Origin of the sequence: Exiguobacterium sp. Leaf196 (genome assembly GCF_001423965.1) — a bacterium.
GTDB lineage: Bacteria > Bacillota > Bacilli > Exiguobacteriales > Exiguobacteriaceae > Exiguobacterium_A.
In genome coordinates this window covers 230,687-288,357 of the sequence record NZ_LMPV01000007.1, presented here as the reverse complement: position 1 = coordinate 288,357, position 57,671 = coordinate 230,687, and the positions used below count along the sequence as shown (strand labels likewise).

Genomic DNA, 57,671 nt, shown 5'->3' with positions numbered 1-57,671 from the left:
ACGCATTAAACGAAATCATCAAGAAAAGCAGGTGTTGCTTTGGATCGGAAGCTGGGTTCCATTTTTACGTCCGGCTTACACGCGGGCATGCGAACGGACTCGTTATCAGATGGTTCTACCGCTTGTATCCAATGAATGTACCCGGCAAGCGATCTTTGAGGATATTCTCGGGCCAACACTTCTTGCGACGACGGATATCGTTTCCTATACGGCGGAGAAGCACCAGCAACGAACGTTTTCTGTCTTATTGTATGAGAAGCTACAGACCAATCTCTCGATGCTGGAACGGCTTCGCTTGACGGGTGAACCGCTCAATCAACCCCGTCCTTTCCTACGGTATAGTCAAGGAATCGTCATCGCTCTTAGTGTTCTGACGGTCATGTTCTTCGTCAGTGCAGGGGCAGGGATCTTGCTGAACGAAGAGGGAACGCAAACGGCAGCCAGTAACGATACGGTGACGGCAAAAACGAACGATCAGGATTTAAATGAGACGGAATTGATGGCAGCGATTCAAAAAGGAAAGCTTGAAGATATCCATCGCTTGATTCCGGAAAGTGATATGAAAGCAGTCGATGCAGATGGGGATACAGCATTGCATTATCTCGGTTACCGAAAGTCGAGCAAGGGACTTGAATCGATCTTCAAGGAACTGCTAGAGGCAGGGAGTGATGTCGATGCCGTCAATGACTTTGGCGAGCGACCATTCATTACAGCTGTCTTCAGCAATAACGATGAACTCGTCGATCTGTATTTGAAACGAGGCGAGAAAATCAACCAACAAGATGACGATCAGTTCACGCCGCTTCATCATGCTGTCGAGGGTGAGGGGAAACAGACAGTCAAGCTATTGCTCGAGCGCGGTGCCGACCCGTCGATCAAAAATGCGGATGGCTTCACACCACTGATGATGGCACAGGAGTATGAACTCGATGAAATCATTGATCTGTTGAAACAACACTCAGCGCAAACGTTATAAAACAACAACCGCAGGCTCTCTCGAATGGATCGAGAAGACCTGCGGTTGTTTGTTGTATTGAATTAGTTTGGTAATTTTGATGTGTCGACGATACGACCTTTGATGTTGTAATTGACTTCGCCAAGTGATTTCGTGAAATCACGTAAGTTTTCCCAGTCAGAGAGACCGAGGTCCGTGACACGGCCTTCTTCATAAGCCGTTGCGAATGGTGTGAGACCATCGCCGCCTTTAGCTGTGAAGGCATTTGTTGCGATGACGTATGTCTTCGCTAGATCGATGACTTCAAATGTACCATTGTTATTGACTTCCATCTTCGTGACGCGTTCACCTGCAGCTTTTGTGCTGTCGTACTCGAACTTCATACCCGAGACGTGGAGGAAACCACCGTTTTCTTTTGGCGCAACCCCAACACTGATTTCAAGAAGATTCTTGATTTCTTCACCTGTCATTTTCGCTGTCGCGAGTGTGTTACCGAATGGAAGCGTCGTTAAGACTTCACCGACAGTGAGTGGTCCAGCATCAATGGCAGCACGGATCCCTCCACCGTTTTGCATCGCGATGACTGTGTCTTTATTGTATTCTTTTGCTTTTTTGAGCATACCATCCGTGATCAAGTTTCCGAGAGCCGTTTCGCTGTTGCGGACACTGATTTCGCCACGTGGGTTTGGAAGGGCATTAACGATATTCGCACCGACTTCTTCGTTTTTTAATTCAGCGATTTGATCCGCATAGGGCTTAAGGATTTCAGCCGCACGCACATCTTCTTTTGCTGTAGAAACATCAATCAATGAACCGTTATACTCAGTCAATTTCCCTTTGTAGTCGAACGTCAAGTCAAGATTTCCGAGGAAATCACCGTATTGGTAGGCTTGAGCGATGATTGTCGGTTCTGTTTTGCCTGGAACGACCGTCTTATCAACGACGACCGGTTTTTCAAGTTTCGTGTGCGAGTGACCGCCGACGATGACATCAATCCCGTCGACATTCCGTGCGAGCAATTGATCGTTATCGATTGCTTCGTTGTCATCAAAACCGATGTGTGTCAACGCAACGATTTTATTGACGCCACGATCTTCAAGCTTTTTGACAGCAGCTTTAGCACTATCAATATAGTTTGCAAACGCAACCGTACCTGGGCTTGCGATATCTTTCGTCTCTTCTGTCGTCAGACCGAAGAAACCGATTTTTTGACCTTTGTATTCCTTGATGATGCCTTGATAAATCTTGCCGCGCTCCGGTCCTGCAGTGATTGTTTTCTTTTGTAGACCATTGAACGACTTATTTTTGCTGAAATCGACGTTCGCTGTGATGAACGGGAATTTTGCAGCCGTGACGAAGTTTTTCAAGGCGATGTTATTGTCAGTATCCCCAAGATCGAACTCGTGGTTACCGAATGTCATCATGTCGTATTTCATGTAGTTCATCAGTTCAAGATCTGCTTGACCGAGGAACTTGTTGAAGTAGAGTGTTCCAGAGAAGACGTCACCTGCATCTAAGAGAAGCGATGGTTTACCTTCTGCACGGTAAGCTGCGCGAAGTTCTTTGATGACTGTCGCACGTTTTGGTGTCTTATCGAGGTTCGCGTGCGTATCGTTCGTGTGCATCAAACCGATCGAGAAGTCATCCGTGTTGACGTCGAGAACTGTGATTTTTGCTTTTAATGTAATTGTCTTTCCGAGGCGTGTATAACTTGCGACCGCATATTTCACACCCGCTTCGCTCGTATCGACCTTTGACCAACGGACTGGTTTGTCATAGATACGACCTGTCGCGTAGAGAACAGCCAATGTTTTTGGCAATTCTGGCTTTTGATCAACGTAAATCGTTTGATCCGCGACTTTCTCGACGAATTTCACTGCATAGTTCTGGATGTAGATCTTGACTTCGATTGGATTCTTTTTCTTACCGTATGTTCCTTTGACCGTTTGGTAACGGTTGAACGCATGGCGATCGTAAGATTTCCATGTGATCTTCTCACCTTTATATGTAGCAGGGAGTTTGACCGGAGCACCTTTCGTGAAGACGAGTGACTTGAGTTTGACCGTTTTGACTTTGACATGCGTTGCAGCCGAAACTGTCGTTTGGGCAACCGGCACGATTGCCGATGTCGTCAGGGCGACAGCCACAGCTGCCGCGTAAAGCGGTTTTGATTTGTACATACGTAAAAATCCTCCTTCAAGAGTGGGGTATGAATGCAAGGTCGAGCTGCGATCGTTGACCTCTTCTTCTACTATAAAGGGTTCGGAAAGCTTCGTGGGATGAACCTTTTGTAAATAACGTAAATTCTTAGGTCCGACAACATGACAACCTACGGGAGTCGTTCGTTCGATGTAATTTAAATCCGAACGTTCGCTTTCTCGATTAAATGGTAACGCTTTCATTATATCTTGTCTCGAATAAAAATGAAACGAAAGAATATGAACAATCGTTAAACATTCCCATTAAATGTCGATTTTTTAGTGGTCCAAAATTGCTAAATATTGTATGATGTCACTATACAAGCAGTTCGGATGAAAAGGGGCAACGCTGGATGAATGATAAGATTCGAGGAGGCGTTCTTGTCGGTATTATTTGTGTGATTACGGTTCTCCTCGTATGGGGACTCGCTTCTCCACCGACGACGATCGAATTTCCACATTTTAATCATGCGTAAAGGAAACAAACTAGGAGATGACCGGTGGTATACCCGCCGGTTTTTTCGTGCCTGAAAAACTACAGTTTGGTGTCGGTTCGTCCAATACATTGACACGCTTTTTCCCGATGGCTAGAATTGATTAAGTGTATACAGGAAGTATTGCTTCTATCATGCACGAATAAGCGAAGAAGGAGGCGAGTCAGAATCGACCGGGCAAGGTCCCGTTCACGCGGAGGGAGCGTTCGTTTGAGCAATCGCGGACGGCATCCGTCTTTTTTGAGTGGAATCAACGAATATGAAAATAAAATACATGTATCATGAATCGGAAGGAACTTACACTTATGCTGAAAGAAATGAGAAGTATCATCCGGGAACAGGTCGATAATTTCCCCCTGATTCGCCGGTTGGCGCGATATGAAATCAAATCAGCGCATGCAGAGCAGCGCCTTGGTCTTTTATGGGAGCTCCTCAACCCGGGTCTCCAAATCTTCATCTACTGGTTCGTCTTCGGAGTCGGTCTGCGCGGAAATAAAGACGTCGACGGAAACATTCCATTCATCGTCTGGCTCCTTTGCGGGATCGTCGTTTGGTTCTTCATCAACGATGCGTTGCTTCGGGGGTCGAATTCGATCAACAGCCGTCTCGCGATGGTAACGAAGATGCGTTTCCCGATGAGTGCGATTCCATCGTATGTCATCTTGTCCCGGATGTATCAACATTTTGCGATGCTTGCCATCGTCATCGTCGTCATCATTGCAAACGGCATCCCGATCACATGGAAACTGCTTCAATTGCCGTATTATATGATTGCCACATACATTTTCGTCTATGCCTTTTCGCTTTGCTTTTCGACACTCGTCACACTTGTCAAGGACATCCAGCTCTTCTTGCAATCGATGATGCGGATGCTCTTTTATATGACACCGATCCTTTGGAACATCGAGCGGTTCCCGGACGTCTTGCATGGTGTCCTCCGCTTGAATCCGGTCTACTATCTCGTCGAGGGATACCGGGCGAGCTTGCTCGGCGGACATTGGGTCTGGCAAGAATGGCCAACGGGTCTGTACTTCTGGAGTATCACGCTCCTCTTATTCTCAGCCGGAACGTTCTTGCACATCAAGTTCCGTAAATCATTCACTGAGCTCGTTTAAGGGAAGGAAATCGCCATGTCTATGATTAAACTCGACCATGTCACGAAACGCTTCGACATGGTCACGACTACGAAAGAAAAATTCAAGCTCTTGTTCAAGAATCAAAGCAAGAGCGTTAAAACATTTACAGCTTTACGCGATATCTCACTTGAGATCGGAAAAGGAGAAGTCGTCGGTCTCGTCGGAATCAACGGTTCGGGTAAATCGACGCTCTCGAACCTGATTTCAGGGATCATCTACGCGAACGAAGGAAACGTCGCGATCAACGGAGAAGTCGCGATCATCGCCGTATCCCAAGGATTGAAGAACGTGCTGACAGGACGTGAGAACATTCGCTTGAAATGTCTCCTGCTTGGGATGGACGACGCGGAGATCGAGCGTCGGATGCCTGGAATCATCGATTTCGCCGATATCGGTGACTTCATTGATCAGCCAATCAAGAAATACTCGAGTGGGATGAAGTCACGACTTGGCTTCGCAATCGCCGTCAATGTCGATGCCGACATCTTGATCGTCGATGAAGCATTATCGGTCGGTGACCAAACCTTCTATAACCGTTGTATCGATAAGATGAACGAATTCAAAGACGAAGGCAAGACGATCATCTTCGTCAGTCACTCGCTCTCACAAATCAAGAGTTTCTGTGAGCGTGTCGTCTGGCTCGAATACGGTCAAGTTCGACTCGACGGGACGACGAAGGATGTCTTACCAGAATATAAGAAGTTCCTCGCAGAATATAAGAAATGGTCTAAAGAGGAACAACACCAGTACCGTCGCGATCGCTTGAAGGAACAAGCAGCGAATGCGCGGTCCGGAAAAGAAAACGTCGATGCTGACGTCAACGTAAAACATCCTGGCTGGATTTTATCAGGTCTCGGATTACTCGCGATTGCGGCAGGTAGTTTGATGGTCATTGACGAGACACCGTCTTTGACGAATCTTAGCGACGCAATCATGAAGTTCTTCTAACGTTTTACCAGATGCCTCTGTGCATCTGGTTTTTTTGTGCCAAAGGAGTAGGAATCCTGAAACGGAGTGGAGAAAACTAGTAAGTGAGAGAAGAAATATCGGAAGAGTATGCGAATTCATCAAAAAAAAACGGAGTCGAGGACTCCGCTTTCATCAGGTTTGTGAGCGATCCATATACGTTTTGACGCGTGGTGCTTCATATGTGGCGAAGCGTTCTAAGAGACGATCCGGATCCGATTCGACGATCAGCATCGCTCGGTGTTCGGGAATCAAGAATCCTTGACGTTCCATCGTGTCGAACAGGGCAATCAAGGGGTCATAGTACCCGTCAATGTTGAGTACACCGCACGGTTTTTCATGCAGACCGAGTTGGGCCCACGTGAAGACTTCGAAAAACTCTTCCATCGTTCCGGGTCCGCCAGGAAGAATAATGAAGCCATCGGCAAGCTCTGACATCTTTGCTTTCCGCTCGTGCATCGATTGGACGAGATGCAATTCAGTCAGTCCTGGGTGTGCTAATTCCTTTTCTTGTAGAAAGTGGGGGAGGACACCGATCGCTTGACCTTGAGCTGCAAGCGTAGCGTCCGCGACAGCTCCCATCGTTCCAACGCGGGAACCGCCGTATACGAGTCCGATGTCGCGTGCGGCGAGCGCTTGACCAAGCTTCCCGGCAGCCTCGCGAAAGACGTGATGCGCGCCATCTTTAGAACCACAAAACACTGCAAGTCTATTCATGAACAGAACCTCCTTTGTTATTGTCACCATAGCATATTCGGTGAGCGGACGGCAGAGGAGACCAGGAAGGAGATCGGTATGCGACCACGTACGATCGTTTGGCTCGTCCTAATTATCGCAGCAATCAATTTAGGACTTGGGATATGGATGCCGGATACGTCGACTCGGACAACAATTAGTTCAATACTACTAGGTGTGATTCTCATACTCGGTATATTTTATGTCATCGCGTTACGACAATCATCAAAATAAAGAGAGCTGGTTCGACTCGTATGAGTTGGACTAGCTCTCTTTTTGTCTGTTACGAAATTTTATCATAGTTAAATATTCAGAAAAATCTATTTTCATACACAAGTTCGACATATTGATGGATGATTTGTAAAAAAAATGCAGTATTCGGGACATATGACCCGCGCCAAAAGTAATAGAAAGTGAAAATAATGTGTAAAATACCATAAATATTCGTATTCGAATATTCAGAGGGGGTCTAAGGTTATATGATGTTGTTACGAAGCCATACGAAAAAAATTAGGAGGTTATTTAAATGAACTTGAAAAAGAAATTAGGTTTAGCGATTGCAGCTTTATCATTGTCTGTTACTGTTGGTGCTGGCGTTGCTAGTCAGCTTGAAACTAATGTAGCGATCAAAGGATTGCCACTCGAGTACTCAGAAAGAACAGACCTAGCGATTAAAGGACTGCCACTCGAGTATTCAGAAAGAACAGACCTAGCGATCAAAGGATTACCACTTGAGTATGCTCCAGCTTTCGATGTAGCGATCAAAGGATTGCCTTTAGAGTATTCACAAAAAACGGATGTGGCTATTGATGGAATTCCACTTGAGTACGCAGTAAAACGAGCATAATTGAAATTCGTACATTGATACAGCTATTTGGCTAGATATTCTTCTTTCATCGTTTTAATAATTTTTTGATACTCTTTCATTCCTAATAATTCAAACAAAAAATATGATTTATCAAAAGTTCTAATAATTTCTTGTGATGGAGCACCTAATTTATCTAAACAAGCAGCTCTTTGAGAGTACAATTGTCCGAGTAACGACATATCTTTAAATTTTAAGCTTGTTTCAATTGCTTCATCAATTATAGTAAGTGCTCGATTATGTTTTTGAAATTCTAAAAGAATCTTTGAAAAATTATACGAAATTCTAATTCGATCGACGATTAAATCATCATTGTCAAAGTTGAGATTTAATATTTCTTCATAAACATTGATACTGTATTGAAAACTTCTATTTTCAGAATACAGATTCGCAATCGCAGATTTAATTCGGATTAGCATATTTGGTGAATAATATGAAGTGGAGTATTCATTAGATAGATTTTGGAGCTCTACTATACATGTACGGTAATCGATTTTTCCTAGTCGATACGAGCAAATGAAGAAATAATATTTATATAATAATGAATGTTCAAATGAAGTATTAGCGTTAGATAGTGCGACTTTACTTTGTTTATAAATGCCTTCAAAGTCCTGATTTCTAAATTTATAAAGTAATTCTTCGTCAATCGTTCGTAAATTCGTTTGTTGATTTGTAGGATCTAAGAACGCTGACAATGGAACTTGTAATCGCTTTGATAAAGCATACAATAATTCGACTGTCGGCGAATGCGTACCACTCTCGATCTTGCTGATCTCAGCTTGACTGCAAATTCCGTTTGCTAAATCTTTTTGTGTCAGATTATGTTTCTTTCGCAGTCGGCGTAATGCTAAGCCGATTTGCGGTGACATGAATTGATCCATCGGCTCCTCGTCCTTTCGTGAAGATTGAACTGGTACAGGGTACCAATTTCTATTATAGAAGCGAATGGAACGGGATACCACTGATTTACTTGATTTCGTATCAATGTTTCAACGACCATCTCACTTGATTCAGAAAGGGGTACAACCATGACACTCATATTAAAAGAAACGCGACGTAACATGACTTCATGCGCTTGGTGTCTTAATCCTGCTACCGTCTCCGTCGCCCCCCTCGCTCATCGGGAAATGGGCCGGACTAATACGAAACCAAAAGCAAGTATCAAATCGGCTTAATACACACAAAAAGGACTTCATTCGGATCGTAGAGAATGAAGCCCTTTTTTCAATCACTTGACGAGAAAGGAGAGAGGACATGATCGGATTATCACTTTTATCGGAACAAGACGGCTGGTTACAACGTTCCTTGCCATCTACCGCGATGCAGACTTTTTGTGAGACACATCGTATTTCAATCGATGCCTTTGATTATGATACGCATACGTTTCATGATTTACTGGATTACATGGATTTTCAGGAATATGAGCACTATGTCTTCGTCCTCCAAGGAGAAGGGGAGCGTACGTTGCGTCTCGTCGCCTATTTGCAACACGAGATGCTACACGTCCAGTTTCATTTGATCCGGCAGAACGGGGAGGTTCTGTTCGGTCAACCGGATTTCCTAAACGGTCTCTTCTTACCGCAGGAAGAGATGCCGGTTTCGGCATCCGTTCCGGCTGTCTATCATGCTCTCCTTTCGTTGATGACGGGTGTCTATCCCGCATCCGTGCCGCACCATCCACAACCGCTGCGTCATGTCTACATCGAGGACAGCTCATTGTTGGACCGGATTCCAGTAGACAGTTTTCAAATGATGACGATCAATAGTGTCATCTATTTTGATCATCCGATGCGGCACGATCTGCCGATCATCGAGCTGATGAGTCGGACCCCAATTTTGTTGACATTCTCAGATGGTTTATCTCCGTCACTTGCGTCACAGCTGACGATTTTATCTCGCGATGCCCTTGCGGAGCGGTTACAAGACTGGCAGCAAACGGGGCGCATTCAAAACGATCAATCGATGGGGATTCTCGATTATGCGACATTAAGCGGATTACGCGTCTCGCATCGCCTGTTCTTTTTTGCGGATGGGATTTACGCTGATCGACAAAAAACGATTCAGTTGAGTGCGGATATTTCAAGCGATATTGAATGTCTTCGAGAACAGCAACCTCAACCAGAGGCGCTCGCGTCGCAAACGGAACTGGAGTTGTTTCCGTTGTTGTATCAACTGGCAGGGTCGTTTCAAGGGACGAGCCGTTTCATCACCCCTTACTCGGATCTTGAATTACCCCGGACATCTGGACGGATTGGACCGTTAACATTGATCGGCATTCAAAATGAGGAAGGGTGTTTTGCGTTCGATCGAACGACGTTACGCCTGTTCGAGACGAACGAAGCATTCCTCTGGATTTTAGAAGCGGATCAAAAGGAACAATTCGACGTGTTGCCAGAACGACTCGGTGCAGACTATGCGGAAGCAATTCAGCATTACAAGGAGTTGATGTATCATGGGTGAGGTCTTATTTGGTCCGTTTTTGCGTAAAGGTAGCTACTCCCGCGTCCAAGTGCTCGATCATGTACAGGCAGATGAACGATTTGGTCGATTGTACCAAGAAGCACAACAGTTAAATGAAGTCGATGAGTTGATGCTCTATCGACGTTATCTACAAAAAGGAGAGCGGATCCTATTTTACGGAACGTTTGATCCATCCCTGTTTAATCTTTTGTCGGACGAGGGGTATGACCTTTATCTGATTGAACCGGAAGCTTCGCGGACGAAGCAAATCGCGGAGGAGTATCAGCATAAGGTTTATGGATGGAGTCATGACGTGACGGACGTCGTCGGACCTGAGTATTTTGATCGAATCATCTTACCGGGAACGACGATTTTACGTTATACGCGCGGGGAATTACTGTTGTTCTTCCGAAACATCCGTCAGTTGCTACGACCGAGCGGACGCTTGCTCGTGTCCTTATATCACATCGATCACCTAAAATCAATTGTCCATCCGATTGCGACACGACGCTTTCAAAAGACATTACTTTTCTATGGCTATCACATCGATGGGGAACGTCTCTTGTTCAACGCTTATCTCAAATCCGGACAAGAGGAAAAAGTCAGTTATGCGGTCGAATATCTATACGAACCAAAAACGCTGTTTGAATTTGCAACCTTATCGCGTTATCATGGACAATTTCTATATGAAGGAAAGACAATGATGGTATTAGAGTTCGAAAAACAATAAATGCAAAATATAATGTAATAATAAAATGAAAAACATATGTAATATATTGGTTTGAATAGGTCTAAAGACCGGGTAATGAGATACAGTAGTTTCCTTTGCATGATTCAAAGTACATCATAAGAAAGAGGAGCCGGATGTATCATGGAAAATCAGAGCGGAAGTACCTTTCAACAAAGTTGTCTATCGTTCATTGAGACCTTGTTTCCAGACGAACCTTTTCATTTCTTAGAAGAATCGAAAGCGACGGACGCCTTTGGTTATCCCGGTCGTCAATTGTTTTTCTCTTCACCTGTTCGTACTTTGAAATTCACTGTACTCGAGCAGGCGCATAAGCATTACGCACGTATATTCGTATCCGAGAAAACAAATGAAAACACGTTTTTTCGTCAGTTATTAGAAGCAACATATGACGACAATCAATTGTACATCGATCATATCGTCCAAACAGAATAAGAAAAAAGAGATCAAAATCAACTGATTTTGATCTCTTTTTACGCTTCGATAGAAGAAAGACCCCGCTTTAATGCCTGATCAATGGACGTTGCCATCTCATCCCGGACAGGTGATGAGAGGAGTCGACCATCAAAATAGATTTCCTTCGATAGGCTGAGATGAACCAGTAAATCTTCAAGAATGAGCTTTAGATCAAGCGGTTGCGATGGTTCAAGCGCTTGTTGCATGAATTCACTCAATGAAGGATGCTGTACATACTTCGGATCGATGAGATCAATGATCGTCGTTTCTAAAGCAAGAGCCAATCGTTCCAAAACTTGAGCAGAAGGAATGCGCTGACCACGTTCGTAAGCGGAAATGTCCGTTGCTGATTCACCACACCGTTCACCTAAAAATTTTTGAGTATACTTGTGTTGTTTGCGCAATTGCATAATTTTTTTACCTAGTGCACGATTCATGGCACTCCACTCCTATTCTTCAGCTCATTCTTTATAGTACTAATTAACCACTTTCATTATAAAAGAAACCTTATAAATGTAAAATATCGTTTTTCAAGGAAACTAAAAAAATGAACTGGGTTAAAATAGAAATTGGTTTTTGGAGAAAATCGCCCATCGTGTCTGTCCGTGCTATTCTAAAGTGATATCAAATAAGGGAGTGTCTTCATGAAAAAAATCACCTGGTCCGGCTATGTCGTCTTTGCCGTCCTATTGATCCTCTTCATCTCAAGTTCGATGCCCTATCAGGAGCAATCGATCAAACCTGGTCTATCTCGCTATATCCCATTAGGATTCGTCGATCATCTGCGATTCATCTCCTTCTCATATCATGGAGAAGTCAGTGTAGCGGCACTCGGACGCAGTGGATTCATTGAATTTTTCATTCGTAAAGCAGCGCACGTCTCGACGTTTCTCGTATTAGGTATCGGCTTGATTGATTTGACGCGTCGTCGTTTGACACCGGGTCTTGCCGTCTTGTTCGCTTACTCATTAGCAATCACCATCGCTGTGTTTGATGAGTTTCATCAAATTTTAACGGGTGACCGGACTGGTCTCGTCCAAGATGTGCTACTTGATGGAACCGGAGCATTGATCGGAATCGGATGTTATCTGCTCGTTCGTAGGAAAAAAGTACAGCGCCAAGCAGGAAGTCTTTCTTTCTGGCACGAAAAGAAAAGGCATCACTTTTAACGAAGGAGATTGCCCTATGAAGACTGCTCATTTGTTGATGACAAGCGTCGGTCGCCGGACGAAACTGGTCGAGTACTTCGTCCGTGAGATGCCGGACGGTCACGTCAGTACTGCGGATTGTAATCCACTTGCACCGGGTCTTTATATGACGGAGCGTCATCATCTTGTCCCGCGCATCGACGCACCGGGGTATATCGATCATCTACTAGAGTTGTGTCAGCGGGAAGGCGTAACGGCGCTGTTGTCATTGATCGATCCCGAACTGGAGTTGCTCGCAGGGGCAACGGAACGATTTGAAGCAATCGGTGTCACGGTCCTTGTCTCACCGATGGATGCGTGCCAATTATGCTTTGATAAATACGCTATGTATACGTATTGTGTCACGGAAGGGATTGCCCATGCACGGACATACACGACGCTCGACACATTTAAAAATGCGCTTGCGCAAGGGGAAGTCGCATTTCCAGTCTTCGTAAAACCACGTAACGGCAGTGCTAGTCTTCATGTCCAAACCGTCTCCTCCCTTCAGGTCGTCGAAGGATTGTTCGCTGTCCATCCGAATTTATTGATTCAGGAATACTTAAGAGGACAAGAGCTTGGCGTTGATGTGTATGTCGATTGGCTGACGCATGAAGTGACGGATATCTTCATTAAGGAGAAACTCGTCATGCGCGCAGGAGAAACGGATAAGAGTCGCTCCGTCAAACGCGACGACGTCTTTGAATTGATTGAACAGGTCTTAGCGGGAACTCGTCTCGTCGGTCCACTAGATTTTGATCTGTTTGATGTTGACGGAACGCTCTACTTATCAGAAATCAATCCACGATTTGGTGGGGGGTATCTTCATGCCTATGAATGTGGGGTCAATTTTCCGAAAGCGATCCGAAACAATCTCCACGGGCAACGCAATCCTCGACGAATCGGGGCGTATACGGAAGACATCTATTTGTTGAAGCACGATACGGTGACACTATTGCCGGCATCTTTACTTGAGCAGATCGAAAAATCATGATACGCACGAAAAAGGAGTGATCCGGTAATGTACCGGGTCACTCCTTTTTTAGATGGAAGAGAAGGATTAGGAAAGAGAAACGCGTGCACGCTTGAGGCATTGCACGGCGGAGGTCCAGCTGCCGAAGAGGGCGTTGATCGTCGAGGTGCTCGGAACCGAGCGACCTTCTGCCCATTTCCGATAATGAATGATGCTGAGAGAAGGTAATTCTTCTTGTGCCTGCCGCAGTGCTTCAAGGACATCTTCTTCGATCCATTTCCGGCGAGGTGGAGCGATGTCAAGGCAAGCGAGAGCATCTGCCCACGAACCATATTTACGGGCAATCGTCGCGACTGTCGGATGTCCATTTTCCTGTGCCCAAATCGCATACGTCTGTGTTGTCAGACGTGGAAGAACATCGGAAGCTTCAAGTAAAGCAGTGATGATCCGTTCTTCCGTCATCGAGATGGAGCGTGTCATCTCGATCTGTGCTTCTTCAAGCGCACGTGACCAAGAACCGAAACGTAAGTTTATCAGCGTCAAGGATGGACCGTGTTTTGCCTTTGCCCACTCCCGGTAGCTATTACTATGGAAGGGATGTAAACGTGTCGATGCTTCCTTGATGAAAGCAAGAATCTCTTCATCTGAAAAATACGGACGGATCGAGGAGAGACCAGCGGCTTGGAGTGCTTCACGCCAAGAGCCGAATACATTGATGATCGTCGTGATCGATGGAATGTCTTTTCCGACCGACCAGCGCGCATACGTCTTTGCGTCGAGAGAGGGATATTCGATACTAGCTTCGATCAGGCTATCGATGACTTGTTGTTCTGTCCATTTCTTCATGATGTCATACCCCTTTCGTGTAGGTGCGTCTAGGTGTGGGTACTGTCGTGAGGTGGAAGTTGACGAAGCGACGCATAAGCAAGAAGGCTGAGCCAAATGAAATAAAATCCACTCGGTCTGACGAGAACACTTTCCGTGAATTGGAGTAACCCGAGCCAACTGGCTAGCAAAAGCGCGAGGAAAGCGAGATCCGTCGTCTGAATGCGAAGCAGTCGATAAAACAGATACAGAAAGACTGCACCGTACAGCAGACAACCGATGAGACCAAATTCGTAGAGAAACGTGATCGGTGTGCTGTGAAATGTATAAAGAATCCGTTCACCGAGTTGTTCCTGCAGTCCACGCGGGGCACTTCCAATCCCGTGACCGAACCAGAGCGCGTCAGCGGAAGCGTGCCATCCTACTTGCCAAAGCGTAAATCGTCCGTTAAGACTGAGCAAACGGGGAAGCAGACCTTGAAATGCGAAGACGGCAAATAAGATCAGGCTTCCTGTCACATAACAGGCAGCTACCTGCATCCGGCGTCTCGTTCCTGGAACCATTCGAATACTCGTCAAGAGTGCCAAGAGGGCGAAGGAGTAGATTCCTGTCTGAGAACCGCTCCTTAGCAAAGCAATGACGATCAGGAGTAAGAAAACGGCGTGCAGAAGACTTTGCCGACGTGGAAACTGTCGCAGTAGATAGAACCAAGCAAGCAGTCCTCCCGGAACGAGCCACGCTGCGAACGTATTCGGATTGTTCATCAGTCCAGCAAGGCGAAGGAATGAACCTTGCTCTCCGACATACAGCTGAGGAAACGACAAAGGACCGATTCGAAGCCATTGTAGGTTTTCGACCGGAACATACTCTGTGCCAAACGAGACGATGAGTGCGTAGGAAGCGAGAAAGACGGCTTGTCCGTAAAGGAAGTAATACAGAAGACGATGCCATTGATCGATCGATGTACGTGAGAGCGAAGAGACGATGCCGACGAAAAGCCAAGTCGAAATGAGGTAAAGCGAAGCAAGAACACGATCCGTATTCGCGTTAAAAAAGAAAAATACGATATGAAATGTCAGATAAATCAGAAAAATAAATGCGATTTGATGTCCACTTGTACGATTGACGCGATAGAACGGTCGTAAGATGAACCAACAGACACTGAACAGAACGATGTAGGCAGGAAGCAACCAAAGTGACCACTGTTTCGGTAACACTTCGTCCGTAAAGGATAGGGGACGAATCCAAGCATCGAGCATGATCCAAACGACTAGGATGGATAAGGTAAACGATGTGGGTATATTGGCTGATTTTAACATGATTTCTAAAGACTATCCACCCTTCATATAGGACTTATTACCGATTCAAATACTTTTTAATCGTCAAATTTGTATTTACCCTCATCTTTTAAAAAATCATGCAGATTAATGAAAAAATATTAAGAAAAACGCAATCATTTTTTCGTGAATCGCGTTTTTTTTGTGACATGAATTCCTGCTGTGAACTTGCGTCACGCAAGCGAGATAGCTACCGAAAAAAATATAATCATTTTCACCAAGCTCTAATTGTTTTGGAATTCGATTGGAAATAAGGTGTAGACATAACCAATGTCCATCCATTCGCTCAAGCTAGAAAGAGGTGAACAACAGTGAGCTCGATGCATCAAAGAAAAACCTTTGGAGATCATCTGACGACACTCCGACGCGGCTGGTGGCTACTGGCACTCTTCACGATGCTCTTCGCAGGTGCCGGATATGCACTCAGCACGTATGTCATTCCGAAGACATATGAAGCGACGGCCTACATCCTCGTCGTTCCTCAAGCAAACGCAGAGGCGACATCGACGCCGACACTCGTCAGTACCTATCAAGATATCTTGCGAAGCCCAGAGGTCGTCGATCAGGTCGCCCAAAAGATGAACGTCACCGACAAGCGATTATTCGATTTGACGGATCGTCTGACGGTCTCGAGTAATCTCGATTCGCAAGTCATCGCCTTATCCATCACGGATCGTTCAGCGGAGCAGGCAGCCATTCAGGCAAATACGATGACGGAAGTCTTCCAGGATTATCTCCCGCAACTGATTAACACGAGTAAGACGGAAGTCTTCTCCAGTGCACGAATTCCAACGAAGCCCGTATCCCCGAACATTTTGATGAATACGGGAATCGGTGGTGTCCTTGGTTTAATGCTCGGACTCCTGATCGTCTATTCGCGCTCATTAAGCAAAAAAGAAGTGACACGTGAAGCGACCGACAGTTATCCGAAAGTCATTCCCCGGACGCACTCATGAGAGAGGAGAGGAGACACCATCATGCAGCATTCCCCGCTTACCCCGTATCGTCGGCAGTTGAAGATTGGACTCCTTCGCCTGATCGACGCCGGAGTCATCGCACTCGCAACCGTAGTAACGTTCTACTTCTTTAATCCGCTCCATCTCACCGTCAATTTCGAGTTACAGGATGCGCTCGAAATCGCCCTCATCCAGTGGATTGCCCTCACCTTCGTCGCTCATTGGATGCGTTTCTATCAAATCATCTGGCGCTATGCGAGTTTACGCGATCTCGCCGTTCTCCTCGTCGTCGTCCTTGCCAGTAGTTTCGTTTTACTTGGTCTTGAATACGCGTTGTTCGACTTTGCGGTCGAACGGGCGATCTTTTTGCAGACAGGACTCGTCTTGAACGGTATCTTATTCGTCCGGTTGTTGATTCGTGGACGTAGTCTCAGACTCGTTCCGGAGCATAAGACGCTCGGCAAACGGACGCTAATCATCGGTGCCGGAGCTTCCGGACAGATGATCACGAAAGAACTGAAACAAAAGAAATCGCACATCTTAAACGTCGTCGGATTACTCGATGACTCGCTTGAACTACGCGGGATGCGAATTCACGGTGTTCCTGTCATCGGAGCGATTGAGCAACTTGAATGCATCATCGAGGAACAAAAGATTGAAGCGGTCGTCCTCGCGATCCCATCCTTATCGTATCCGCGACGAATCGAACTGTTGAATCGAATTAAACAGACGCAAGTCGAGGCGCATACGTTACCGATGCTCGTCGAGCTCGCTTCCGGTAAGGTCTCGATTCAACAAATCCGTGAAGTCTCAATTGCTGATTTACTCGGACGGGAACCAGTCGAGCTTGATATCACGGAAATCGAACGAAGCGTGCATGGAGCGACTGTTCTCGTCACCGGTGCCGGTGGATCAATCGGTTCCGAGATTTGCCGGCAACTGATTCGTTTTCGTCCTGAACGACTTATTCTTCTCGGACACGGTGAAAACAGTATCTACCTGATTCGCCGGGAACTCGAGTGTCTCAGCCAGGACATCCAGTTCGAATCTGTCATCGCCGATGTACAGGACAGTGACCGGATGCTTGAAGTCATGCGACGCTTCGAACCGGACCTCGTCTATCATGCGGCAGCCCATAAGCACGTCCCGCTGATGGAGGATAATCCGAGCGAAGCCGTCAAGAATAATATTTACGGAACACGTAACGTCGCCCGAGCAGCAGAAGCGGCTGGAGTCAAACGCTTTGTCATGATTTCGACCGATAAGGCAGTCAACCCGACGAGTGTGATGGGGGCGACAAAACGAATCGCAGAGATGGTCATCCAACAGATGGCAAGAAATAGCGAAACGACGTTCGCCGTCGTCCGGTTCGGCAACGTCCTCGGAAGCCGCGGTTCCGTCATCCCACTTTTCAAGGAACAAATCGCGAAAGGTGGACCGATCACAATCACCGATCCCCGGATGACACGTTACTTCATGACGATTCCGGAAGCGAGTCGTCTCGTCATTCAAGCGAGTGTCCTCGCAAAAGGTGGCGAAGTGTTCGTCCTCGATATGGGTGAACCGGTTCACATCACGACACTTGCGAAAAACTTGATTCACTTGAGTGGATTTACGGAAGAACAGATCCCGATCGTCTACAGCGGGATTCGAAAAGGGGAGAAACTCTACGAGGAACTGCTCGCTCGTGATGAGGTGCATGACGAACTCGTCTTCGATAAAATCCTCGTCGGAAAGACACGCCCCTTCGGCTCCGTCGATCCGTACTTGCGTGAAATCGCCCAAGCGCTCGATCGGGACGATACACTTCGCCAGTATTTATTAGAAGCGACGAACGAGACCGATGCCGATCCAGTCGCACCAACGATGCGGATCGCTCGTAAATAGAGAGGGGGGAGAACGATGAAAACGGTTCGGCTGTCTCGCTTCAATCTTATCTTCATTGCAGATACAGCATATTCGTTGCATCAATGGATGATTTTGACGCTCCTGATCAAATGGAGTACGCCGCTCAATATCGGCTACTTCAATTACGCCCTTGCCATCACCGCACCAATCGTCATGTTCTGTTGGCTGAATGCCAGTACGATCCTGACGGCAGAACGGGCTGGACTGACGAACTTCTGGCTCTTCATCAAGACCCGTTTTTCGCTCCTCTCGGCAGGTGTGTTCGTCCTCCTTGGTGTCTATTATTTCTTCGGTGAAGCGAACATCTTATTGCTGACGTTACTCGTCTATCTCAATAAATACATGGAGTCGTTCGCTGATCTCGGATACGGCTTTTTACAGGGACACACTGCCTTCAAGGAAGTCGCCATCTCGAAGATTTTTCGCAGTCTCCTGAATGTCTCAGGCGCAGCACTCGTCCTCTTTACGACCCATTCGATCCAGGGATTCGTCATCGCCTTGATCACTGGTAACTTGATCATGTTACTCGTCTACGATCTCCCGACGATTCGCCGGGTCGGTCGTGGTTTTGACAATCAAGCGCTTGACTTACGATATCGATCCGGTAAGGAGTTGTTCCTCAAAGCGATGCCACTCGGGTTCGTCGCTCTCCTGATCGCCTTGAACGCAAACATCCCACGGTTATTCGTTGGACATGCGATCGGAACGGAAGAGCTCGGATATTATGCAAGCATTGCCTATCTACTCGTACTCGGTAGTCTGTTCATTCACTCTTTGATTGCTGTCTTATTGCCGAACTTCTCGTCAGAGACTGGTGAACGCCAAAGTTTACCGGAACTGCGCAAGCTGACACGGTCGATGTTACTGATGACGAACGTCGTCGGGATCCTCCTGATTCTTGGAGCAATCTTCTTCGGAAAGTGGGGTTTGACGATTTTCTACAATGCGTCGTTCGTCAAATATCATCTGATTTTCGTCTTGATGATGGTCGCGTCGTTGTTCTTCTATAATTCGACCGTCATTCAAGCACTACTGACCGGCTTCCAGCAGTTTCGAATCCAAACACTCTCGATCTTCGGCAGTGTCGTCGTCAATCTCGTCGCTTGTAGCCTCTTGATTCCGTTGTACGGACTATACGGAGCGACGATTGCATACACACTTTGCGCGGTCACTCAGATCGTCCTACTGTTACCCGCGCTCTATCGCTCCTTGTATCCACGAAACGTCGCCCTCGTCGTCGAACAAAGCAGTTAAGGAGGGAAGAAGATGCGACCAATTCTCTTACTCATCGTCATTGAAGCGCTCGTTTGTCAATTCGCCCGGTCGCTCTTCCCGGACACGTACGTGACCGCCTTGCTGCTCATCAACTCGGTGTTGTTTCTCTATTACCTACTCCGCCAAGCCGAGACGACGCCGCTCTATCTTGTCTTCATCACCGCTTTCTTCGTCCGATTGGTTTTGATGTTCATCGATCTCGAATTGTTCCGCTTACCACCGCACAGTGGGGACGATACGGAAGCCTTTCATCTCGAAGGTGTCCAAATCTTCACCGACCCGTCGACCTTCAATGATGTCGTCCGCGGCACCTATTCCAAGTTTCTCGGAATCTTCTATCTGATGTTCGGACCGGAACGAATCCTTGCTCAGTTCTTCAACGTCATCCTCGGCGTCGTCGCCGTCGTCATCCTAGCAAAGACGTTGCAACGGTTACGTTTACCGGAACGATACGTCTTCGGTGCAACACTCGTCTTCGCATTTTTCCCGCAAGGATTGTTGCTCTCACCGATTCTCTTACGGGATCAGATCGTCGCCCTTGGAATCGTCTATACGCTTTATTACATGGTCCGCTGGACGGAAGAGAAGTCCAGCAGACATATGGTTCTCGCGTATCTCGGCTACTTCGTCAGTACGATGTTCCACTCCGGTCTTGCCGTTGGAATCGCCGTCTTACTCGTCTACTTCTCGTTTTATAGCCATGAGACACGACGCATGGACTTTGAACCGACGAAGGTACAGCGACTGATTTTCCAAGTACTCGTCGTCGGCTTCATCGTCTACAGCTTCCAAGACGTCTTGTTCGCGAAGTTCACCCACGTATCGGAAAACGGACAGTTGTTCAGCGGGATGAGCTATGACCGTGGCGGCTCCGCTTACTTGAATGGATTGACGGTGACAGGTCCAGGCGACATGATTCTCTACTCACCGATCCGGATGATCTACTTCCTGTTCTCACCATTCCCGTGGCAGTGGTCGAGTGTCATGAACATCCTGATTTTCTTCCTTGACGCCATCTTCTACTTCATCGGTTGTTTTGCCATCATTCGGTCGTTCAAACTGATTCGTCAGCATCCGTTCGGCAGCGTCCTCTTCTTCTTTTTCCTTCTTTTTGCACTCAACGCGTTGATCTTCGGTCTTGGAACCGGCAACGTCGGAACGGCCATTCGACACCGGTATAAGTTGTTCCCGATGTTACTCATCGTCTATACATCCGTTCACTACATGCGCCTGCAAGCGCGCCACTACTTCGAGGAGGTCGAACACCGTGCCGAATAAAACGATCTTAATCACTGGTATCGCAGGCTTCATTGGATTTCATGCCGCACGTCGTTTCATCCGGGAGGGTTACCGAGTCATCGGACTCGATGAAGTGAACGACTATTACGACCCGACGTTAAAAGAAGCCCGGCTCGCTGAACTCGGCACGAACTATACATTTTACCGGGTCTCACTCGAAGAGACGGAAGTCGTCGCGCGAATCTTTGAACAAGAATCAATTGATCTCGTTCTCCACTTGGCAGCGCAGGCAGGCGTACGCTATAGCATCGACCGACCCGATGTCTACATGACATCAAACATCGTCGGTTTTCTCTCGATTCTAGAAGCCTGTCGCCATCATCCCGTCGAGCAGTTGATCTACGCTTCATCGAGTTCCGTCTATGGATCGAATACAAAGATGCCATTCGCGACGACGGATGCCGTCGACCATCCGCTAAGTCTTTATGCCGCCTCGAAAAAAGCAAACGAATTAATGGCACACACCTACAGCAGTCTCTACGGCATGAAGACGACAGGGCTTCGCTTCTTTAGCGTCTACGGTCCATGGGGGCGCCCGGATATGGCACTGTTCAAGTTCACGGAGGCAATTGCGAAGGGCGAACCGATTGATCTCTACAACTACGGCGAGATGGGACGGGACTTCACCTACGTCGACGATATCATCGAAAGCATCTATCGTCTGTTCCAGACTGAACCGGAAATCGATCAAGCATTCGATGCGTCCAATCCTTTACCGGACCGTAGTAACGTCCCGTATCGCGTCTACAACATCGGCAGTCATAGCCCGATTCGCTTAAATGAATTCGTCGCCTTGATTGAACGACGCCTCGGTAAGACGGCGATCAAAAACGGGATGCCGTTACAACCGGGTGACGTCCCGGAAAGTTTCGCCGACGTCTCCTCACTATTCGAGACGATCGGCTACCGACCACAGACGACGGTCGAAGCCGGCGTCCATGCATTCATCGACTGGTACGAGAACCATTACTTGATGAAGGAGGGAATCCAAGATGGCGCTTAAAGAGAATCTCTACTATCGCTCTCCAATCTTCATCCAAAATTGGCTGACCTCGTTATACGGTCGGAAGTTGATGCAAGAACGCTACGGTCGCTTCTATGAGCAAAAGATGAAAGAACTTCGGATGAAGGATCGGACGCAGGATTATCAAGCGGAACAGCTCGAACGTCTGAATGCCTTTCTCGCGTTTGTTGTGACGCATACACCGTATTACACACAACTCTTTCACGAACATGATATCCAGTTACCGTTTACGTCACTTGAGCAGCTGCAGACGATTCCGATCCTTGAAAAAGAGACGCTTCGCCAAAACAATGATGCATTCATGTCCCGTGTCGATGCGCCGGTCCGAGGACGGACAGGAGGAACAAGCGGAAAGTCACTCCAAGTCGCCTTCATGCGAGAGGATGTTCAGGAACGGATGGCACACCTTGATTACTTCAAGGAACTTCACGGCTTCCGCGCCGGGATGCGTCGGGCAAGCTTTACCGGGCGGACGCTGACAGCCGTCGATCAGACAAAACCCATCTTCTGGCGGATGAATCGACCACTCAATCAGTTATTACTCTCGATTTTTCATTTGAAAGAAGAGAACTTCCTGGCCTATCTCGAAGAGCTGAATCGTTTTCAACCACGAGCACTCGATGGAACACCGACGGCGATGGTCGAAATCGCTCACTACATGCTAAAGCACCATATTCGACTAGACATTCCACTGATCGCCATTTTTCCGACATCCGAAACAGTGACCGAGGAGATGCGCTCCATTCTTGAGGAAGCGTTCGGTGTCCCGGTCTTCGATCAGTACGGTTCCTCAGAAGGAGCACCAATCATCTCGGAATGCCGCCAACATAAACTGCATCTGCATCACGAAACCGGCATCATCGAACCGTATGGAGAGGATGGAGAAGTCATCGTCACCTGTTTTACGACACGCGGAACACCGCTGATTCGCTACCGGATCGGTGATCGGATGACACTTAGTGACGAGACATGCAATTGCGGTTTGAATGGTCCCGTCATCGCTTCGATCGACGGACGGGGAACGAGCTACATCGTCAGTGAGAAGCGCGGTAAAGTCTTCGAAGGAGATATCACGACCATCGCACGGGAACTGCCGAACTCAGTCTTACGGCTCCAAGTCGAGCAGCACGCGTTGAATCATGTGACGCTTCGCTATATTCCGGACGTCAAGCGATTCCAGCCAAGACACGAACAGATTCTCTTGAACGAGATGCGCAAGTTACTCGGCTCCGACATGAAAATCGTCCTTGAACCAGTCGAACACGTCAAACAAGAGCCAAACGGAAAAACGTTGATCGTCAAACAGTCGATGAAATAGGAGGAACCCAACATGAACAAGGCAGTCAAACACATCGTAGATACGACAGCAGCCCATACTGGTGCACTTCCCATTGCCAACCGTTCGATTGCCGTCGTCGGACTCGGCTACGTCGGACTTCCCGTTGCCGTCGCGTTCGGTGAAAAGACGGGCGTGATCGGCTTTGACATCAAGGAACAACGAATCCAAGAACTTCAAGAAGGCATCGACGCAACACTCGAACTGAGTCCCTTCACGTTGAAGAACGCAACCGTCGATTATGTCTCAGATCCATCGGCACTGCAGGCGAGCGACTTCATCATCATCGCCGTTCCGACCCCGATCAATGCACAGAACCAGCCGGACCTGACACCACTCTTACGGGCGTCGCACCTCGTGGGTCGCCAGCTCAATAAAGGCGACATCGTCGTCTACGAGTCGACCGTCTACCCAGGAGCTACGGAAGAAGATTGTATCCCGGTTCTTGAAGAAGCGTCCGGCTTATGCGCTGGTGTCGACTTCTTCGTCGGCTACTCACCGGAGCGAATCAACCCGGGTGACCATGAGCACACGTTCAAAACGATTAAAAAAATCGTCTCCGCCCAAGATGAACAGACACTGGATATCGTCGCGGAAGTTTATGAAGCCGTCGTCGAAGCCGGTGTCCACCGTGCCTCATCGATCAAGGTCGCGGAAGCAGCAAAAATCATCGAAAACACACAACGCGACCTCAACATCGCCTTAATGAACGAACTCGCAATCATCTTCGACCGGATGAATATCGATACACTCGAAGTTCTCGAAGCAGCCGGCACGAAATGGAACTTCCTCCCGTTCCGTCCGGGTCTCGTCGGCGGTCACTGTATCGGTGTCGATCCGTTCTATCTGACGATGAAGGCGGAGTCACTTGGCTACCATCCGGAAGTCATCCTTGCCGGTCGCCGGATCAACGAGACGATGGGGCGTTTCATCGCCACAGCGCTCGTTAAGAACTTGATCAAACAGAATATGCCGGTGCTCGGTGCCCGGGTCACCATTCTTGGATTATCGTTCAAAGAAAACGTCAGCGACATCCGCAACTCGAAAGTTGCGAACCTCGTTCATGAAATCGAAGAGTTCGGAATCGATGTCCAAGTGACGGACCGACTCGTCGAAAAGAGTGAGGCAAAACGTGAGTACGGGATCGACTTACTCGAGATGAGTGAACTCAAACCAGCCGACGTCGTCATCTTTGCCGTCTCACACGAAGAATACGTTGAAGGTGGTTGGAATCTGGCACAACACTTACTGAAGGTCGGTCGCGGCATCGTCGTCGACATCAAAGGCATGTTGCCACGAGCAGAACAACCGGAGGGGGTCCACGTATGGCGCCTCTAAAAATCCTTCAAGTCTGTGCTCTCGATACGACGGCAGAGACGATGTTGCAGCCGCTCTTACTCGCTTTGCAAAACGCTGGGCACGACGTCGGCATCGCCTGTGCCGACACGGGTGCCTCGGTGAAACTGGCAGCAAAGGGATTCCGGATGCATGACATTCCGATTGAGCGGCGAATCGACTGGACGAGTAACTGGCGGACGATCCGTGAAATCACGCGAATCTTGAAAGAGGATGGTTACGACGCCGTCCATGTCCACACACCAGTCGCCGCTGCCCTTGGACGGGTCGCCGCCAAACGTGCCGGGACGAAGCATATCGTCTATACGGCACACGGTTTTTACTTTCACGAGAAGATGGGGCGGATGACGTATCAGCTAACGTATTCAGTCGAAAAGTGGTTAGCACGTCTCGCGACCGATTATCTGCTCCTTCAAAGCGAGGAAGATTATCAACTCGCCCAGCGCAAACGTTTTAAAGCGAATACCCGGCTGATGCATCTCGGAAATGGAATCGACTTGACCCGCTTCTATCCACGACCACGTGAAGCCGGAGCGCCGTTTACGTTCTTATTCATCGGTCGGATCGTCGAAGAGAAAGGAATTCTCGAACTGCTCGATGCATTCGAAGATGTCGTCTATCGTCACCCGGAAGCCCGTCTCGTCATTGCCGGTGAGATGATGGCAAGCGAGCGCGATCAGACGACGAAACACTTATTCTTACGGCGGATCCGCGAGATCCCAAACGTCGACTACCTGGGATTCGTCGAAGACGTACCAGGTTTGTTCCAACAAGTCGATGCCTTCGTCTTACCGTCGCATCGCGAAGGCGTACCACGATCAATCATCGAAGCGATGGCGAGCGCAAAACCGGTCATCGCGACAAACATCCGCGGCTGTCGTGAGGAAGTCGTCGAGGGGAAGACAGGCTATCTCATCGAAGTCCGCGATATCACGAAGCTTGCCAAACGGATGAACACACTCGTCGAACATCCTGACCGTGCCAACGAGATGGGACGTAACGGATTTGACCGTGCCATGAAACATTTCAACGAAGCCGACGTCATCAAACGACAACTTGATCTCTTTTCAGCTATGTAAAAGGAGGACGTCATCATGAAACGCACATTCGACTTCACGGTTAGTCTTATCGCTATCCTGATCCTGATTCCCGTCTACGCCCTCGTCGCCTTAGTCATCTATACGAAGCTCGGTCGTCCGATTTTCTTCAATCAAGTCCGCCCGGGTTACAAGGGTGAGTTGTTCAAAATCTACAAATTCCGCACGATGACGAACGAAACGGATACTGAGGGAAAACTTCTCCCGGATGCAGACCGGATTCCCGCATCACTCGAGTGGATTCGTCGCTTAAGCCTTGATGAGATTCCGCAGTTCTTTAACATTCTTCGCGGACAGATGAGCTTCGTCGGGCCACGTCCGTTACTCGTCAGTTATTTGAACCACTATACGAAGGAGCAGATGACACGGCATGATGTCCTTCCTGGTCTGACGGGCTGGGCGCAGATTCATGGACGGAACGCGACGACGTGGCAACAACGCCTCGAGCAAGATCAATGGTACGCAGCGAATCAGACATTCCGACTCGATCTCTACATTTTGATCAAGACGTTCAAAATGGTCATCTCGTCAGAAGGGAACTCGACGGCTCATCAGACTGGGATGGGTGAGTTCAAGGGTCTCGACGGAGGTGTTCCCCATGATGTCGTTAAGCGATGAACGGTTGATCCGGGATCCGCGCGAATGGGATGCACTCGTTGCGACCTATCAGCTCGATTGTTACTACGAATATGCTTACTTCGAACTCGCGAAGGAACACGACGAGATTCCTGAGTTATTTTATTATCCAACGGAGTTTGGGACGTTGATCTATCCGTACTTGCGGCGACGGATTCCAGGCACACTCTTTGAAGATATCACGACACCTTACGGCTACGGTGGTCCTTACTTCAAAGGCATCTGGTCACTCGATCAGATTCGCGAAGCGCGCGAGCGATTCGAACGCTATTGCAATGAGACGGGAATCGTCACAGAGACGGTTCGCTTCCATCCACTCTTGCACAATCAAGAACTGGGTCAATACTGGTGCCATCAAACGGAGATCCTGCAGCCGACCGTGACACTGGAACTAACGGACCCGTTCGAGATGATCGAAAACGACTTTTCGCAAATGACGCGACGCAACATCCGGAAGGCACGTCGCGAAGGCGTGACGATTCGTCTTGGGCGCCCGGAAGAATACGGAGACTTCGCGCATCTCTATCAGATGACAATGGACAAACATCAAGCGGATGCCCGGTATTACTTTAATCAGACTTACTTCAATCATTTCGCGGACGGACGGATTAACAACGTGCTGTTGCTAGCTGAACATGACGGGCGCATCATCGCCGGGTGCATCGTCTTGACTGGTCGCCAGTTCGCGCATTATCATCTCGGTGCTTCCGATCCCGCGTCGTTAGCACTTCGACCCAACCATCTATTATTCGCGGAGATGATTCGTTGGGCAAAACAAGCCGGTTTTCAAGCGCTTCATCTCGGTGGAGGCACGACACGATCGAATACGGATAGCTTGCTTGCCTACAAACGATCCTTTAGTGCGAATCAAACGTTTTTTGGACTCGGTACGTCGATTCTGGATGCCACGATCTATGAGCGTCTAACGCGACAATTCGAACGACAACATCCGGAAACTCAAATGGGTCACTGGTTCCCGCTCTACCGAACACCGATTCGTCATCTGTCATCTCGAAGGGAGGAAACATCATGAAACACATCCCACTCTCCATCCCGCATTTAAGTGGTCAAGAAGCCCGTTATGTCACCGAGGCACTCGAGACGAACTGGGTCGCCCCTCTTGGACCAAATGTCGATGCCTTTGAACGAGATATGCAAGCGTACACGGGTGCTGGTGCAACGCTTGCGACGAGCAGTGGGACAGCAGCGATTCATCTGGCGCTCGCGACACTTGGTGTCACGACGGGGGATGATGTCTTCTGTCAGTCCTTGACGTTCATTGCCTCGACGAATCCGATTCGGTATGTCGGAGCGCGACCTGTATTGATCGACTCGGAAGAAGAGACCTGGAACATGTCGCCCGTCGCACTCCGTCGGGCCTTGATCCAGGCGGCAACGCGTGGTCGACTTCCGAAGGCTGTCATCGTCGTTCATCTGTACGGTGTCGCCGCGCAAATCGAGGAGATTGCTGCGCTCTGTGAAGAGTACGATGTTCCGTTGATCGAGGATGCTGCAGAATCACTCGGGACTCGTGTCAACGGGCGGATGACCGGAACGTTCGGAACGTTCGGTATCTATTCGTTCAATGGCAACAAAATCATCACGACGTCAGGCGGCGGGATGCTCGTCGCAAATGATCCGGCTCTGATCGAACGTGCCTTTTATCTCGGAACACAGGCGCGACAGCAGGTCTTGCATTATGAGCATACGGAAGTCGGCTACAATTACCGAATGAGTAATGTCGCTGCTGGGATCGGACGGGGACAGCTTGAGGTTCTCGATCAACGCGTCGATGCACGGCGGAAAATTTTTGATCGCTACGACCGTGCCTTTGCCCCGGACAGCGTCACGTCGCAAGCCGAGCAGCCTGGAACGTTCGCCAACCGCTGGCTCAGTGCCTTTCTTTTACCGGGTGGTCAAGCGCAACGCGATGCGATGATTCAGACACTGCAACAAGCGAATGCCGAGTCTCGCCCGGTCTGGAAACCGATGCACTTACAACCTATCTATCGCGACGTACCATTCGTCACAGCAGAAGGGGTTGACGTCAGCCGTCGCTTGTTTGAAGACGGTATCTGCCTTCCGTCTGCTTCACAAATGACGTTCACTGAACAAGCCGTCGTCATCCGAAACGTTCGTCATGCTTTACAGACGACCGTACGCCGGAACGTCCAGTCATGAATATATGGGAAGGGGACATCGTCATGCGCGATATGGAGGAAGCGATCCACGCACTCCGTCTCGCTGCGAACGGGAAGAATGAATTGACGGCCAATACCTATTTCCGCTGGCAACTCCACACCACTCATCCAAGCGTCGCGGAAATCCTGATGCTGTTTGGATCGTGGCAAATCGCCTTGGAACGAGCAGGCATCGGGCATGCCCGCTTGACGTTCACGAAATCGGAAATCATTGATGCCTTGCGTCAGGCACGGGAGGAACTCCATCCTTTCACGAGTGCGACGTACCGCGAATGGGCACAACAGAAACAAGCACCAAGCCTGACGGATATCGTCCATCAATTCAACTCGTGGCAGCAGGCATTGTCAGAAGCGGATATCTTAAAGGAACGCGTCCAGGAAATGGAACAACGGATCATCGAGTCATTACTGGAAGCGCAAGGGGTCTTGCCGGTCTTGACGAGTCAGACCTACACGAAGTGGGCGGCTGGTCAAAATCGTCCGACCGTCGCAACGATTGCCCGCCGGTACGGCTCTTGGTCAAACGCACTTGAAATCATTGGGATCGAATTCCCGCGTAAACGCTGGCGGGAAGAAGAAGTGCTCGAAGTACTTGCTGAAGCCGCACAAGAGACGGAGCATCTGACGATCGCAAGTTATCAACGGTTCAGTATCGGACGTGATGCGCCAAGCATCGGAGTCATCACTGCCTTGTTCGGTAGCTGGCGCAATGCTTTACTGGTACTCGAAGCACAACGACCGTCCTGAATTGAAATTGAAGAAAAGGAGAATGGGTGATGAAGAAATGGAAATGGATCGTACTGACACTTACGGGGATTTGCCTGCTCCTTCTCTTTAGTTCAGGCGGATATGTGTATCATAAAGCGAGTCAGACGCTCAAAGAAGTCCAGGTACCGGTCAAAGCAAGCGTTGAGACGGAAAAAGCCGTTGAGCAGAAAAAAGGACTCTCGTTTCTCTTACTCGGCGTCGATCAACGAAAAAATGAGACAGGACGGAGTGATACGATCATCGTCGTGACGATTGATCCGAAAACGAATACCAGTCAGATGATCAGCATCCCGCGCGACTTAAAGACAGACATCATCGGCAATGGTTCGAATGATAAAATCAACCATGCCTATGCCTTCGGTGGTCCACAGATGGCGCTTGATACGGTCAGTCATCTGTTAAAGATTCGAATCGACTATTTCGCTGAGATCAATCTAGCGGGTTTTACGGATCTCGTCAATGCGGTGGATGGGGTCAGAGTCAAGAACGATATCAATTTTTCGTACTATGAGATGCAGTTCCCAAAAGGAGAACTATTACTGAACGGGAAGGAAGCACTCGCCTATGCTCGTATGCGGCACGATGATCCACGTGGGGACTTCGGACGACAAATCCGCCAACGGCAAGTCGTTCAGGCAGTCGCCGATAAAATGACAGAGGACTTCTCGATTCGTCGTTTCAACGCTATCCTCGACGCCCTCGGGAAAAACGTCAAGACGAACGTACCATTTTCCGTTGCCCGGACGGTCGCGACGGACTACCGGGATGCCTTACGAAACGTCAAGACCTTGTCGCTTGACGGATCAGGAGGCATCGAATCGGACGGCATCTATTACTGGCATCCGACGGATAAGTCGTTAAAAGAAGTTCAAGCTCAACTGCAGGAAGCGCTCAAATGATTGGAATGGAGAGGAAATTGCGATATCAGGACTGATTGATAACGAAACGAACGCTACTCTCATCCGCGCTTTCCTCAGGCGGGAAATCAGCCGCGGCAACCAACATTTCATGCTGTTTGCCAGGTCTGATTCATCCCTGACGAAAGTACCAATGGCACTTTCTTTTCCTGTAGGAGTCGCGGATGAACGATAGCGTTCTCCATCAATCAAAAAAGATGTCCATTTCCGATTCATAACCGGAAATAGACATCTTTTTTGATGAATCGATTAGCATGTCACGACGAGCGGATCGTCCGAAGCATCGAGAATTTCATCATTGTATAAAGGAAATAGACGACAGTCAGAATGGCAGCACCGCTCCATAACCATTGGTATGCCGTACTGAAGTAGCCAAACCGAAGACCGATCAGTGCCGGGACGATCAACGTCAACCAGCTTAATACGAGGGCGACGCGGGCAGTGATCGCGTCAATCGGGCGATTCATTCCCATCCCAAGGAAAAACAGGCTCCAGAGCAATACCCAGAACAACCATGTCACCCCGCCGATGATGTCTGCTGTCGTGAAGCTGACAAATGCATAAAATAAAGCGGCGATCGCAACGAACAAGGAAAACCAACCGACACCGCTTCCGTCGAGATTAAATAAGAACGTGATCCCGACATAAACATACGTAAAAGCAAACAAATAAATACTCGCGTACCCGAACGTCAACGCTGGATCACCTGCCGCACCGATGACAAGATACGTTGCGATGAACGTTTGCAGTAGACCCGTGATGAGACTGAAGACACCAGCACTACGGAGATCGACTTTTCCAAACAAGGTCAAACTATTTAAAAAGAGCGCAACGCCCCCAAATAACAAACTGACATTTCCCACGTAAAAACTCTCCTTCATTAAGACGTCAGACGTCTGATTCTAAAGTTAACTCTAAGATGAATTCGTTTTCAGCGCAAGTATAATTTGAAGGAAAAAGAAAACAGTCTGGCTCCCGAAACGGAAAACCAGACTGTTGATGAGTCGATTATTGATTTAAGACGGAGCGAAGTGTCGTCTCGGTTTGGGACAACGTTCCTTTCAGTGTGACGAGACCATATCGTGTCGATCCTTTTTTGATGAAGAAGACGCGTGTGTAGCCAGATTCCGGTGTGTAACCAGTCTTGCTCGCATAAACACGTGTATCTCCTGGAAGCGACGTATTCGTATGATACCACGTCAATGTCCGTGCATACGGTCCTTTAACGGTCGTCTGATACGACTTGCGTCCACTGATCGTCATGAGCGTGCTGTACTTCGCATATGTATTCGCGAGTTTTTGCATATCAGCAGCTGTCGTGTAATGACTTGGATGATAGAAACCGTGTGGGTTCATGAAATGGCTCGCACTCATTCCGATTGAACGGGCGCGGTTATTCATGTACGAGACGAACTTCGATTCAGAACCAGCTGTCCGGACGGCGATCGCTTTTGCTGCATCGTTGCCAGAGCGGATCAGCATCCCGTTCAAGAGTTGGCGCATCGTCACTTTGTCGCCAACACGGAAACCCGCTACGCTACTGCCAGCAGGGACAGATAACATCGCAGACGTCAGGGTGAACGTTTGATCGAGTGTGCCTTTACGCGCTGCTTCGTCATAAGCGACGATTCCCGTCAATAGTTTCGTTGTACTCGCTGGGTAACGACGAACGAAACTTTCTTTCGTCAATTGATAACTTGACGATCCAAGCTTAAAATACCGCATCGACGCAACAGGATAACTACCACTCGATGGTTTTGGACTGCTCGTCGTCACTTTTCTAGCGACTTGGTTCGACACATAGTAGTAATTGGTCGTACCTTTGACCTTATACCAACCGTTCGAATACGAAACCGCATTGAACTTCGAGTTGTAAGGTGCGAGTCGCTTGATATTCTTTGACGATGCCGTGCTTGGGGATGTTCGGACGTTCGCTCCAGCTTTCGAGTAGACGACGATTCTGTACGTCTTCACTGAACTACTCGATACTTTTTGAGCGACCTGGTTCGATAGATAATGATATGTACCTCCGTCCTTGATCTTGTACCAGCCATTCGTATACGAGACGGCTGTGAATTTTGCCTTGTACGCAGCACGTCTTACAATCGTTGCGGACGAGGCGGTACTCGGCTTCGAGCGGATGTTCGCTCCAATCGTCGAAGTGACGACGACTTGGTAACTGGCTGCCTGAGCCGGAATGGCGGGAAGACACAAAGCGAACAATAATAAGAGCGTAAGACTAGTACGGAGCAAGCGCTTCATAAAAACTCATTCCCTCCTTGTTCAAATATGGTTTTATCATAAAACAAAAAAAGGAAATTCACTTCTTTTCAAAAAAAGGAATTTGATGCCTGTAAAGGGCTGTTTCTCATCTTTTCGTGTCAATTAACGTATCATAGGGAATGTAAGCAACAGTGGAAAAGGAGGAGTTCATATGAAATTAGCCGTCATTGGTTTAGGGGATATCGCTCAAAAAGCCTATTTACCGGTCTATGCTGAACGATCTGATATCGAGGTATATTTGATTTCACGAGATGAAGAGAAAGCAAAACGATTGCAAGCAGACTATCGCTTTGCGGGGACATATGCGACGTTTACTGATGCTGTACAGGAAGGGATCGACGCGGTCATGATCCATTCAGCGACCGTCGTCCATGCCGAGCAAGCGCGACAAGCGCTAGAAGCAGGAATCGCCGTCTACGTTGATAAACCAGTCTCGATGGAAATTGAAGAAATTCGTGAACTGACTCGTCTATCGGAAGAGAAGCAGTTACCGTTCATCACGGGATTCAATCGTCGCTTTGCGTCAGCACACCAGCGCTTACTTGAAGTGAACGATCCGAATCTCGTCCTCATGCAAAAGAATCGGACGTCGTTCATCGAAGACGCCAAGCCATTTCTGTTCGATGATTTCATCCATGTCGCGGACACGCTTCGCTTTTTGACGGGACGTGGTGAGATTGAAGACTTACACGTCAAGAGTAAGCAAGACGAAAGCGGGCTACATCACGTGACGATTCAATTCGTCTCAAACGGCATCACGGCAATCGGTGTCATGAACCGCGATAACGGTATGACGGAAGAACGCGTCGAAGTGATGGGACCGGAAGAAAAACGGGTCGCAACCGACGTGACGACACTCGATCAATTGACGAAGCAAGGGACGCTCCGGTATCCGCTCGATAACTGGGAAGCGACGTTAAAGCGACGCGGGTTCGTCGATATGTTAGACGCGTTCCTTCGGACGATCAAAGGGGAACATTCCGAATCGGTCGTAGCGTCTGATAGCCTCGCGACACATGAATTATGCCAACAGGTGTATGAACACGTTCAAGCTGCGCGTTGAGTAGGAATCGTCAAAAATGCCGCTTCACTCGAGGATATTCTCTCAGAGTGGAGCGGCATTTTAGCGTTTACTTCTTTGATAGTTGTTTGAGTTGATAGATTCGCTTACCACTCGGTCCTTCGAACGTCACACGAAGTGTCGAGCGGGCGAAGCGGTAACTGACTTGTCCTTCGGATAAGTTGATACGAGCAGAGAAATCCGGTTCAAAACGAATGATCTCTTCGTCGTTTCGCAGTGCGTCCGGGACACCGAACTGCTCAAAGCGAATCATCGCGATGAATGTGTCCTGCTCGTCAAAAGACACATGAATACGTCCGGTTCCGTCGAACGGCTCGTCTTCGAGTGTACTTCGTTCGACTTCATACGTACCTTCGAACTGTTCGACTTGCTGCAACATCTCTTTTGCACTGAGGGCAATGGCTTCTGCCCTTTTTCGAACAGGATGATCCGTTGTGAGTTGAAGACGTTCGATTGCTTCCGCTGTTTTTAAGACATCACGCAGTTGATAACCAGCAAGCTGTCGTTCAAGCTGAACCATCAGCCGAGCAGCCGGTTCATCGATATCTTGTTCCGATCGTTCGACGGCACGGGTGTAGGTTTGCTGCTCGAGCTGTTCTTGGATCCTAGATGTTTCTGGCGAACACGCCATCAAAAGACAAAGAGGCAGACAAAGGAGCACTCGTTTCATGAAGTCACCTCCGTTCGATTGACATCAATGATTTGAAGATGATCCGTATGCACTTTCAGACGATAATGGACGCGGTACGTCACAGGCTCTGAACCGTTTGCTGTCGCAATTTGGTACGTTTCTTGTGTACGTAAATGATACGTAACTCCCTTTGACGTGAATTTTTGGAATGTCACGGCGAGAACACTTGGAGCGACTGGGGCATCAACGGCATTCGTTATACGATGGAGATGCTTGAATTCTGATTCAAAGACGTTCAAGGTCGTGAACTGGATCGCAGAAAACGTCTCGATGGAATCGTATTTCTTCGAGAATGTCGCAAGCTCCGGAATCGTCCGAGTATATTGACGGACGAAGCGAAGGACATCATAGGACGTTGGAGGACGGTCTTTCGAGTACGTTTGATTGTACGCTGTTTGTTCATCGGACCATTCCGAAAGCGCGACTGCTTCGACACTAGGTGTCTGACCCGCTTCAGGGGAAACGGGATCTTGTAGCAAATACCACAGGAAACCGGCTCCTCCGACGAGAAAGAGCAAAAGGCAGGTACTGATGAGCCAAGTCCGTGAAGTGGACGAAGTAGGTGGTTCGGCGAGTTGTTCTTTCTTGATAACAGGATGTTGGCAATGCGAACAAATCGTATCGTATTGACGAAGTGGTGTTCCACATAACGAACAGCGTTCCATGAAATAAGACCTCCTGTGTATGTAAAATGAAATGTCAGATAAGGTAATGGTAATTTGAAATTAGTATCATCGTAACATTAATTGGAAACGCAATCAAAACTTGATATGAGATTTTTGAAGGGGGAACTTACAGATGGCACGTCACTTGATTTTAATGGATGCGTTCAAAGGTAGTATTTCTTCGAAGGAGGCAGCAGAAGCCGTCACGTCTGGAATACTGGCACATGAACCAACTGCGATCATCGATTCCTCACCTGTCGCGGACGGTGGGGAAGGAACGCTTGAAGTCTATCTCGCGCTTGGATATAAGGAAAAGACGGCCGTGACGATTGATCTAGCAGGTCGTCCGTGTGAAGTACAGTATGCCGTAAAAGATTCAGACGCCGTCATCGAAGTCGCGCGTATTTGTGGACTGCCGATGCGACAAAGCGAAGATAATCCTGTTCGAGTGAATACGCGTGGCGTCGGGCGTTTGATGGAACAGTTACGCAATCAAGGAATAACACGTATCCGACTGGCGTTAGGGGGGACAGGTACGACGGATGGGGGACTTGGTTTACTCGCGGAAGTCGGTTGTCGTCTTCAAGATGCCTCGGGTAAGCCGATTTTGTTCCGTACAAATCCATTATTTGAGACGCAGACCATTCATTGTTCAACGTATCCGGTTCAGCTGGAAGCCCTCGTAGATGTGACAGCTCCCTATCATGGTCTAGATGGTCCGGCTTATCTGTTTGGTCCACAAAAAGGGCTACTTGCGGATACCATCACAAAACTCGATCAACAACTCGAGCAAATCGGAAAGTTACTTGGATTAGAGGGCGTCAAAGGAGCAGGGGCAGCCGGCGGACTCGGTGGAGCCGTGTATGCGCTTGGTGGACGGATCGTTCCGGGCGCATCGACGATCTTGCAACACCTTCGTGTAGCAGAGCGGATGCAACAAGCGGATTATGTCTGGACAGGGGAAGGACGGGTCGACCGTCAAAGCCAAATCGGTAAATTGCCAGGTGAGGTCACGCGGATGGCGAGAACAGCTGGCGTCCCTTGTCTGATCCTTGCAGGAATCGTCGAAGAAAACATCCCGCAGGCACTTGATTGTCGATCGATTCATGTCGATCAGAAGATCACCCTCGACCCGGAACAGACGAAAACGCGTATACAGGAGCAAACACGTAAGTGGCTCGAGGAACTTTCGCTGAAACAGGGATGAAGTCGGAAAAGTTTGGGTAAATAACTGTATATTGCCATACTTTTAGAGAAAGTAGGTCATCCTATGATCAATCAATCGATTCAACTATCGTTTCGCCAAGTCCGAGCGCTTGTCGAACATACTTTGCTGTTATTCAAAGAGCTCGATCAACAATTAGCGAATCGTGGATACGAACCAGTCCTACCGGATGTCGTCCAAACGGAACATGGTTTGAGCATCCATCAGACGAAAGAGAGTGCTGAGTCACTCGTTCCACATTTCCTAACGCGGACGTATGTCCGACAACAGGAAAAAACGAATCAACATGGATTACTGATCTCTGTTCAATATACGCATCCTCTCCATGAACGATTCGATCCCGTCGTCCTCGTCGGCGATGTGACGTTCAAGCAGGTGAAGCATGCCCACAAAATCTTGAGTGAGAAACCGTGGCTCCTGAAGTATGCTGCCTTTGAATCGACGATTGCGCAAGAGTTCGTTGCCGATGGTACACGATACACGACGCAACCGATTGAAGAAATCGAAGAGCTGATCGTCTGGGGGCATCCGTTCACGGAAATGCGCGATATCGATGATGTCAAACGATTAGTGGAAGAAATGATCAGTCGTCACCTTGAGCCGGGGACAACATAAAAATAAGCTTCCGTTCCTTCAAGGGAGAAGGAGGGAAGCTTATTTTTTAGACTTGAACGAGCAATCGTTCGATCGCTGCCGTCAAATCCGTTGGATTCGTTTTTGGAGAGAACCGCGTCACTTCTCCATCACGAGTCACGAGGAATTTCGTGAAATTCCACTCGATGTCTGTTGTACCGTCCGTCGTTGGTGCTTGTGCTTTCAGTTCTTCGAATAACGGATGTGCTTGCTCCCCATTGACAGCGATTTTTGAGAAGACGGGGAACGTCACGCCGTAGTTGACTTGGCAGAACGACTGAATCTCCTCGTCCGTTCCCGGGTCTTGGTTCGCGAACTGATTACATGGGAAACCAAGTACGGTCAATCCTTGCGAACGATAGTCTTGATGCAATTGCTCGAGTCCTTCGAACTGTGGCGTCAAGCCACATTTGCTGGCTGTATTGACGATCAGCCATGCTTGAGCTGGGTAGTCACTTAAGGATGCCGACGTTCCGTCGACGCGTTGAAATGAATGATCTTGTAACATGTCAATTCCCCCTTTTTAAGTACTTCTCTAGTGTAACAAATCCGTTTTCTCGTCGTCTTCTATCGTTACTTGCGAGATGACAGAAACATCACAATCGGGTGTCAGCGACGCTTTTTTGACGAATTTTTGCTACGATGAAAAGGAATATGGAAGGAAAGGAGAGATGCCACATGAGAAAAATGTTGAAACAATCGCGGTTCGTCATGATCGCGACGCTTTGTCTCGTCCTCGTCGGAAGTTGTATTACCTTACTGACGCTTGGATTCGAACGCGATATTGTGATTCTTGTTTCTGGAGTGGTTGCCCTATGGGTGACGATGCTAGCTCCTTTGACGGTCCATGCCAAAATGAATCAGCAATCATAATTCTGATTTGCTTATGAAACCGCAGAGCGATTCGATCTAAAAAGGAGCTCCTCCATTTTAGATGAAAGAATCGATTTCTGTGGTTTTTTTTCTTCTATAGTATAGAGTCGAAAAACACTATTTTTCGAAAGTAAGTCATTAAAAAATCAGACTATTTTTTTTTCATTTTTTCTATTTACAACCTTAAAAAATCGGAGTAATATCCATCTCATCAACGAACACTAACATGTTAATGCTTCGATCTCAAAGTACGCCGAATTCATGATTGAAGCGGGGGACCCAATCGTCACGACACGTGACACGGGGTGAATCCTTTCCGAACGGGAAAGGTAGGGCGAAATCCTAGGTATGCCCGAATCCGACAGCTAACCTCGCAGGCGTTTTTAGGAGGGAACGACTCTTTTTTCAGTATGCCAAGTTATAAAGGCGATGCTGGGGCCGTTTTTCGCCTCACATCGTCTTTTTGTCGTGCTTAATTGTAAAAATATTGAATAATATGGGGGTAATTTCATAATGGGAGAACTATGGAGTATCGTACTGCTTGTCTTCTTCTTCGGTACGACGTCCGGAATGATTCGACTGATCGAACGTGTCCAGTGGAGAGCGGGTGACCGGAAATGACGTGGTTTTTACTAGCGACGGGTTGTCTCGTCTTTTTGTATCTCGGTTATTGTCTGATGTATCCAGAAAAATTCTAATCGCATAGGGAGAAAAGAAAAACATGTGGACTCAATTCCTGATCCAATTTTGGATCCTACTCGTCATTGCACTTTGTGCAGCGGTCTTGCTCGGTCGCTACATCGGGATGTACTTCGCGCCGATCGCAGAGCGTCGGGTCGATACAATCGGTAAGGTCGAACGACGCCTTCTATCGTTACTTGGTGTCGATGAAAAGAAACAAGATCAATCGTGGGTCGGCTATTCAAAAAGTCTATTAGTCGTCAATCTACTGTTCTTTATCGGTGGGTACTTGTTGCTTCGCTTCCAAGGCAATCTGCCGCTTAATCCAAACGGTGCTGCCAATCTTGATTGGTCGACTGCGCTTCATACGACGATCAGTTTCATGACGAACACCGATCAACAGCATTATTCAGGTGAAGCGTTATCGTATCTCTCACAAACGTTCGTCCTCGGGACGATGTTATTCGTCGCACCGACGATGGCATTCACGGTCTGTATCGCTGTCATCCGTGGTCTTGCGAATAAACCGCTCGGTAACTTTTATGCGGACTTCGTTCGCTTCATCACACGTATCCTGCTTCCGATCTCATTCTTCTTCGGTATGTTGATGATTTTACTCGGCGTACCACAGACGTTTAGTGGCGCAATCAGCGTCACGACGCTTGAAGGAGCGAAACAGTTGATTTATCGTGGTCCGGTCGCAGCGTTTGAGGTCATCAAACAGCTCGGTAACAACGGCGGTGGTTTTTTCGGAGCAAACGGAGCGCATCCGTTTGAAAATCCGAATCAGTTCGTCAACTTCATCCAGATGTTCTTGATGTTATTGATTCCGATGTCACTTCCTGTCGCATACGGCAAAATCATCGGTTCTGCGAAACAGGGGCGACTTTTCCTCGGTGTCATGACGATTTTATTTATCATGATGACGTTCGGAATGGCAGGTAGCCTATTTGCGAACCCGACTGCACACGGTCAGGAATTACGCTTCGGTCAAGTCGGTACAGCGCTCTATAGCTCGATTACGACAGCGGCTGAAACCGGTGCGGTCAATGCGATGCATGACTCACTCCATCCGCTTGCTGGATTGATCCAGCTCGGAAACTTGATGCTCAACGTCGTGTACGGCGGTGCCGGAGCTGGATTCTTGAATGTCTTGCTTTATGCTTTCGTCGCAGTTTTCCTGACAGGTCTCTTGATCGGTCGGACACCAACGTTCCTTGGTAAGAAAATCGAGACGTTCGAAGTGAAGATGATCGCTATCGCACTTCTCGTGCCACCATTCTTGATTCTCGTCGGAACGGCGATCTCCATGTACGTTGCACCAGGCGTCGCTGGCATCTCGAATCCAGGCTATCACGGGCTATCACAAGTCTTGTACGAATTCACGTCGGCGACAGCCAATAATGGTTCTGGATTTGAAGGGCTCGGGGACGCGAATGTCTACTGGAACGTTTCGACGTCGTTCGCCTTATTCATCGGACGTTACATCCCATTGATTTTAATGCTTGCGATCGTTGGTTCGCTGAAGGCGAAGCCATCCGTGCCGCAAGATGAGTTTTCATTCAAAACAGACACACCACTCTTCGGAACAGTCTTCCTCGGTACGGTCGTACTCGTCGGTGCATTGACATTCTTGCCAGTGCTCGTACTTGGACCGGTCGCGGACTGGCTGACGATGTGAACAGGAGATAAAAGCATATGATGGAACGTATCATGCATCCGACGTCCGACGAACACCAACCGAATGGGCAGCCGGAACACCAATCCAAATCAGCAATCAACGGCTCAATCGCGCGCCAGGCGACAATTGATGCCTTTAAAAAAATGAATCCCGTCAACATGATTAAACAACCAATCATGTTCGTCGTCTGGATCGGTTGTTTGCTCGCAATCGGCTATACGATCTTCATTGATGAGATGCGTGGTTTTAACTTGACGGTCAGCATCATCCTCTTCTTGACGGTCTTGTTCGCGAACTTCGCAGAATCGATCGCCGAAGGACGCGGGAAAGCACAAGCAGACTCGCTAAAAGCGTCGAAAGCGGACGTCATGGCTCGTAAACGTGTCGGACAATTGATTGAGAGCGTCTCGTCCGCGACACTCCGGAAAGGCGACATCGTCTTCGTCCGGACCGGTGAATATGTACCAGGTGACGGTGAAATCATCAAAGGTCTTGCTTCGATTGATGAATCGGCGATCACAGGGGAATCGGCACCAGTCATCAAGGAAGCGGGGGGTGATTTCTCGTCGGTCATCGGTGGAACACTCGTCGTTAGTGATGAGATTGAAGTCCGGATCACGAGTAATCCAGGGGAATCGTTCCTCGATCAGATGATTGCACTTGTCGAAGGCGCAAGCCGTCAAAAAACACCGAACGAGCTCGCTTTATCAACACTGTTGACGAGCTTGACATTGATTTTCTTACTCGTCGTCATGACGTTACCAGTCTTTACGAACTATCTTGGATTCAATCTTTCTGGTCCAATCTTGATCGCTTTGCTCGTCTGTTTAATTCCGACGACGATCGGTGGTTTGCTGTCCGCGATCGGCATCGCCGGGATGGACCGTGTCACCCGTTTTAACGTCATCGCGATGAGCGGGAAGGCGGTCGAAGCAGCAGGGGATATCCAAACGATCATCTTAGATAAAACGGGAACGATCACGTTCGGGAACCGGATGGCGTCAGAGATCACGCCGGTCGGTGGACGCTCTGTCGAGCAAGCATTCGAAGGGGCGATCATCGCTTCTTTAGCCGATGAGACACCGGAAGGACGTTCTGTCCTAGAACTCGCAGAACTACGAGACATGCCAGTCGAACGCGAGTGGTTAGATGGAGCAGAAATCATTCCGTTCCGTGCGGAAACACGGATGTCAGGTCTGGATTTGACGGATGGTCGTCGTGTACGGAAAGGGGCGGGTCAAGCAATTCAAGAATGGGTGACAGAACAAGGCGGAACGATTCCGAATGATTTGCAAGAAACGATCGATTCAGTCTCACGCTTAGGTGGAACCCCACTTGTCGTTGCGATAGATGCGACGATTCTTGGAGTCATTTACTTGAAAGACACAGTCAAACCAGGAATGCGGGAACGGTTTGATCGGTTGCGTGAGATGGGGATCAAAACGATCATGTGTACCGGCGACAACCCGTTGACGGCAGCAACGATCGCTCGCGAAGCAGGCGTTGATGACTTCGTCGCCGAATGTAAACCGGAAGATAAAATCCGTGTCATCCAGCAAGAACAAGCAGCCGGTCACCTCGTCGCCATGACAGGAGACGGTACGAATGATGCACCAGCGCTTGCTCAAGCGGACGTGGGTCTAGCGATGAACAGTGGGACACAAGCCGCGAAAGAAGCAGCGAACATGATCGATCTTGATTCGAACCCAACGAAGATCATCGAAGTCGTCGAAATCGGAAAGCAGCTCTTGATGACACGGGGAGCGTTGACGACGTTCTCGATTGCAAACGATGTCGCAAAATATTTTGCGATCATCCCGGCGATGTTCATGGTCGCGATTCCGCAAATGGAAGTACTCAACATCATGCGACTCGATTCCCCGACGACAGCGATTTTGTCGGCTCTAATCTTCAACGCGATCATCATTCCGATGCTGATCCCGCTCGCGATGAAAGGTGTCTCGTATAAACCGATGACAGCCGATCAATTGCTCGGGCGTAACTTACTCATCTACGGTCTTGGCGGTGTCGTCGTACCGTTCATTGGGATTAAAATCATCGATGTCTTGCTTGCAAGCATCCTTTAAGGAGAAAACGAATCATGAAACAAGCCATTCGTGTGACGATCTTCATCACAGCATTATGCGGGATCGTCTTTCCCGCCTTGTTGACGCTGTTCGGTCAGATTCTCGTACCGGATAAAGCAGCCGGTTCACTCGTACAGGAAAACGGAAAATTCATTGGATCGGAATTGATTGCCCAACCGTTCACGTCGAAACAGTATTTTCACGGACGTCCATCAGCGGTCGATCAATTAGCGGGATCATCTGCTGGGGATAACTTGGCAGCATCGAACCCGGAGCTTGGCACGAAGATAGCGGCATTGCAGAAACAGAACCGAGTGGACGGCGCTTCGCTTCCGGACGATGCCCTCGTGACATCCGGTTCTGGTTTCGATCCGCACATCTCAGTCGCTTATGCTTTGGATCAAGCGAAGCGTATCGCAACCGCACGCGACCTATCGCGTGACGAGGTACGCAAGCTAATCACGAAAGAAGCCGGGACGCATGATTACGTCAATGTCCTCCTTTTGAACCTAGCACTTGATCGGAGCAAATCATGACACGGGGAAAGCTGAAGCTTTATATCGGCTCAGCTCCTGGTGTCGGAAAAACGTATAAGATGCTTGCCGATGCACGAACCTTGACGCTTGAAGGCAAGGATGTCGTCATCGGTCTGATCGAGACACACGGTCGAAAAGAGACGGCGGAGATGGTCGGACAGCTCGAACAAGTCCCGTTACTTGAAGTCGTCTATAAAGAGAAAGTGTTTCCTGAGGTGAACGTGGACGCGATCATTGCCCGTCACCCGGATATTGTCCTGATCGATGAACTGGCGCATACGAATGCTCCCGGATCAGAACGGAAAAAACGCTATCAAGATGTCGCGGCACTCCTTGACGCCGGGATCAACGTTTACTCGGCCGTCAACATCCAGCACTTCGAAAGCTTACTCTTTAAAGTCAAAGAAGTGACGGGTGTCGAGGTCCGGGAGCGAATCCCGGATCCATTTCTCGGAGAGGCCGATGAGATCTTACTCGTCGACGTGACGCCGCAAACGTTACGGGAGAGACTCGAGCAAGGGAAAATCTACAAGAAAGAAAAGATTGAACAGAGTCTGAATTCGTTCTTCTCGCTTCAGAATCTCGCGAGCTTACGGGAGTTATCGTTACGACAAGTCGCGGACGAAGTCGACGATCAAGTCTATCAATCACGTTTGTTGATTGAAAAAGACCCGGCGACGTTACAAGAACGGATTCTCGTCTGCATCCAGCTTAATGATAACGCGCGAAAGTTGATCTATCGCGGATTTCGCATGGCAAGTCGATTAAAGGCGGAACTGTATGTTCTGACGATTTTACCGGCAGCGGAAAATCAATTGAATGCGAAACAGAAGGAAGTGCTTGCGATGGTGCGGGAGAGTGGTGCCTTGTTCGGAGCAGAAGTGCTGATCCGGATTCAAGGCGAACGTTCGATTGCTCAAGCGATTACCGCCGCTGCCAAACATCATCGCATCACGCAAATCGTCCTCGGTCAATCCGCGCGGACCCGCTGGCAGGAAATCCGACGCGGATCGATCATCAATGAAATCATGCGTCATGTCCGCGGAATCGATATCCAAATCGTCGCCGATGACATGGAACGCTAGGGGAGCCCTTCCGCGTAAATGCAGGGGTTTTCTTCGCAACATCATCAGTCTATCGTTTCATAAGACGAACGAGTCAGTTGGTCATCCTCCCTTTCCGCAGGTGGGAGGTAAGCTGCGACATCCTTGCATTTTATGCGGTCTACCGGGTCTTACCTATCCCTGTCGAAAGCGTCGAGCGCGCTTTCTTTTCCTGCAGGAGTTGAGGATGATCCTGCTCGTTCGCTACTAATGAAAAAGGAAAAACCGTTCCGGTGGGATCACCAGAACGGTCTTTCCTTTTTTTGATGTTGGAACACATTTATTGATTTAAAGACGTTGGTTCATCGTCTCCTTAACGAGCGAAGACTGGAATATCAAAGACAGCTGTGTAGCTATCCATCTGTTGATAGAGTGAATAGATTCGAGACGTTTGCTTAACGGCCCATCCCATGTCTGTTGCGTATTGATGGCTACCAGGACGCATCGGACTCCAACGCATCTTGTAGAGCGTGTTTTGTCCGTATTCATTATGGATGTACTTCGTGCTGATGAATTCAGCACCACCGACGATTGCCGCTTCTGATGTAAACCAGCCCATTTTATAGGCATAAGCAGCGCCGGTGTTGATCGCATCATAATCATACGCACCGATTCCATACATGTTATAGACTTTACGTCCATTCCATGTCACACCCATTGCGAGTGTCGATTGTCCATTGCCTGTCTCAAGTAAAGCGTGTGAGATCAAGTAAGCTTCGTTGACGCTGTATTTTTGACCAGCATCGATGAACGCTTGTCCACAACTACCGTTGCTACACTTATTGAAGATCCCGAGTCCTTTCGTTACGTTCGCTAACATCTTATCAAGTGTCGCAGCCGATGCTCCTGTCGTTTTCGAGAGATCGAGGAACTGATAGAAGGCAGAAGAGTTGCGGTCGACTTTCAGTGGATCGGCAACATCACGGACGTCCGTTTCGAGGGCATTCAACCATTGGATCGTTGAGTAACCACTTGTCGCACTCGTGTAGACACGTGGCTTTGTCGTATAGAAGCCACTGACTGATTGATAGACGCGAATCATTCGACCAGGTTGGAACTGACCGTAGACGTGACTCGCCGTCGAAGCACCAGAGCGGATGTTAAGTGGTGTCGTCGCTGTGACAGTCGCAATTGTTCCATTGACTGGATCAAGTGCGCCGCCGAGACGGACGTAACCCGTACTGACATACATCAATTTATCTTTATAGATATCCGTTTGTGGTGGTGGGTTCAGTTTCATCTGGGCGCTGATGAAGGTATCGAACGTATACGGTGTCGCGACAGAGTTATAGACGTTTAATTTCGAAGAAGTCGTCACGAACGCCCCCTTATACGCGTACCCACTTTTTCCATCATAAGAAATCTTATACCAATCACCGATTTGACCGGAGACAGTAACGACGAGGTTTTTCGGAATCGTCTTGATGACATTATAGGAGCTACCAACGTAAGACCGTAAGGCAGCGTCTGATGTTGCCCGTACATACATTTTGTCCTTTGATTCATATTTGATCGATGACGTATTTTGTCCGGTACGGATATAACCCGTTTTCCCGTCGATCGTTACTTTATGCCACGACGTGTTCGTGTACGACGTGATCAAAGCAGAAGTGTAATAGACATTTCCGAACGCGAGTGTCGTGACATTCGATGCTTGATCGTCCGGTGCTTGTTTGACGACGAGCGATTCATTCGCCAAGAAGCGTGCACCTGTGATCTTTTTCGTTTCGGTATATGGTGTCAGTGTTGATTTTAAGACATAACCATTTTTCCCAGCGTAGCTGATCTTTAACCACTGATCGAGACTGCCTGTTACTTGAACGACGGCTGCTTTTGGAAGCTTCGTCACTGTCGCATAGGCTGAACCGGCATCCGACTGGAGTGTCGTATCCGTCATTGCTTGATAGCGGTGGTTATTAACGCTCTCATAGGTGACCGGTGAACCTTGATTGATTTGAACGTAGCCGGTCTTCCCATCGACTGTCAGGCGATGCCATTGCTCGGAATGACCATTCGTGACGACTTGATTCGTCGTATAGACGTCTCCAGAAGAAAGGCGAACGACGGTTTCTGCTGTCGCATGGTGCGATGCTTTCACTTCGACGGTACGTTCAAGGCGATAATAAGAAGAAGGAATCGATTGCGTCATGACTTTTTCCTTGGCGTAACGTGAAGCGATATAACCCGTCTTCCCGCTGTACGTCACGCGATACCAGTCATCGATCATTCCAGTGACAGTAATGCTTGTACCAGAAGGAATCGTTTTAACGGTCGCGTAAGTGTTTCCGGCATACGAGCGAAGTGGAGTCGAAGCCGTCGTCTGCATGACGATCCGGTCCGATTGGTACTGCACACTCTTGCCTTGGTTGACAGGAATGTAGCCCGTCTTTCCATCCTTACTGACACGATGCCATTGCTGTCCGTTTGACGTGACGAGCTGTGTCGTGTAATAGATGTCACCGCTCTGCAGTGTTGCAAGTGTCGATGCTTGTGCGTCGGGTGAAGATTTGATGGAAACCGTGTTTTCCAGTTCGAAGCGGGCGCCTGAAATCGTTTGTTTCGTCGCAAGTGTCGTAAACGTGTTTGATGCGGCATATCCCGTTTTACCGTTATAACTGACACGGTACCAATTCCCGATCCGTCCAGAAATTTTGATGACGGTATTGCTCGGAATCGTTTGTACTGTTGCATACGATGGACCAGCATACGAACGAATCGCCGTCGATGCCGTCGTTTTTAAAGAGAGGTTTGATTCAGTTTCGTATGCAATCGCTGTCCTTTGATTGGCTGGTACGAATCCGATTTTACCTTCCTTCGATACTTGATGCCATGTTTCGCCGAGCGGATTCGTCACACGTGTTTTCGTATAATAGACGTTTCCGGCACTCAGTGTCGCAAGTGCTTCTCCATTCGCAGCAGGTGTCGTTTTGATGACGAGTGGTGATGTCAACAAGAAGCGTGAAGACGGAAGCTTTGTTTTTTCTGTGTATTCTGCCAACGTAGCGGATAAGACATACCCTGTCTTTCCGGCATATGTGACTTGGTGATAGATTGCCGTCTTAGCATTCGAGGTGACGACCGTACCTTTTGGTAGACTCGCTAGACTTTGTTTTGCCTCGGCTTGACTGTAAAGTGGTGTCACACTTTTCGTCTGATACCGTGTTTGTGGAATTAATGTCACATTTTGCTTTTCAGAAGAGGCGAACGCATCTTGATGCATGTAGCCTGTCTTCCCGTCGTACTGGATACTGACCCATTTTTCGATCCGACCGACGACTTTGACGTCTTTTCCAGATGGAATGGTCTGAACTTTGGGATAACCTGTTCCAGCGTACTGACGCAAGATGTAAGCATCGATCGTTTTTAACGTCGTGTTCGTCACCTTTTTATATGCGACCGCTTTTGCGCCAGCTGCGACATAGCCTGTCTTGCCGTCATATTTGACGCGGTACCATGTCTCGCCATATGGATTCGTCACACGTTGTGACGTGTAGTACACATCCTCTTCGTTCAACGTGCCGATCGTCGTTGCAGTATCCACTGCTGTCTTTTTGATCGGTGTCTTTTTGAGGACGAGGTAGCGCTGTCCTGAAACGGTTTGTTTCTTTTCATACAGCGTGAGGTATTTCGACGCGACATATCCCGTTTTTCCAGCATATGTGACCCTTCTGAACGAGCCAGAAGCATACGTAGATGAAACGACAGTTCCGGTCTTGATCGTCAACAAGCGTTTCCGAGAAGATGCCGTCTTATCGTACAGATAACTATCGGTAGACAGACGGTAGGTCGTCGCTTTCGTCGTTGCTGCTTCAGCCATCGGAAGAGATGTCAAAACGATGCTAAAAACGATGAGAAAGCTTGCGAACACCTTCAAGGTCTTCGAGAATGATGTCGTGTTCAAAGTATCTTTCCTCCTAGTAGATATTCGTCCGGATGGACGGAATCGGCTTCTAGGATGTCTAAGTCTAAGTTGTAAAATCTATTGCCTATCCTTACTATCGACAATATCGGATTTTTATGAACAAAAGATTGAATAATTTTGAAAAAAGGGGTCTGGTTTTTTGAAAAACCCTCCTGTTTTTTTAAACAAGAGGGGATATGGTTAGATATTGAGACGTGCGAGGATTTCCGTTAAACGCGTCGTCGGACGTTCGCAGGAAAAATCATGACAGAGATAAGCCGTTGGTGCGTCTGGTTCTGGATACTCCGCAAGCAGTGGGACGTGCGGAAGAAGGTCGCGCTTCGTACCGATCAACAAAGCAACTTCCGGTAAGCGTAACTGTTGCAGTTGCTTGATTTCGAGCGGGATGTCTACTTCTTCCGGAAGCAAGATAATCAATTCCTTCGGTTCCATCTGCCGGTAGGTGAAGGTACTGACAAGTGAGGCGAATCCGGTCGGTTGTTGCTCGACTTCCTCTATTAAAGTTGCGAGAGCCCGTTCAGCACTCTCTTGATAAACGAGACGACCAGTAAGACGACTGAGCGTGAAAAGGGCGTTCAAGGCAATGCTATTTCCGGCAGGTGTGACGCCATCATACAGATCGAGTGGACGAACAAGTAGTTTGTCGGAGCGTGACGACGTCAGATAAAAATAACCATCTGCTGTCTGGAACTGGTCCTGCAGCACATCTGCAAATGCTAAAGCTTCCTTTAGATGGAGAGCATGGTGTGTAGACTGGAATAGTTCAAGATGTGCATCAATCATGTACGCATAGTCATCGAGGAAACCGTGACCGGTTGCTTGTCCATCGCGGTAATGGACTGCAAGATGCTGTTCAGTACGAACGAATCGCTCGAGTGACGTCATGGCACGCGTTGCGACACGTGTATAATACGGTTCGCCAAACACACGACCGGCTTTAGCGAACGTCGAGATCATCATCGCATTCCACGATGTCAACCGTTTATCATCACGGAACGGTCGCATGCGTTCATTTCGCGCACGAAGAAGAATTTGGCGCTCGTGTTCGAGTTGCGACGCTGTTTCAGCAAGCGACAAGTGAATAGAACGTGCGAATGCCTCGAGTGTTCGTCCTGTCCGGTAAAAGACGTTCCGTCCCTCAAAGTTTCCCGATGATGAAGCATGATAGAAGCGGGGGAACAGCGCGTTTAGTCCGAGCAAGTCGGTCAGCTCACGCTCCGTGAACGTATAAAAATGTCCTTCGCCCCCTTCGCTATCTGCATCCAGTGCGGCATAAAAGGTGCCGTCCGGTGCGGTCAATTCCTGTTCTACAAACGTCAGCACTTCTTCTGCATAGCGACGGAAGCGAGTTTGACCCGATGCTTGATACGTTTCGATGCATGCTGTCGCAAACCAGGCATTGTCATAGAGCATCTTCTCGAAATGAGGAATTTCTCACTTGGCATCGACCGTGTAGCGGAATAGACCGTAGCCGACTTGATCCGTCATCCCGCCGTCACGCATCGCGATCAGCGATCGCATGACCATATGAAGTGCCGTCTCGTCTTCCGCGAACTGATAATAATCGAGCAAGAAACGGAGCAGGGCAGGCGACGGGAACTTCGGTGCCTCTCCGAATCCGCCATGTTGACGATCAAATTGTCGCATCGCTTGATCAAAAGTGTCATGAATGATCGATTCATTCCAAGTACGGGTAGACGTCGCAGGCTGCAATACGTCGCGAAGCGTCTGCGACATATTCTGACCGACTTGTGCGATTTTCTCTGGTGAACGGCGGAATTGTTCGCTGAGCTGGAGTGTCACTTGACGAAAACTCGGACGATTGAACTGAGGCGTTTTTGGAAAATACGTGCCGATATAAAATGGCTGTTGATCCGCTGTCATGAAGACGCTCAGCGGCCAGCCGCCTTGTCCGTTCATGACTTGAGCAGCCGTCATGTACAAATGATCGATATCGGGACGTTCTTCTCGGTCGACTTTGATCGAGATATAGCGTTCATTTAAGAGTCGTGCCGTTTCTTCATCTTCGAAACTTTCGTGTGCCAGCACATGGCACCAGTGACACGTCGAATACCCGATTGATAAAAAGATTGGCTTACCAGTCTCGCGCGCGGCAGTGAAGGCATCCTCACCCCAGGGATACCAATCGACAGGGTGGTGGGCATGTTGCAATAGATAGGGACTCGTTTCATGGATAAGTCGATTCGACATGATGGATTTCCCTCGTTTCTTCTATAGTAATAAGTCCTCTTCACGATACTCGGCTTTTGTAGCAGGTGCAACTCTGATTCCAAGACGAGGGAAAACGATTTTCTAAAAGAAAGATTGACTTTATAAAAGAAAGTATGATAAATTAATATAAGTCATGAATCGGGGATGATCACTCATGTGAGAATCTTCAATCCATATCATACAATTAAATCGACAGGTCAGGATTTTTAGACCGCTACTGACAAATGAGTCAGACATAAGTCATCGCTTTTATTTTGTCCTTCTTCATACTACGGGAAGAAGTCGACCCAGCAAGATAAACCTTCCAATCGATACTTTTCCGCTCATTCCCGAGCTATTTCTAAAAATCCCAGTATCATGCGTCCGTTGCAGACGTATCACGATTCTTGCTAAAATGCTTGATTCAGCTGGCGCGGCCAAGGAGCCGTAACAACGAAAGAGAGGTAGGGCTTTCGTCGTTTCAGGTGTTTTGATCACCTGTAATCCTCGATTCTCATGACAACCAAAAACAACGACACGCTGATGAGGCGTTTTTTTTATGCCTTTTTTCGGGTAAAGCGGAAAGAAGGGGGTGACGACATGCCATGGAATGAGAACAACTATCCGGATTCATTCAAGAACTTTGATCCACCGCTTCGAAAAAAAGCGATTGAGATCGCGAACGCTTTGTTAGAAGAAGGGTATGAAGAGGGACGCGCTATTCCGATTGCGACATCACAAGCTGAAAAATGGTACGAAAGTCACAAAGACGAACAATAAAATGTTGTAAGCGATACCATTTCTTTCATTTACGAAGGATGGTATCTTTTTTTACGAAAAATATACACTCTTTTGAATATAATCTGATATTATAAAGAAGTGTCAGAAAATTCAATAGGGGGTCACATCATGAAATACGGCAGTACGTTTGGAAAGTGGGCATTGGCCGGAGTATTGACTGCAGGAATCCTTCCACAAGCGGGTCTTGTCGGGGCAGAAGGCGAAGGCGTCATCTTGTCTGAATACATAGAAGGAACAAGTAACAACAAGGCAATCGAGCTATACAATGGATCGGGGCAAATCATTGATTTAGCAGACTATACACTCGTTCAATACACGAACGGTGGACCATCTGAGTCCAAAATCACATTATCGGGGAAAGTAGATCCAGGTAAAACATTCGTTATCGCGAATTCAAGTGCGAATGCAGACATCAAAGCAAAAGCGCAAATGACGACGGGTTCGTTGAACTTCAACGGAAATGATCCGGTTGCATTAAAAAAGGGCGACGTTGTCCTTGATATCATCGGACCGATCGGTTCATCCGTTGATTTCGCAAAAGACACGACACTTGTTCGGAAATCAGGTGTTACATCAGGTGTTAAGACGTATGAACCATCACAGTGGACGAGCTTTCCTGTCGATACACTGACGAATCTCGGTAGCCATCAGACGGAAGCCGGCGATATTCTCGTTGCACCAACGGCTACTCCAGTCGGTGAGGTCGAGCGTGGGGATCAAGTGACACTGTCAGGTGAAGGAACGATCCATTATACAGTTGATGGTACGACACCGACTGTTGACAGTCCGGTTTACACATCACCGATTACGATCAATGACGAAGTGACGATTCAAGCAGTTGCTGTCAAGGACGGGAAAACGTCAGCTGTCTCGACATTCAAGTACTACATCGCACCACCAATCACTAAAATCAGCAGTATCCAAGGCGTCGCGCACACATCACCATACGCAGATCAACTCGTCCGGACGACGGGCGTCGTCACGTATGTCGTTGATGCGAACAACTTCTACATGCAGGATCCAAATCCGGATAACGACAGCCGGACATCAGAAGGTATTCTCGTCTACGCGAAAAACCACGGTGCTGCCGTTGGACAAAAGGTCGCGACGACAGGTTACGTCAAAGAATGGATCCTCGGCGGATACAGCGATAAATTCGATACGGATCTAGCCGTTACGGAAATCAGTACGGTCAATCTCGTAAAGGGTGCGCTCAACGAAGGGTTACCAGCGAGTATCGTCCTTGGTGATAAAGGCGTCTTGATTCCGACTCAAGTCGTCGATAACGATTCCTTCGCTCAGTTTGACCCGAAAGAAGATGCGATCGATTTATACGAAAGCTTAGAAGGCATGCGTGTTGCTTTACCGAACGCGATCGTCACAGGACCACAAGCGAACCGGACGATCCCAGTTCGTACACAAACAGACGCAAACAAGGTCTATACGAAACGTGGCACACCGATTCTGACGAAGGACAACGTCAATCCGGAGCGCTTGTTCGTCGAGATGGGAAGTTCATCGTATCGTGCGAAAGCCGGAGACACATTCGATGGAACGATTGAGGGTGTCATGAGCTACAACTATTCGGCTTACAAAGTACTCGCAAAAGCAGCAGACCTTCCGAAACTCGTTACGAGCGAAGCGGAACGTCAACCGACGAACATCGAAACGGGTGAATCACGTCTGACTGTCGCTTCATACAACGTCGAGAACTTCGCGTCGACAGCCGATGCTGGAAAAGTTGATCGTGTCTCGGAAGGCATCGCGACATTCCTGAAGACACCAGACATCGTTGGTTTGACAGAGATGCAGGATAACGACGGCGCAACGGATAGCGGCACAGTCGACGCTTCGAAATCATTTGAGACATTGATCGCAGCGATCGAAGCAAAAACAGGTGTCCGGTATGCGTATACGGACATCGCACCAGAAGATAAAAAGGACGGCGGGCAACCAGGCGGAAACATCCGTGTCGGGTTCCTCTACAATCCAGCGCGTGTATCACTCGCACCAGGAGAAAAAGGTGGAGCGACGGAAGCCGTGTCAGTTGAAAATGGTAAGCTGACGAAAAACCCGGGTCGCATTCAGCCGACGGATCCGAACTTCGCGAGTTCGCGGAAACCGCTCGTCGCGGAATTCCTCTTTAATGGTGATTCATATCATGTCATCGTCAACCACTTCAACTCAAAAGGTGGCGATGGAGCTGACTTCGGTAAAAACCAACCGGTCGTTCGTAAGAGTGAAGTCCAGCGTCATGCGATTGCGAACATCGTCCAAAACTTCGTTTCTGAATTGAAGACGGAAGTCAAAGATTCGAATGTCGTCGTTCTTGGTGACCTCAACGACTTCCAGTTCTCAGAAACGTTAGACATCCTGAAAGGGAAAAATCTCTGGAACACAGTCGATGATCTTCCGAAATCTGAGCGTTACTCGTACGTCTACAACGGAAATGCGCAAGTACTCGACCATATCTTAATTTCGAATAACTTGAAGTCGTATACATCGTCGGATATCGTCAACATCAACTCGGATTACATGGAAGCAGACGGTAGCGCGAGTGACCACGATCCAGCGATCATCTCGATTCAAGGTGCACAAACGGCAGTACCGGTCAAAGGAACGGCAGAAGTCGGTATCTGGCGTGCTGTTCAAAAAGGAAAACATATCTTCATTGAACGTAAATTGGGTCGCAACTGGGATAAAGCTAGTGAAACACACGCCGATCAACAAGGTGAATTGCTCGCACTTCGCGTGTCACAGGGGCGTCCATACATTCAAGTGAAGACAATCAAAGGCAAAACGATCTGGCTTGAATTGTCGAACAAATACAAACTAGCTGAAACAACGAAATACCAATAAAATCAAAAAAAGCGGACTTAGCGGTCCGCTTTTTTGCGTGCTGGGATAAAGAGTAAAAGAAGTGAGAGTGTACTGATCGAGAGTGTGGAAATTAAGGCAACGGGTAACGGGATGGCACGGAACATATACGTGAAGTGAATGATGATCAATAATAGAATGATAGCGAGACCAGGAATGAATTGTTTTGAGAGCAACATACCGGAACCTGGAACGAGTATTTCAAATCCAAGTCGTTGATTGAGACGAACATCTTCGTGGGCATTGGCTAAGCTAAAGGATACAGTCAAGGCGACAAGGATCATCCAGCCGGAGAATAAGTATTGTTGAATGGGTAAAAAGGCAATGGATTCATAAATGAAATACAGTAAAACCATAGGTCAGCTCCTTCATATCATTATGTTATTTGGAAAAGCATTGAAAGTTTGGCTTACGAATTTTAATGATACCGAGTCAAGATTCGGAGAGCAACCAAAATTCGCTGAGAATGAAATAAAAGAATGTTCACACATTTTAAGAAAAGGGGAATATACTTTAGTCTCTGTACTAAATGTTTTCAAGAATCGTTTAAAAGAAAGCATTTCACTAAAGGAAGAGCGTTCTCATGAAATGTGTCAGGTTTGTGGACAGAAGATGTGATTTAGACAAATGAGAGCCAATGACTGTTCGGGGGAAACAATTTCTTTTAAAATAAAGGTAATGAGATTAAAGGAGGCGAAACGACGACATGAAAAAATGGTTGATCATCGGAGTAGCAGCGGTAGCCTTTTTCGGCTACGAAAACATTCCAATGGAACAGGCAGAAGCCGATTACCCGAAAAGTGGCGGCAAGCTGATTGATCGATATAGCAGTGAGTATCCCGGATATGACTGGGAAGTCAGACGGACTTCAACGGAAGAATTCGTCGCCTTAACGAAGGATGGTAAGGACTACGGAAAATATCGTTTCAAAAACGGTGTGACGACACAAGGTGCAGTATTGAATAAGGATACGGAATCCTCTTTGAAGAAAAAGGGGTGGTCCGCAGTGAAGTCCTATCGTAAAGGCAACACAAACTACATGCTGAATCTGGACCATGCCGCCGTTTATGAGAAGAAAGGGAACTATGTAACGTACTTCTTCGATCAACATGACGGCAATAAAGTCAAAGCGACACTTGCGATTCCGAAAGACGTCGAAGCGGAGAAAAAAGGCTTCTACGGTACGTCATCAAATGCGCTACGGACGACGGATGAGAAATTAATGCTTCGCTTGATGAACTGGGAACGCGCTGACTATAAGTTGAATCCGTTAGCACCGTACACAGCATTGAAGCCGGTCACCCGTGGTCACAGCGAAAACATGGCGAAACATAATTTCTTCTCGCATACAGATCCACAAGGTCGTGATCCGTTCGACCGGATGAAACGCGGAGGAATCACGTTCAGCTATGCTGGTGAAAACCTCTCGATGGGGTATCCGAACGTCTTTGCCGCGCATTGGGGTCTAATGAATTCACAAGGACACCGAGAAAATATTTTGAAAAAAGAGTACAAGCAAGCCGATGTCGGTGTGGCATTCCGAGACAATGCACCGTACTTCACGATTAATTTCCGAACACCTTAAGTATGTAAAAAAGAGGATGACATTTCACGATGTCGTTCTCTTTTTCATGAGATTGTTTGTTTTATACTAAAGGCAGGAGGTGGGGCGATTGGAAATCCGTCGATTGAATCCAGAAGATGCAGTACTCTATAAAGCATTGCGATTAGAAGCATTACAGAATCATCCGGAAGCGTTCGGCTCCGATTATGAAGCGGAAAAAGATCGACCGGTCGACCAGTATGCTACGCGATTTCAGAGCGAACAGGCAGCGACGTTCGGTGCCTTTCATGAAGCGCAACTCGTTGGGGTCGTCACCGTTGTCTGCTCCGAGCTAGACAAGATGCGACATCGAGCCAATTTATTTGCGATGTACGTCACTCCAAGCATCAGAAAACAGCAGGTCGGACAGCAATTGGTACAAGAGGCATTACGGGCATTAGAGGAACGTCCTTGGATCGAGCAGGTTCATCTCTCGGTCGTTCGGACGAATGAAGCCGCTAAAGCCTTGTATCGGTCGCTTGGCTTCGAATCGTACGCGATTGAACCGCGGGCGTTGAAAATCGATGGTACCTATCATGATGAAGAACTCATGTGGTATCGGTTCTAACACAAAACGACCGAAATTCAATGAGAGATGATCTCTTTTGAATTCCGGTCGTTTTAAAAATCAGTTTGCCCAATTTGGTTTGCTGAAACCTTTGAATGATTTTTCGATGACTGTGTTGAATGCATCGGATTCGACAGCTGTCTTCAGGTCTTTTGCGACTTGTGAGTCTGCATCTTTCGTTTGGACAGCAATGAGGTTCCGGTATTGCTCGTCCATCGTCTCAAGTGCTAACGCATCGAGTAAATCGAATTTCGCAGCAAGCGCGAAGTTTCCTGGAACTGCTGAGACATCAACGCTTTCGATGGCACGTGGCAGTTGCGCTGCTTCAAGCGGCTTGATGACGAGTTTCTTCGGATTTTTGACGATATCTTTCTCTGAGACGGTCAGTGGATCGACATCTGGCTTCAGTTCGATCCAGCCTTGTTCTGCCAAGAGGTTCAGCGCGCGTGCCTGGTTCGTTGGATCGTTCGGTGTCGCGACTTCAGCGCCTGTCTTGACGTCGTCAAGTGTCTTCGCCGTTTTACTATACAGTCCCATCGGTGCCGTCGGGACAGTGATGAGCCCTTTAAGGTCGAGCTTCTTTTCTTTAGAGAACGTCTTCAGGTAAATCGAGTGTTGGAATAAGTTAGCATCGATATTGCCACTACCGAGTGCGATGTTCGGTTGGATATAATCGCTGAATTCGACGATTTCGACTTTATAGCCTTTCTTTTCGAGTTGCGGTTGAATCGCTTGTTTGACCATGTCGCTATAAGGACCGCTTGTCGCCCCAATCTTGATCGTCTTGTCTTTTTCATCAGCGCTGCTGTCTCCGCATCCTGCGAGGATTCCTGCACCGAGTAAGGCTGTCGCTAAAAAGGCATATCGTTTTTTCATGATTCAACTCTCCCTTTATATGTATGATTAGCGCTTGTCTGTTTTTCGCGCCAGTTGATTGCCGAGTGCTTGAATGCTCTGGACGATGACGATGAGGACGACGATCGTCACGATCATGATGAGATTATCGTAGCGATAGTAACCGAAACGGATCGCGAGGTCACCGACACCTCCACCGCCGACGATACCAGCCATCGCCGAGAAGCCGATCAAGCTGATCGTCGTTAATGTGATGCCCTGAATGATGCCAGGGAGTGCTTCCGGTAAGAGGACACTGACGATGATCCGTAATGGTTTCGCTCCGCAGGCTTCCGCTGCTTCGATCAAACCAGGTGGAATTTCACGGAGTGATGTTTCGACGAGGCGCGCGAGAAACGGAATCGCTGCGACACTAAGGCTGACGGACGCTGCCGTCGGACCAATCGTATTATCAAGCAAGAACTTCGTTAATGGAATGAGGGCAACAAGCAAGATGATGAACGGCAAGGACCGGACGATGTTGACGACGAAGTCAAGGACACGTCGGATGGCAATGTTTTGAAAGAATAAACCGCGGTCGGTGACGAACAGGAGAATCCCGAGTGGAATCCCGACGACCAATGCGAAGGCAAGCGAAATGCCAACCATCCACGCCGTCTCACCAAGTGCCTTCAACAACTCGGGTAACATCGTTTGTATACGATCAAGCCACATCCTGAATCACCTCGAGTGTATGAAGTTCCGCCGCAAGCCAGTCGAGGGCAGGTGCGATTTGATCGGAGGATCCCGTCAAGCTGACGATTAAGACACCAAAAGCGACGTCTTGGATGTAATCGACTTTTCCGTGCAGGATGCTGACCGAGATATCGTATCGACGGATGGCTTCCGATAACGTACTTTCACCGGTCTTCTCGCCCGTGAACTGCAGGCGGATGATCTTTCCCGGTGTCGTTTGCAAGATGCGTTCCGGTAGCTCGATCTGGAGTGCCGTGTCGACATAATGTTGTGTCACCGGATGTTTGGCTTGACTGAACAAATCGTATGTAGAGGCGACTTCGACGACTTCCCCTTGCGACATGACCGCGACACGATGGCAAATCTGTTTGACGACATCGATCTCATGCGTGATGAGGACGATCGTCAATCCGAGTCGTTCATTCAAATCTTTCAACAAATCTAAAATCTGC

General features: G+C 48.2%; 56 protein-coding genes and 1 riboswitch (2 of these 57 running past the window's edge). Of the genes, 38 read left to right on the top strand and 18 right to left on the bottom strand.

Features of this window, described 5'->3' with window-relative positions; genetic code table 11:
* Positions 1-976, top strand: partial view of an ankyrin repeat domain-containing protein gene (locus tag ASG02_RS10710; protein WP_056063311.1) — the 3' portion only. It extends 458 nt beyond the left edge of the window; 976 of the gene's 1,434 nt are visible here — the last part of the coding sequence; its start codon lies beyond the left edge, outside the window; the stop codon is at positions 974-976.
* Positions 977-1,038: 62 nt separating this feature from the next.
* On the opposite strand, the gene ASG02_RS10705 is transcribed toward ASG02_RS10710, so the two are convergent.
* Entirely contained in the window at positions 1,039-3,135 is a 2,097-nt protein-coding gene (locus tag ASG02_RS10705) for a 5'-nucleotidase C-terminal domain-containing protein (protein ID WP_056063308.1), read from the bottom strand.
* 371 nt (positions 3,136-3,506) lie between these two features.
* Here ASG02_RS10705 and ASG02_RS15895 point away from each other — a divergent pair, with 371 nt between their 5' ends.
* The 3 genes from ASG02_RS15895 to ASG02_RS10695 all read left to right on the top strand — a co-directional run bounded on the left by ASG02_RS15895 (position 3,507) and on the right by ASG02_RS10695 (position 5,731).
* The gene (locus ASG02_RS15895) at positions 3,507-3,629 is read left to right on the top strand and encodes a hypothetical protein (RefSeq protein ID WP_255344369.1); all 123 of its coding nucleotides are present in this window, start codon (positions 3,507-3,509) and stop codon (positions 3,627-3,629) included.
* 323 nt (positions 3,630-3,952) lie between these two features.
* Complete coding sequence (locus ASG02_RS10700) at positions 3,953-4,762, top strand: ABC transporter permease (RefSeq protein ID WP_035410437.1); 810 nt, start codon at positions 3,953-3,955, stop codon at positions 4,760-4,762.
* Positions 4,763-4,777: 15 nt separating this feature from the next.
* Positions 4,778-5,731 carry an ABC transporter ATP-binding protein gene (locus tag ASG02_RS10695; protein ID WP_035410435.1) on the top strand — a complete coding sequence of 318 codons (954 nt, stop codon included), beginning with the start codon at positions 4,778-4,780 and terminating at the stop codon, positions 5,729-5,731.
* Positions 5,732-5,884: 153 nt separating this feature from the next.
* Here the strand turns inward: ASG02_RS10695 and ASG02_RS10690 are convergent, their stop codons facing one another.
* Positions 5,885-6,466 carry a TIGR00730 family Rossman fold protein gene (locus ASG02_RS10690; protein ID WP_056063306.1) on the bottom strand — a complete coding sequence of 194 codons (582 nt, stop codon included), beginning with the start codon at positions 6,464-6,466 and terminating at the stop codon, positions 5,885-5,887.
* Positions 6,467-6,544: 78 nt separating this feature from the next.
* Here ASG02_RS10690 and ASG02_RS15715 point away from each other — a divergent pair, with 78 nt between their 5' ends.
* Positions 6,545-6,718 (top strand): hypothetical protein, encoded by a 174-nt coding sequence (locus tag ASG02_RS15715; protein WP_200934380.1) that lies wholly within the window; start codon positions 6,545-6,547, stop codon positions 6,716-6,718.
* 292 nt (positions 6,719-7,010) lie between these two features.
* Positions 7,011-7,331, top strand: a complete 321-nt coding sequence (locus tag ASG02_RS10685; protein ID WP_056063305.1) for a hypothetical protein — start codon at positions 7,011-7,013, stop codon at positions 7,329-7,331.
* A 23-nt stretch (positions 7,332-7,354) separates the two neighbouring features.
* Here ASG02_RS10685 and ASG02_RS10680 read toward each other — a convergent pair whose 3' ends face one another.
* Complete coding sequence (locus tag ASG02_RS10680; RefSeq protein ID WP_056063302.1) at positions 7,355-8,230, bottom strand: helix-turn-helix domain-containing protein; 876 nt, start codon at positions 8,228-8,230, stop codon at positions 7,355-7,357.
* Between the two features lie 147 nt (positions 8,231-8,377).
* Here ASG02_RS10680 and ASG02_RS15610 point away from each other — a divergent pair, with 147 nt between their 5' ends.
* The 4 genes from ASG02_RS15610 (at position 8,378) to ASG02_RS10665 (ending at position 10,992) form a co-directional block, all read left to right on the top strand.
* Entirely contained in the window at positions 8,378-8,524 is a 147-nt protein-coding gene (locus ASG02_RS15610) for a hypothetical protein (RefSeq protein WP_156359004.1), read from the top strand.
* Positions 8,525-8,603: 79 nt separating this feature from the next.
* Positions 8,604-9,809 (top strand): hypothetical protein, encoded by a 1,206-nt coding sequence (locus ASG02_RS10675; RefSeq protein WP_056063299.1) that lies wholly within the window; start codon positions 8,604-8,606, stop codon positions 9,807-9,809.
* Positions 9,802-10,539 carry a hypothetical protein gene (locus tag ASG02_RS10670; protein ID WP_056063295.1) on the top strand — a complete coding sequence of 246 codons (738 nt, stop codon included), beginning with the start codon at positions 9,802-9,804 and terminating at the stop codon, positions 10,537-10,539. Before ASG02_RS10675 ends, ASG02_RS10670 begins: the two co-directional genes overlap by 8 nt.
* Before the next feature lie 141 nt (positions 10,540-10,680).
* Positions 10,681-10,992, top strand: coding sequence for a hypothetical protein (locus tag ASG02_RS10665; protein WP_056063292.1), 312 nt, complete (start codon positions 10,681-10,683; stop codon positions 10,990-10,992).
* A gap of 38 nt (positions 10,993-11,030) precedes the next feature.
* Here the strand turns inward: ASG02_RS10665 and ASG02_RS10660 are convergent, their stop codons facing one another.
* The gene (locus ASG02_RS10660; RefSeq protein WP_056063289.1) at positions 11,031-11,450 is read right to left on the bottom strand and encodes a helix-turn-helix domain-containing protein; all 420 of its coding nucleotides are present in this window, start codon (positions 11,448-11,450) and stop codon (positions 11,031-11,033) included.
* 207 nt (positions 11,451-11,657) lie between these two features.
* On the opposite strand from ASG02_RS10660, the gene ASG02_RS10655 reads away from it, so the two are divergent.
* Both ASG02_RS10655 and ASG02_RS10650 read left to right on the top strand, forming a co-directional pair.
* Complete coding sequence (locus tag ASG02_RS10655; RefSeq protein WP_056063286.1) at positions 11,658-12,182, top strand: VanZ family protein; 525 nt, start codon at positions 11,658-11,660, stop codon at positions 12,180-12,182.
* 16 nt (positions 12,183-12,198) lie between these two features.
* On the top strand, positions 12,199-13,194 hold the full coding sequence (locus ASG02_RS10650) for an ATP-grasp domain-containing protein (protein ID WP_056063282.1): 996 nt from the start codon (positions 12,199-12,201) through the stop codon (positions 13,192-13,194).
* A gap of 66 nt (positions 13,195-13,260) precedes the next feature.
* Here ASG02_RS10650 and ASG02_RS10645 read toward each other — a convergent pair whose 3' ends face one another.
* Together ASG02_RS10645 and ASG02_RS10640 are read right to left on the bottom strand one after the other, a co-directional pair.
* Positions 13,261-14,019, bottom strand: coding sequence for a homing endonuclease associated repeat-containing protein (locus ASG02_RS10645; protein WP_056063279.1), 759 nt, complete (start codon positions 14,017-14,019; stop codon positions 13,261-13,263).
* A gap of 29 nt (positions 14,020-14,048) precedes the next feature.
* Positions 14,049-15,317, bottom strand: a complete 1,269-nt coding sequence (locus tag ASG02_RS10640; RefSeq protein ID WP_056063276.1) for an O-antigen ligase — start codon at positions 15,315-15,317, stop codon at positions 14,049-14,051.
* A gap of 338 nt (positions 15,318-15,655) precedes the next feature.
* On the opposite strand from ASG02_RS10640, the gene ASG02_RS10635 reads away from it, so the two are divergent.
* From ASG02_RS10635 to ASG02_RS10575, 13 genes are read left to right on the top strand one after another with little or no spacing between them, the layout of a single operon-like run.
* The gene (locus tag ASG02_RS10635; RefSeq protein WP_231496901.1) at positions 15,656-16,291 is read left to right on the top strand and encodes a YveK family protein; all 636 of its coding nucleotides are present in this window, start codon (positions 15,656-15,658) and stop codon (positions 16,289-16,291) included.
* 21 nt (positions 16,292-16,312) lie between these two features.
* The gene (locus tag ASG02_RS10630; protein WP_056063273.1) at positions 16,313-18,178 is read left to right on the top strand and encodes a nucleoside-diphosphate sugar epimerase/dehydratase; all 1,866 of its coding nucleotides are present in this window, start codon (positions 16,313-16,315) and stop codon (positions 18,176-18,178) included.
* A gap of 15 nt (positions 18,179-18,193) precedes the next feature.
* The gene (locus ASG02_RS10625; RefSeq protein ID WP_056063271.1) at positions 18,194-19,453 is read left to right on the top strand and encodes an oligosaccharide flippase family protein; all 1,260 of its coding nucleotides are present in this window, start codon (positions 18,194-18,196) and stop codon (positions 19,451-19,453) included.
* A gap of 12 nt (positions 19,454-19,465) precedes the next feature.
* Positions 19,466-20,752, top strand: a complete 1,287-nt coding sequence (locus ASG02_RS10620; protein WP_056063269.1) for a hypothetical protein — start codon at positions 19,466-19,468, stop codon at positions 20,750-20,752.
* Positions 20,742-21,776: an NAD-dependent epimerase gene (locus ASG02_RS10615; RefSeq protein ID WP_056063266.1), complete on the top strand. Its 1,035-nt coding sequence runs from the start codon at positions 20,742-20,744 to the stop codon at positions 21,774-21,776. The genes ASG02_RS10620 and ASG02_RS10615 overlap by 11 nt, the downstream gene beginning before the upstream one ends.
* Positions 21,766-23,115 (top strand): phenylacetate--CoA ligase family protein, encoded by a 1,350-nt coding sequence (locus ASG02_RS10610; RefSeq protein WP_056063265.1) that lies wholly within the window; start codon positions 21,766-21,768, stop codon positions 23,113-23,115. The genes ASG02_RS10615 and ASG02_RS10610 overlap by 11 nt, the downstream gene beginning before the upstream one ends.
* A 12-nt stretch (positions 23,116-23,127) precedes the next feature.
* Positions 23,128-24,471 (top strand): nucleotide sugar dehydrogenase, encoded by a 1,344-nt coding sequence (locus ASG02_RS10605; RefSeq protein WP_056063262.1) that lies wholly within the window; start codon positions 23,128-23,130, stop codon positions 24,469-24,471.
* Positions 24,459-25,568 carry a glycosyltransferase family 4 protein gene (locus ASG02_RS10600; protein WP_035410382.1) on the top strand — a complete coding sequence of 370 codons (1,110 nt, stop codon included), beginning with the start codon at positions 24,459-24,461 and terminating at the stop codon, positions 25,566-25,568. Before ASG02_RS10605 ends, ASG02_RS10600 begins: the two co-directional genes overlap by 13 nt.
* Before the next feature lie 15 nt (positions 25,569-25,583).
* The gene (locus ASG02_RS10595) at positions 25,584-26,204 is read left to right on the top strand and encodes a sugar transferase (RefSeq protein ID WP_056063259.1); all 621 of its coding nucleotides are present in this window, start codon (positions 25,584-25,586) and stop codon (positions 26,202-26,204) included.
* Positions 26,185-27,255 (top strand): GNAT family N-acetyltransferase, encoded by a 1,071-nt coding sequence (locus ASG02_RS10590; protein ID WP_056063256.1) that lies wholly within the window; start codon positions 26,185-26,187, stop codon positions 27,253-27,255. Before ASG02_RS10595 ends, ASG02_RS10590 begins: the two co-directional genes overlap by 20 nt.
* Positions 27,252-28,403, top strand: coding sequence for an aminotransferase class I/II-fold pyridoxal phosphate-dependent enzyme (locus ASG02_RS10585; RefSeq protein ID WP_056063253.1), 1,152 nt, complete (start codon positions 27,252-27,254; stop codon positions 28,401-28,403). The genes ASG02_RS10590 and ASG02_RS10585 overlap by 4 nt, the downstream gene beginning before the upstream one ends.
* Before the next feature lie 23 nt (positions 28,404-28,426).
* Complete coding sequence (locus tag ASG02_RS10580; protein WP_056063251.1) at positions 28,427-29,170, top strand: hypothetical protein; 744 nt, start codon at positions 28,427-28,429, stop codon at positions 29,168-29,170.
* Positions 29,171-29,199: 29 nt separating this feature from the next.
* Positions 29,200-30,090, top strand: coding sequence for an LCP family protein (locus ASG02_RS10575; RefSeq protein ID WP_056063246.1), 891 nt, complete (start codon positions 29,200-29,202; stop codon positions 30,088-30,090).
* A 275-nt stretch (positions 30,091-30,365) separates the two neighbouring features.
* Here the strand turns inward: ASG02_RS10575 and ASG02_RS10570 are convergent, their stop codons facing one another.
* Positions 30,366-30,971, bottom strand: a complete 606-nt coding sequence (locus tag ASG02_RS10570) for an AmiS/UreI family transporter (RefSeq protein ID WP_056063243.1) — start codon at positions 30,969-30,971, stop codon at positions 30,366-30,368.
* Positions 30,972-31,116: 145 nt separating this feature from the next.
* Entirely contained in the window at positions 31,117-32,370 is a 1,254-nt protein-coding gene (locus ASG02_RS10565) for a serine hydrolase (RefSeq protein WP_056063241.1), read from the bottom strand.
* A gap of 172 nt (positions 32,371-32,542) precedes the next feature.
* Here ASG02_RS10565 and ASG02_RS10560 point away from each other — a divergent pair, with 172 nt between their 5' ends.
* Positions 32,543-33,454, top strand: coding sequence for a Gfo/Idh/MocA family protein (locus ASG02_RS10560; protein WP_035410358.1), 912 nt, complete (start codon positions 32,543-32,545; stop codon positions 33,452-33,454).
* A 67-nt stretch (positions 33,455-33,521) separates the two neighbouring features.
* On the opposite strand, the gene ASG02_RS10555 is transcribed toward ASG02_RS10560, so the two are convergent.
* Positions 33,522-34,142 (bottom strand): hypothetical protein, encoded by a 621-nt coding sequence (locus ASG02_RS10555; RefSeq protein WP_056063237.1) that lies wholly within the window; start codon positions 34,140-34,142, stop codon positions 33,522-33,524.
* Positions 34,139-34,828: a hypothetical protein gene (locus ASG02_RS10550; RefSeq protein WP_056063234.1), complete on the bottom strand. Its 690-nt coding sequence runs from the start codon at positions 34,826-34,828 to the stop codon at positions 34,139-34,141. The genes ASG02_RS10555 and ASG02_RS10550 overlap by 4 nt, the downstream gene beginning before the upstream one ends.
* 133 nt (positions 34,829-34,961) lie before the next feature.
* On the opposite strand from ASG02_RS10550, the gene ASG02_RS10545 reads away from it, so the two are divergent.
* Together ASG02_RS10545 and ASG02_RS10540 are read left to right on the top strand one after the other, a co-directional pair.
* On the top strand, positions 34,962-36,035 hold the full coding sequence (locus ASG02_RS10545; protein ID WP_056063231.1) for a glycerate kinase: 1,074 nt from the start codon (positions 34,962-34,964) through the stop codon (positions 36,033-36,035).
* A gap of 63 nt (positions 36,036-36,098) precedes the next feature.
* Positions 36,099-36,668 (top strand): hypothetical protein, encoded by a 570-nt coding sequence (locus ASG02_RS10540; protein WP_056063228.1) that lies wholly within the window; start codon positions 36,099-36,101, stop codon positions 36,666-36,668.
* A gap of 46 nt (positions 36,669-36,714) precedes the next feature.
* On the opposite strand, the gene ASG02_RS10535 is transcribed toward ASG02_RS10540, so the two are convergent.
* Positions 36,715-37,194, bottom strand: a complete 480-nt coding sequence (locus tag ASG02_RS10535; protein ID WP_056063223.1) for a glutathione peroxidase — start codon at positions 37,192-37,194, stop codon at positions 36,715-36,717.
* 170 nt (positions 37,195-37,364) lie between these two features.
* Here ASG02_RS10535 and ASG02_RS10530 point away from each other — a divergent pair, with 170 nt between their 5' ends.
* The 6 genes from ASG02_RS10530 to ASG02_RS10510 all read left to right on the top strand — a co-directional run bounded on the left by ASG02_RS10530 (position 37,365) and on the right by ASG02_RS10510 (position 43,629).
* Complete coding sequence (locus tag ASG02_RS10530; RefSeq protein ID WP_023469379.1) at positions 37,365-37,559, top strand: hypothetical protein; 195 nt, start codon at positions 37,365-37,367, stop codon at positions 37,557-37,559.
* 241 nt (positions 37,560-37,800) lie between these two features.
* Positions 37,801-37,954, top strand: a riboswitch (cyclic di-AMP (ydaO/yuaA leader).
* A gap of 222 nt (positions 37,955-38,176) precedes the next feature.
* On the top strand, positions 38,177-38,257 hold the full coding sequence (locus ASG02_RS15935) for a potassium-transporting ATPase subunit F (RefSeq protein WP_071908832.1): 81 nt from the start codon (positions 38,177-38,179) through the stop codon (positions 38,255-38,257).
* Between the two features lie 23 nt (positions 38,258-38,280).
* The gene (gene kdpA, locus ASG02_RS10525) at positions 38,281-39,921 is read left to right on the top strand and encodes a potassium-transporting ATPase subunit KdpA (RefSeq protein ID WP_056063220.1); all 1,641 of its coding nucleotides are present in this window, start codon (positions 38,281-38,283) and stop codon (positions 39,919-39,921) included.
* A gap of 17 nt (positions 39,922-39,938) precedes the next feature.
* Positions 39,939-42,008, top strand: a complete 2,070-nt coding sequence (kdpB, locus tag ASG02_RS10520) for a potassium-transporting ATPase subunit KdpB (RefSeq protein WP_369814210.1) — start codon at positions 39,939-39,941, stop codon at positions 42,006-42,008.
* A 14-nt stretch (positions 42,009-42,022) separates the two neighbouring features.
* Entirely contained in the window at positions 42,023-42,544 is a 522-nt protein-coding gene (gene kdpC / locus ASG02_RS10515; RefSeq protein WP_056063218.1) for a K(+)-transporting ATPase subunit C, read from the top strand.
* A complete protein-coding gene (locus tag ASG02_RS10510) occupies positions 42,541-43,629 on the top strand; it encodes a universal stress protein (protein ID WP_056063215.1) in 1,089 nt (362 codons plus the stop codon). Before kdpC ends, ASG02_RS10510 begins: the two co-directional genes overlap by 4 nt.
* Positions 43,630-43,960: 331 nt before the next feature.
* On the opposite strand, the gene ASG02_RS10505 is transcribed toward ASG02_RS10510, so the two are convergent.
* The 3 genes from ASG02_RS10505 to ASG02_RS15830 form a co-directional block, all read right to left on the bottom strand.
* Entirely contained in the window at positions 43,961-47,548 is a 3,588-nt protein-coding gene (locus tag ASG02_RS10505) for an SH3 domain-containing protein (protein ID WP_056063212.1), read from the bottom strand.
* A gap of 201 nt (positions 47,549-47,749) precedes the next feature.
* Positions 47,750-48,982: a thioredoxin domain-containing protein gene (locus tag ASG02_RS15835; protein WP_235514029.1), complete on the bottom strand. Its 1,233-nt coding sequence runs from the start codon at positions 48,980-48,982 to the stop codon at positions 47,750-47,752.
* Between the two features lie 21 nt (positions 48,983-49,003).
* Complete coding sequence (locus ASG02_RS15830; RefSeq protein ID WP_235514028.1) at positions 49,004-49,780, bottom strand: thioredoxin domain-containing protein; 777 nt, start codon at positions 49,778-49,780, stop codon at positions 49,004-49,006.
* A 600-nt stretch (positions 49,781-50,380) separates the two neighbouring features.
* On the opposite strand from ASG02_RS15830, the gene ASG02_RS10495 reads away from it, so the two are divergent.
* Together ASG02_RS10495 and ASG02_RS10490 are read left to right on the top strand one after the other, a co-directional pair.
* Positions 50,381-50,560, top strand: coding sequence for a hypothetical protein (locus tag ASG02_RS10495; RefSeq protein WP_035410333.1), 180 nt, complete (start codon positions 50,381-50,383; stop codon positions 50,558-50,560).
* A 129-nt stretch (positions 50,561-50,689) separates the two neighbouring features.
* Positions 50,690-53,440 carry an FN3 associated domain-containing protein gene (locus ASG02_RS10490; RefSeq protein WP_056063209.1) on the top strand — a complete coding sequence of 917 codons (2,751 nt, stop codon included), beginning with the start codon at positions 50,690-50,692 and terminating at the stop codon, positions 53,438-53,440.
* 17 nt (positions 53,441-53,457) lie between these two features.
* Here the strand turns inward: ASG02_RS10490 and ASG02_RS10485 are convergent, their stop codons facing one another.
* Positions 53,458-53,814, bottom strand: a complete 357-nt coding sequence (locus tag ASG02_RS10485; RefSeq protein ID WP_035410328.1) for a hypothetical protein — start codon at positions 53,812-53,814, stop codon at positions 53,458-53,460.
* Between the two features lie 350 nt (positions 53,815-54,164).
* On the opposite strand from ASG02_RS10485, the gene ASG02_RS10475 reads away from it, so the two are divergent.
* Both ASG02_RS10475 and ASG02_RS10470 read left to right on the top strand, forming a co-directional pair.
* Positions 54,165-55,043, top strand: coding sequence for a CAP domain-containing protein (locus ASG02_RS10475; protein WP_035410321.1), 879 nt, complete (start codon positions 54,165-54,167; stop codon positions 55,041-55,043).
* A gap of 88 nt (positions 55,044-55,131) precedes the next feature.
* Positions 55,132-55,629: a GNAT family N-acetyltransferase gene (locus ASG02_RS10470; RefSeq protein WP_056063206.1), complete on the top strand. Its 498-nt coding sequence runs from the start codon at positions 55,132-55,134 to the stop codon at positions 55,627-55,629.
* A 60-nt stretch (positions 55,630-55,689) separates the two neighbouring features.
* Here the strand turns inward: ASG02_RS10470 and ASG02_RS10465 are convergent, their stop codons facing one another.
* The 3 genes in view from ASG02_RS10465 to ASG02_RS10455 are tightly spaced (at most 27 nt apart) and all read right to left on the bottom strand, a layout consistent with a single transcriptional unit that may run on beyond the window.
* The gene (locus ASG02_RS10465; RefSeq protein WP_056063203.1) at positions 55,690-56,505 is read right to left on the bottom strand and encodes a MetQ/NlpA family ABC transporter substrate-binding protein; all 816 of its coding nucleotides are present in this window, start codon (positions 56,503-56,505) and stop codon (positions 55,690-55,692) included.
* 27 nt (positions 56,506-56,532) lie between these two features.
* On the bottom strand, positions 56,533-57,198 hold the full coding sequence (locus tag ASG02_RS10460; protein ID WP_056063199.1) for a methionine ABC transporter permease: 666 nt from the start codon (positions 57,196-57,198) through the stop codon (positions 56,533-56,535).
* Positions 57,188-57,671 carry the final stretch of a methionine ABC transporter ATP-binding protein gene (locus ASG02_RS10455; protein ID WP_056063197.1) on the bottom strand. The gene runs 530 nt beyond the window's last position, so the window shows 484 of its 1,014 coding nt (coding positions 531-1,014); its start codon lies beyond the right edge, outside the window; the stop codon is at positions 57,188-57,190. The genes ASG02_RS10460 and ASG02_RS10455 overlap by 11 nt, the downstream gene beginning before the upstream one ends.

Coding starts and splice junctions, on each gene's coding strand:
- ASG02_RS10705 (WP_056063308.1), bottom strand. CDS start 3,135: ATGTACAAATCAAAACCGCTTTACGCGGCAGCTGTGGCTGTCGCCCTG.
- ASG02_RS15895 (WP_255344369.1), top strand. CDS start 3,507: ATGAATGATAAGATTCGAGGAGGCGTTCTTGTCGGTATTATTTGTGTG.
- ASG02_RS10700 (WP_035410437.1), top strand. CDS start 3,953: ATGCTGAAAGAAATGAGAAGTATCATCCGGGAACAGGTCGATAATTTC.
- ASG02_RS10695 (WP_035410435.1), top strand. CDS start 4,778: ATGTCTATGATTAAACTCGACCATGTCACGAAACGCTTCGACATGGTC.
- ASG02_RS10690 (WP_056063306.1), bottom strand. CDS start 6,466: ATGAATAGACTTGCAGTGTTTTGTGGTTCTAAAGATGGCGCGCATCAC.
- ASG02_RS15715 (WP_200934380.1), top strand. CDS start 6,545: ATGCGACCACGTACGATCGTTTGGCTCGTCCTAATTATCGCAGCAATC.
- ASG02_RS10685 (WP_056063305.1), top strand. CDS start 7,011: ATGAACTTGAAAAAGAAATTAGGTTTAGCGATTGCAGCTTTATCATTG.
- ASG02_RS10680 (WP_056063302.1), bottom strand. CDS start 8,230: ATGGATCAATTCATGTCACCGCAAATCGGCTTAGCATTACGCCGACTG.
- ASG02_RS15610 (WP_156359004.1), top strand. CDS start 8,378: ATGACACTCATATTAAAAGAAACGCGACGTAACATGACTTCATGCGCT.
- ASG02_RS10675 (WP_056063299.1), top strand. CDS start 8,604: ATGATCGGATTATCACTTTTATCGGAACAAGACGGCTGGTTACAACGT.
- ASG02_RS10670 (WP_056063295.1), top strand. CDS start 9,802: ATGGGTGAGGTCTTATTTGGTCCGTTTTTGCGTAAAGGTAGCTACTCC.
- ASG02_RS10665 (WP_056063292.1), top strand. CDS start 10,681: ATGGAAAATCAGAGCGGAAGTACCTTTCAACAAAGTTGTCTATCGTTC.
- ASG02_RS10660 (WP_056063289.1), bottom strand. CDS start 11,450: ATGAATCGTGCACTAGGTAAAAAAATTATGCAATTGCGCAAACAACAC.
- ASG02_RS10655 (WP_056063286.1), top strand. CDS start 11,658: ATGAAAAAAATCACCTGGTCCGGCTATGTCGTCTTTGCCGTCCTATTG.
- ASG02_RS10650 (WP_056063282.1), top strand. CDS start 12,199: ATGAAGACTGCTCATTTGTTGATGACAAGCGTCGGTCGCCGGACGAAA.
- ASG02_RS10645 (WP_056063279.1), bottom strand. CDS start 14,019: ATGAAGAAATGGACAGAACAACAAGTCATCGATAGCCTGATCGAAGCT.
- ASG02_RS10640 (WP_056063276.1), bottom strand. CDS start 15,317: ATGTTAAAATCAGCCAATATACCCACATCGTTTACCTTATCCATCCTA.
- ASG02_RS10635 (WP_231496901.1), top strand. CDS start 15,656: ATGCATCAAAGAAAAACCTTTGGAGATCATCTGACGACACTCCGACGC.
- ASG02_RS10630 (WP_056063273.1), top strand. CDS start 16,313: ATGCAGCATTCCCCGCTTACCCCGTATCGTCGGCAGTTGAAGATTGGA.
- ASG02_RS10625 (WP_056063271.1), top strand. CDS start 18,194: ATGAAAACGGTTCGGCTGTCTCGCTTCAATCTTATCTTCATTGCAGAT.
- ASG02_RS10620 (WP_056063269.1), top strand. CDS start 19,466: ATGCGACCAATTCTCTTACTCATCGTCATTGAAGCGCTCGTTTGTCAA.
- ASG02_RS10610 (WP_056063265.1), top strand. CDS start 21,766: ATGGCGCTTAAAGAGAATCTCTACTATCGCTCTCCAATCTTCATCCAA.
- ASG02_RS10605 (WP_056063262.1), top strand. CDS start 23,128: ATGAACAAGGCAGTCAAACACATCGTAGATACGACAGCAGCCCATACT.
- ASG02_RS10600 (WP_035410382.1), top strand. CDS start 24,459: ATGGCGCCTCTAAAAATCCTTCAAGTCTGTGCTCTCGATACGACGGCA.
- ASG02_RS10595 (WP_056063259.1), top strand. CDS start 25,584: ATGAAACGCACATTCGACTTCACGGTTAGTCTTATCGCTATCCTGATC.
- ASG02_RS10590 (WP_056063256.1), top strand. CDS start 26,185: ATGATGTCGTTAAGCGATGAACGGTTGATCCGGGATCCGCGCGAATGG.
- ASG02_RS10585 (WP_056063253.1), top strand. CDS start 27,252: ATGAAACACATCCCACTCTCCATCCCGCATTTAAGTGGTCAAGAAGCC.
- ASG02_RS10580 (WP_056063251.1), top strand. CDS start 28,427: ATGCGCGATATGGAGGAAGCGATCCACGCACTCCGTCTCGCTGCGAAC.
- ASG02_RS10575 (WP_056063246.1), top strand. CDS start 29,200: ATGAAGAAATGGAAATGGATCGTACTGACACTTACGGGGATTTGCCTG.
- ASG02_RS10565 (WP_056063241.1), bottom strand. CDS start 32,370: ATGAAGCGCTTGCTCCGTACTAGTCTTACGCTCTTATTATTGTTCGCT.
- ASG02_RS10560 (WP_035410358.1), top strand. CDS start 32,543: ATGAAATTAGCCGTCATTGGTTTAGGGGATATCGCTCAAAAAGCCTAT.
- ASG02_RS10555 (WP_056063237.1), bottom strand. CDS start 34,142: ATGAAACGAGTGCTCCTTTGTCTGCCTCTTTGTCTTTTGATGGCGTGT.
- ASG02_RS10550 (WP_056063234.1), bottom strand. CDS start 34,828: ATGGAACGCTGTTCGTTATGTGGAACACCACTTCGTCAATACGATACG.
- ASG02_RS10545 (WP_056063231.1), top strand. CDS start 34,962: ATGGCACGTCACTTGATTTTAATGGATGCGTTCAAAGGTAGTATTTCT.
- ASG02_RS10540 (WP_056063228.1), top strand. CDS start 36,099: ATGATCAATCAATCGATTCAACTATCGTTTCGCCAAGTCCGAGCGCTT.
- ASG02_RS10535 (WP_056063223.1), bottom strand. CDS start 37,194: ATGTTACAAGATCATTCATTTCAACGCGTCGACGGAACGTCGGCATCC.
- ASG02_RS10530 (WP_023469379.1), top strand. CDS start 37,365: ATGAGAAAAATGTTGAAACAATCGCGGTTCGTCATGATCGCGACGCTT.
- ASG02_RS15935 (WP_071908832.1), top strand. CDS start 38,177: ATGACGTGGTTTTTACTAGCGACGGGTTGTCTCGTCTTTTTGTATCTC.
- kdpA (WP_056063220.1), top strand. CDS start 38,281: ATGTGGACTCAATTCCTGATCCAATTTTGGATCCTACTCGTCATTGCA.
- kdpB (WP_369814210.1), top strand. CDS start 39,939: ATGATGGAACGTATCATGCATCCGACGTCCGACGAACACCAACCGAAT.
- kdpC (WP_056063218.1), top strand. CDS start 42,023: ATGAAACAAGCCATTCGTGTGACGATCTTCATCACAGCATTATGCGGG.
- ASG02_RS10510 (WP_056063215.1), top strand. CDS start 42,541: ATGACACGGGGAAAGCTGAAGCTTTATATCGGCTCAGCTCCTGGTGTC.
- ASG02_RS15835 (WP_235514029.1), bottom strand. CDS start 48,982: ATGCTCTATGACAATGCCTGGTTTGCGACAGCATGCATCGAAACGTAT.
- ASG02_RS15830 (WP_235514028.1), bottom strand. CDS start 49,780: ATGTCGAATCGACTTATCCATGAAACGAGTCCCTATCTATTGCAACAT.
- ASG02_RS10495 (WP_035410333.1), top strand. CDS start 50,381: ATGCCATGGAATGAGAACAACTATCCGGATTCATTCAAGAACTTTGAT.
- ASG02_RS10490 (WP_056063209.1), top strand. CDS start 50,690: ATGAAATACGGCAGTACGTTTGGAAAGTGGGCATTGGCCGGAGTATTG.
- ASG02_RS10485 (WP_035410328.1), bottom strand. CDS start 53,814: ATGGTTTTACTGTATTTCATTTATGAATCCATTGCCTTTTTACCCATT.
- ASG02_RS10475 (WP_035410321.1), top strand. CDS start 54,165: ATGAAAAAATGGTTGATCATCGGAGTAGCAGCGGTAGCCTTTTTCGGC.
- ASG02_RS10465 (WP_056063203.1), bottom strand. CDS start 56,505: ATGAAAAAACGATATGCCTTTTTAGCGACAGCCTTACTCGGTGCAGGA.
- ASG02_RS10460 (WP_056063199.1), bottom strand. CDS start 57,198: ATGTGGCTTGATCGTATACAAACGATGTTACCCGAGTTGTTGAAGGCA.